Source organism: Rubellimicrobium aerolatum (assembly GCF_017872975.1).
Classification (GTDB): Bacteria; Pseudomonadota; Alphaproteobacteria; order Rhodobacterales; family Rhodobacteraceae; genus Rubellimicrobium; species Rubellimicrobium aerolatum.
In genome coordinates this window covers 109237-164112 of the sequence record NZ_JAGGJP010000004.1, presented here as the reverse complement: position 1 = coordinate 164112, position 54876 = coordinate 109237, and the positions used below count along the sequence as shown (strand labels likewise).

Below are 54876 nucleotides of genomic sequence, written 5' to 3'. Positions count from 1 at the left end.
CGAGCACTACACGCGGATGCTCGCCGAGGCGATGCGCGACGTGGAGCGCGCCCGCGAGGAGCAGGAGCAGTTCCACCGCGACCGCCAGCAGGAGCGCGAGCGGCAGATGGAGCAGAGCCGCGAGCAGCAGCAGCAGCGGGATCAGCAGCGCGAGCGCGACCAGCAGCGCGAGAGGGAGCGCGAGCGCGCCCTCCGCTTCCGGCCGGCCGAGGAGGCACCCGCCGCTCCGCCGCCGCTGGACACGGAGCCGTCGTTCCTCAGCCAGCCGCTGTTTCCCATGCTGGTGGCCCAGCCCGAGGATGACGTCGCGCAGGTCGTGGGCCTCGTGGACACCCCCGAGGAGCGCGCGCCCCGGCGGGATCGTCCGCGCCGCGACGGCGAGCGTCGCCGTCCCTCCCGCGCCGAGGAGCCTGCGCCCGCCCCGGTGGCGGCCGAGCCCGTGACCGAGGCAGCGGCGACCCCCGCCGAGGCCGAGGCGGCGGCCCCGCGCCCGCGCCGCCCGCGCAAGCCGCGCGCCCCCCGCGCCGAGGCGTCCGCGACCTCCGACGCGGCGGAATGAACTGACGGCTGATCGTTGTGTGGGACTGGGCGGGGGTTTCCCCGCCCTTAGTCGTTTCCGTCGAGGCTGCGGGCCAGGGCGCAGAAGCCCTCCAAGGGCACCTGCTCGGCCCGTTCGGTGGGGGGGATGCCGACCGCCACCAGATGCGCCTCGATGTCGGGGCTGAGCGACTTCAGCGACGATCGCAGCATCTTGCGCCGCTGGCCGAAGGCCGCCGCCGTCACCAAGGCCAGAGTCCGGGCCCTCGCCGGGAACCGCGGGGCAGGCAGGGCATCGAGATGCACCACCGCCGAGGAGACCTTGGGCGGGGGGACGAAGGCCTGCGGGGGCAGGTCGAGCACGATGCGAGGCGTCGCGCGCCACTGCGCCAGGATCGCGAGGCGCCCATAGGCGTCGTCCCCGGCCTGGGCGGTGATGCGCTGCGCCACCTCGCGCTGGAACATCAGCGTGAGAGAGATCCAGAATGGCGGCCATTCGGGCGGGGTGAGCCAGCGGACCAGAAGCTCGGTGCCGACGTTGTAGGGCAGGTTCGCCACGACCCGGACCGGGGCCGTCAGTCGGCCCGACAGGTCCACCGCCAGGGCGTCGCCCTCGATCACCTCCAGGCGGCCGGGGTAGTGCGCGGCGACCTCGGCCAGGGCGGGGAGGCAGCGCGCGTCCTTCTCGACCGCGACCACCTTGCGCGCGCCCTCGGCCAGGAGGCCGCGCGTCAGGCCGCCGGGGCCGGGGCCGACCTCCAGCACGTCGCAGGCGGTCAGGTCGCCCGCCGCCCGCGCGATCCGCGCGGTGATGTTGAGGTCGAGGATGAAGTTCTGCCCCAGCGCCTTCTTGGCCGAAAGCCCGTGCGTCGCGATCACGTCGCGCAGCGGCGGCAACCCGTCTAGCGCCGCCATGGGGTGCCCCGATTCGCCACCAGCCGCCCGGCCAGATCCAGCGCCGCGATCATCGACCGGGGGTCGGCCGCGCCTTGCCCGGCGATGCCGAAGGCGGTGCCATGGTCGGGCGAGGTCCGTACGAAGGGCAGGCCCGCCGTCACGTTCACCCCGCGCGCGAAGTCGATGGTCTTGATCGGGATCAGCGCCTGGTCGTGATACATGCAGACGGCGGCGTCGTAGCCCGCCCGCGCCTCGGCGTGGAACATCGTGTCGGCGGGGAAGGGGCCGCGAAGGTCCATCCCCTCGGCGCGCAGGCGGGCCAGCAGCGGACGGATCATCGCGATCTCCTCTCCGCCCATCAGCCCATCCTCGCCCGCGTGGGGGTTGAGCCCAGCCACGGCGATGCGCGGCGCGGGCAGGCCCCAGTCGTCGCGGAGCGCGGCGTGGGTCACGCGCAGCACCCGTTCCAGCAGGCCGGCGGTCAGGCGGCGCGGCACCTCGGCCAGCGCGACGTGGATGGTGGCGGGGACGACGCGCAGCCCCTCGCAGGCCAGCATCATCACCACGTCGGCATCGTCGGCCAGATGGGCCAGATATTCCGTGTGGCCGGGATGGGAGAAGCCCGCGCCCGCCACCAGCGCCGCCTTGGAGATCGGCGCGGTGCAGAGCGCCGAGGCGCGGCCGGCGCGGATCAGGTCCACCGCGCAGGCGATGGCGTCGATCACGCCTTGGGCATGGGCGGGGTTCGGCTGGCCCGGCACGGCGGGCGGGCCGAAGTCGCGCGCCAGCACGGGCAGGGCGGTGACTGATGCCTCCCGCGCCTCCTCCGGCCCCTCGACCAGGGCGACCGGGGTGCCGGGGGGCAGGTGACGCGGGTCGCCGATCCAGAGCACGGGGCGGCGCAGGGCGTTCCAGGCCTTGGCGGCGACCTCGGGCCCGATCCCGGCGGGCTCGCCGCAGGAGATGACGGTGGTCATTCGCCCACGATGGTGGCCGAGGCGCGCAGGTCGGCGAGCAGCGCGTCGGCATAGGCCTGAAGCCGGGTCCCCTGGAGCGCGGTGGTCACCCCCGCGCGGTCGCTCGCGCCCTCGGGCAGCGGATAGGTGCGGCCGCAGAGCACGGTGAGGAGCAGCGCGCCGTCCGTGTCGGTGCGGCCCCAGGTGGCCTCGCCGGGGTCGAGCGTGGCGAGGTCGAGCGCCACCTCGGCCGGGAGGGCGGCGGGAGCGACCGACTGTCGCGCGATGCTGGCCGGGGGCAGGCCCAGGCCGAAGAGGTCGGTGCAGGTGTCGGTCGCGGCGTCGATCCGCGCCGCCAGCGCCAGCGCCTCGGGAGAGCGGCCGCCGGGGATGCGGACCATGGCGTAATCGACCGACTCGGGCTGCGCCGTCGGCGCCGCGCCCTGCCGCAGGTCGCGGAGCTGGAGGAGCGCCACCGCCCCCTGGAGCGTCAGGGGGGCCGTCACCTCGCCGGGCCGAAGCGCCAGCAGGACCTCGCCCAGCGCCTCGGGGTAGTTGGAGAGCGGCGACCAGTCGAGCCGCCCGCCGTTCTCGGCCGAGGCCACGGCCGAGACCTCTCGCGCCGCCGCCTCGAACTCGGCGGTGGTGCCGACCTGGGCGATGCGGCGGGCCAGAGCCAGCGCCTGGGCCTCCTGGCCGGGCGGGGCGGGGATGATGATCTCGGACAGCAGCACCTCGATGCCCTGCGACTGCGTGGTTCGCTGGGCGAGCGCCTGATCCACCTCGGGCTCGGTCACCTCCACGTCGTCGCCGAAGCGGGCGCGGACGTAGTCGCGCCACGCGACGTTGGTCGCCACGTAGTCGCGCAGCGTCTCGGGCGCGATCCCCTCGGCGCCGAGCTGGGCCGTGAACTCCTCGCCGGACACGCCGGCGCGGGCGGCGAAGTCGTCGATGGCCCGGGCCAGCGTCGGCTCGTCCAGCACGACGCCCCGCCGCTCCAGCTCCTGCTGCTTGAGCCGGTCCTCGACGAGCTGGGTCCGCGCCTCCTCGGGCAGGTCTCCCGGCGTGTTGAACGCCTGGAGGAGCCGGATGCGCTGGTCGATCTCCCAGCCGGTCACGGCCCCGTCGTTGACCACGATCACGGCGGAGAACAGCCCCTCCTGCGCCACCAGGGGGCCGGACAGGGCCAAGGCGACGCAAAGCGCCCGCAGGAAGGTTTGGGTCGTCATGTCGCCGTCGCTCCTCTCTCAGCCCCGGCACCGGCCGGGGGTCACCCGCGCCTGCCGGCCGGCCGAGAAGCCGTTGAGATTGACCGAAAGCCCGAAGTCGGTCGAGGGCTCCGTGTCGTCGGAGGAGGTGTAGCGGCGCGAGACGGAGACGTCCACCTCCACGCATTCGCTCCGCCAGCCGAGGTCCAGGCCGGCCCGTGCCGGGGTGCCGCTGGCCACGTCGTATCGGGTGCCGATGCCGAGGGTCCACCGCGCCGAGGGCCGCCATTCCGCGTCCACCGTCCATTCGGCGGCAAGGTCCGCGCGGTCCTCGGCCGCGTCGGCGGGCAGGAACAGGTAGGCGGCCGAGAGGGAAACCGCGCGGTTGGCCCAGCCGACCCGCGCCTCGGACTTGCCGATCTCTCCCGCCTCCAGCAGCGTCCGCGCGTCGAGAGCGAAGCCCCCCGCGAGGTCGAGCTGACCGCTCAGGAGCCAGTCCGAGGCGGTGCCGCCCAGGCCCGAGGCCCCGGAGGCGTCGAGCGGTTCCGTCCGCAGCACCCGCCCCAAGGCGAGCGTCGAGGCATAGCCCTGGCCCGTCCGCGTCCAGGCGAGGCCGAGCGACAGCCGCCCGCCGGCCTCCACCTCGTCCTCGCCGGGCAGGCGGGAGAGCGCGAAGAGGTTGGCCTCGTCGAGCTCGGGCAGGCGCGAGTCCTCGTCCGGCGGCTCGTCGCCCCAGGCGGCCTGCCAACCCAGGGAGGCCACGGGCTCCAGGAGATCCGCCGCCGTCCCCGAGCGCCGGACCAGCGGCCAGCGCAGCGTCGCCGCCGCCCCGGGCGCGGCGCGGAACAGGGGGTCGGGATAGGAGTCGTCGTCCGTCACGCGCCAGGCGTCCAGCGCGCCCCGGACCTCGCCCTCCAGCAGCAGCCCCGGACCCAGCACCCGGTCGCCCCGCCACTCGGCCATGGCCCCGGCCCGCGTCACGTCGCGCGCCGCGTCCCCCGACCCGTCCCCCGTCCGCAGGAAGCCGTCGGCCGCCGCGCCCCAGGTCAGCGTCCCGCCGCCTGCGTCCCGCCGCCGTTCCCAGGACAGGCGCCCCAGCACCGGCGGCAGCGACTCCTCGTCCTCCTCGTCGCGCAGCGACCGGATGTGCGTGACCTCGGCCTCCAGCAGCGAACCGGCCGTGACCCGGCTTAGCCGCAGGCTCGATTCGAGCCGGTCCGCGTCGGACTGGCCGTAGTCGAGCAGATAGGCCTCGTCGCTGACCGCCGTCCCCTCGAAGGTCAGGTCCACCCGGTCGGTCAGCCGGAACCGCCCCTCGGCGGCGAGGTAGCCGCGCGCCTCGTCCTCGAGGTCGTCCCGGCTCGCCGCGCCGTCCATCTCCAGCTCGCCCGACAGGAAGGCCTGCCGGTAGCGCGTCTCCAGCGTCATCGTCCGGCTGGAGACATAGGGCGTCAGCGTCACGTCCCGGCTCGGCCCCAGCTCCACGAAGACGGGGAGCTTCACCCCGAAGCCCAGCCGGTCCGTGGTGCGGATGCGCGGGATGAGGAGGCCCGTCGCCCGCGCGTTCCCCGGATCGGGCAGGCGCATCCGGGGCACCCAGAGGATCGGGACCCCCCGGACCAGGACCCGGGCGTTCTCGAAATAAAGCTGCTCCGCCGCCTCGTCGTGGATCACCTGCTCGGCCCGGATCTCCCAGAGCGGCGCGCGGCCCGCGCAGACCCGGCACGAGGTCACCGCCGTCCCGGTCAGCGCCGTGAGCCCGCCCACGCGGTCCAGCCGGTTCGCCGCAAGCTGGAGTTGCCGGTCGAGCACCAGCCGCGCCCCGCGCAGGAGCCCGTCCTCGAGCCGGGGGTCCAGCTCCGCCCGCTCGGCCGTGACGACCGTGCCTTGCGGGTCGCGGATCAGGATGGGCCCGGCGATGAGGAGCCGCTCCGTGGCGGGGTCGTAGGCGACCTCGGCCGCCGAAAGGACGATCCCCTCGTGGTAGGCCTGGACATTGCCGCTCGCCACCAGCCGCCCGCCTTCGGTGACCACGAGGCTGTCGGCCACCAGCACCGCCGCTTCCTGCGCGCGGACGGGCAGGGCGAGGAGCAGGAGGAGCGCGAGGAGGAGCCGCCTCATCCTTCCTCCAGGTGCAGCAGGAGCCCGAGCGCGAGCCCGATGGCGGCGAGAGGCGGCGTCCAGGCGGCAAGCGCCGGCGGGATCTGCCCGGCCTCGCCCAGGATCTGCGACAGGCTGCGCAGGAAGTAGACGCCGAAGCCCGTCAGCACCGCGCCCAGCACCATCACCCCCGTCCGCCGCCCGCGCTGATGGTGCATGGTGAAGCCCGCCGCCACCAGCACCATCGCCAGCAGAACGACCGGCTGCGCCAGCTCGATCTGGAGGAAGACCCTGTGCCGCTGCGCCGCGAAGCCCGCCTCCTCCAGCCGCTCGATGAAGCGCGGCAGCTCCCAGATCGGGATGGAGGAGGGCTCGCCGAAGCTGTCGCGGATCTGGTTCGCCGTCAGCGGCGAGGGAAGGGTCCAGCTCGGATGCAACCGCGCTTCCGCCTCCGGGTTGGCGGCGTCGAGCGGCCAGACCTTGGCCTCCTCCAGCACCCATTCCCCGCCCGAGAGCCGGGCCGCGCGCGCCTCGATCCGCTGGCGCGGCCGCCCGTCCTCGCCATAGGCCAGGAAAGTCACTCCCGAGAGCGCGGTGCCGTCGAGGTTCGACCGCTCGGCCCGGATCACCGTGGGACCGTTCGCGCCGCCCTGCCGGAGCCAGAGCCCGTCATCGGACAGGGCCAGCGCCGCCTCCTCGCCATCCAGGCGGTCGAGGCGCGATTCGTATTCGCGCGAGGTGGCGGCGACGATGGGGTTGAAGGCCGCGACCGCCACCGCCCCCAGGACCAGCGCCACCACCGATGGCCCCAGGAGGGCCCGCAGCGCCGACCGGCCCGCCCCGCGCGTGACCACCAGCTCGGACGACCGCGCGAGGCCGAGGAACAGCACGATGGCCGCGACGATCGTCACCAGCGGCAGGATCTCGTAGAGTCCCGACGGCACGTTGAGGAGCACCAGGGCCAGCACGCCGCCCAGGCCCCCCGCGTCGTCCGAATGCCGCCGCGCCTGATCCACGAGGTCGATCAGCGCCAGGAGTCCGAAGAACAGGGCCAGCGTGCCGATCCAGCTCCGCAGGAAGCGCCGCGCGAGATAGCGGTCGAGGGTCACGCGGCGGCCTCCGCCGGGACGCGGCGCGGCCGCGCCGCCCACCACAGGAGCGCCGCCGCCGCCAGGAGCCCCGCCAGGGCCGGAAGATAGGTCAGCGGCCAGCGGGCCGGATCCTCGCGCACCAACGGCACCACCGCCGCCTCCACGCCCTTGACGCCGATCACCAGCAGGATCGCCCCTAGCACCTGCCGCCAGACGCCGAAGCGGCTGAACTCCCCCTGGAGCAGGCAGCCCAGCGCGAGCAGCGCCGCCACCGGCGCGAGCAGCGCCTCGGCCACGCGGTCCTGCACCTCGGACCAAAGCTGCGCGCGCGTCCGGCCCATGGCCGCCGCCGCCTCGGGCGTGGCGCGCAGCAGCGCCCAGGTGGAGCTCTCGCGCGAGCTGCGGTTCCCGTCCGAGGCCTCGGGCATCAGCGGCCCCAGGTCGTAGGCCAGGTCCGAGAAGGAGGTGGCGACCAGCCGCTGGCCTTCCGCGAAGAGCCGCTGGACCATGCCGTCCACCATGACGAGCTGCGGCCCCGTCTCGCCCTGCACGAGGTAGGCCCGCGTGGCGGTGTAGGTCACGCCCACGCCCGCGTCGCGGGTGTCCGACAGCAGGAGGCCGCGCAGTTCGCCCTCGGGCGCGATCTCGCGGATGAAGAGCGTCAGCCCGGCGTTGGGAGAGATGAACTCCCCTTCGCGCAGGAGGCGCGCGGTGGCGGTCTCGGCGATCTCGGCCTGCCGGTCGTTGAGCCGGCCGATGGCCGCCGGCGCCAGAACGTGCGACAGCGCCGACATCAGGAGCAGGACGACCAGCCCGAACGCGGCGACGGGCCGCGCCAGCCGCCAGGGCGAGGCCCCGGTCGCCTGCACCACCGTCAGCTCCGAGTCGCCCGACAGCCGCGCCAGCGCGTAGAGCGTGGCCGCGAAGGCCGCGAGCGGCAGCACGAGCCGCACGATGGAGGGCAGCGCCAGCGCCGTCAGTTCCAGGAACACCCAGGCCGACTGGCCGTCCGCGATGAGCTGGTCGAAGAGAAGCACCGCCCGGTTGATCCAGTAGACGAGCACGAGCACCAGCGAGGCCAGCCCGAAGACCGCCAGGAACTGCGACAGCAGGTATCTGTCGATGCGGCCCACCCGTCCGGTCCCTCCCTGCCCGTCCCGCAGGATTAGCCCGGATCTCGGGCGGGTTGAACACTCTTCTGGCCCTTCCCCGGGGGCCGGGCTACCAACGCCCTGTTCCATCCCCCAGCCCCCGGAGCCGCCATGACCGAGCCCGTCGCCATCGACCTCGCTCCCTTCGATGCCCCGGCGCTCGCGCGGGCGCCGGGCCGCATCGCGGTGCTGGTCGAGGCCGAGGGCCGGCCCAACGCCGCCGCGCGGCAGGTGGACCGGCTCGCGCGACGGGCGCTCTCGCGGCTCCTGGCCTCCGAGGCCTGGGCCAAGGCCAAGCCGGGCGAGGCGACGCTCCTCGCCCATCCGGCGGGCCTGGCCTGCGAGGCGCTCCTCGTCGTCAAGGCGCCCCGCAAGCCCGACGCCGGCGAGGCGCGGGCCATCGGCGCCGCCATCGCCAAGGCGCGGGGGGCGGGGGCCCTCACCGTCGTGGCGGCAGGCTTTGCCAGACCCGAGGATCTGGTCCTGGGCCTGACCCTGCGCGCCTACGCCTTCGACGCCCACAAGTCCGCACCTCCCGACCCTGCCCAGCCGGCGACGCTGATGGTGGACGATCCCGGAGCCGTCGCCGCCCGGCTCGGCCCCGCCCGGGCCCGGGCCTCTGGCGTCCTCCTCGCCCGCGACCTCGTGAACGAGCCCGCGAACGTCCTCACCACGACCGAGTTCGCGCGCCGGCTGGAGGCGCTCCGCGACGATGGCCTGGAGGTCGAGGTGCTGGAGGAGGCCGACCTCGAACGGCTGGGGATGCGGCTGATCCTGGCGGTGGGGCAGGGCTCGGCCAGCCCGTCCAAGGTCGTCGTCCTGCGTTGGCGCGGCGGCGGCGAGGCGCCGCCCCTGGCGCTCGTCGGCAAGGGCGTGGTCTTCGATACCGGCGGCATCTCCATCAAGCCCGCAGGGGGCATGGAGGAGATGACCATGGACATGGGCGGCGCGGCGGTGGTGGCGGGAGTCCTGCGGACGCTGGCCCTGCGGAAGGCGCGGGCCAACGTCGTGGGCCTGGTGGGCCTCGTGGAGAACATGCCCTCGGGCACCGCCACCCGTCCCGGCGACGTCGTGAGGTCGATGAAGGGCGACACCGTGGAGATCGTCAACACCGACGCCGAGGGGCGGCTCGTGCTGGCCGACCTGCTCTGGCACGCCCGGGAGCGGTTCGAGCCTGCCGCCATCATCGACCTCGCCACGCTGACGGGCGCGATCATCGTGGCGCTCGGCCACGAGAACGCGGGCCTCTTCTCGAACGACGACGCGCTGGCCGAGGCCCTGCTGGCGGCGGCGCGGTCCGAAGGCGAGGGGGTCTGGCGGATGCCGATGGGCGAGGGCTACGACCGCAAGCTGAGGAGCCGGGTCGCCGACCTGATGAACGTCGGCGGGCGCGACGGCGGGGCGGTCATCGCGGCGCAGTTCCTGCGGCGCTTCGTCCCCGACGGCACGCCCTGGTGCCACCTCGACATCGCCGGGGTGACGCTCGCAAAGGCGGACACCACGCTGGCGCCCAAGGGGGCGACGGGCTGGGGGGTGCGGACGCTCGACCGGCTGGTGGCCGATCGGTACGAGGCGAGGGGGTAGGGGGCTCTGCCCCCCGCGCCTGCGGCGCTCCCCCCTGGATATTTAGGGTCAGAAGAATGGCCGAGGCCTTTTTCTATCAGCTGGGCGGCGACCCGCCCGAGGCGGTGCTGCCCCGGATGCTCGACATGGCGCTCCAGAAAGGCTGGCGCATCGAGCTGCGCGGCCCCGACCGCGCGCGAATGGAGCGGCTCGACCTCCTGCTCTGGGGGCCGGGCGGCGAGTTCCGGCCCCATGGCCTCGCGCACGGCCCGCATGACGATCTCCAGCCGATCCTGCTCACGGCCGGCGAGGGGGTCGGCGGGCGCGACTGCCTGATGGCGCTCGACGGCGCGCCGGTGTCGGAGGCCGAGGCGCAGGCCGCCGCGCGGGTCTGCGTTGTCTTCGACGGCGCCGACCCGGAGGCGCTTGCCACCGCCCGCGCCCAGTGGAAGGCGCTGACCGGCGCGGGGCTCCCCGCCCGCTTCTACGTGCGCGAGGACGGGGCCTGGAGCCTCAGGCAGGAGCGTCCGGCGCGCTGAGCCAGCGCCGCTCGTTGGCCTCGATGGCCGCGATGCGCTCCTCGGTGCGGGGATGGGTCAGGAGCCAGGCGGGCGCGTTCGCCCCACGCCCGGCCATGCGGCCCAGCTTGCGGAACAGCGACTTCTGCGGCCCCGTGCCGATCCCGGCCTTGATGAGCAGGGCCGTGGCATAGGCGTCGGCCTCGTATTCGTCCCGCCGCGACAGCCGCGCGGCCACAAGGCTCATCAGCATCTGCGCCGCCCAGGGGCCGATCCCGGGCAGGAGCCGGCCCAGCACCATCATCAGCCCCATCCGCACGGCGTTCTGCCCGGTGAAGTCGATCATCCTCCGCCGGGCGTGGCCCAGCGCCACGTGGCCCAGCTCGTGGGCGACCACGCTCGCCAGCTCCTCGGCCGTCACCTGGCCCGCGCGGAAGCGGTCGTGGAAGCCGCGCGTCAGGAACACCCGCCCGTCCGCCGACGCGAGCCCGTTCACCATCGGCACGTCGTAGAGGCGCACCCGGATGCGGGGCAGGTCCAGCGCCTCGGCCAGCCGCTGGAACGCCGCGACAAGCACGGGATCCGTCAGCTCCGCCGACCGCTGGTCGAGCGCGCGCGCGGTGCGCCAGGCCATGGCCCGCGCGTAGGCGACGGCGGCCAGGACCATGAGGAGGAGGGGAAGGAACTGGACCACGCCCCCGATATGGGGAGCGCGCCGGCCCCGCTCAAGCCGCGAGGCTGCGCGAGACGATCACGAGGACGAAGACCCCCAGCAGGCCCCCCAGGATCAGGCCCACGCTTGCCCATTGCAGCACGTCGAGCCGCGTCCCGCCGCGCCGCCGCGCGCCCATCGCCCCCAGGAGGGCGCCCAGGACCAGGCCAGCCAAGGGATAGATCATGCGCCCCTCCCCAACCGGGTGCCGCGCCGGACCCCGATCATCCGGCTCGCCGTGGCTATCCCGCGCGGGCCCGCCCGTCCAGAGCCGGCCGGCCCATGGCCAAGGATGCGACAGGATGCCGGCGGACCCGTGGCCGGGCACGATCGTCCTCGGTGCCGTGACGCCGCGGCCACAACGGCGCGCCGCCGCCCCGGCCCAAGTCCCGGTCCCGCCTCGCTCTTGCCCGAACGGTCGAAGTCGCCTCCGGAACGCTCACCAAGTGTTCGCGCCATCAGCCGAAATCGGGTGGTGACAGCATCGGGCCGGACGTGTAGGAGCCCCCTCAGGACAGCAAGGTAAGCCGGATGACTGGTGCCCTTCACGTGCCAGGCTCCGGCCGGACAGGGGAACCGCCATGAAAGCCGAAGTATTCCTGCCGGAGGACTACCGTCCCGCCGAGGACGAGCCGTTCATGAACGATCGGCAGCTCGAATACTTCCGCCGCAAGCTCCACGCCTGGAAGGCCGAGATCCTCCGTGAGTCCCTCGACACCATCGAGGGGATGAAGGATCAGACCCGCAACATCCCTGACATCGCCGACCGCGCCTCCGAGGAGACCGACCGCGCGCTGGAGCTTCGGACCCGCGACCGCCAGCGCAAGCTGGTCGCCAAGATCGACGCCGCGCTCCGCCGCATCGAGGAGGGCGAATACGGCTACTGCGAGATCACCGGCGAGCCCATCTCGCTCAAGCGGCTCGACGCCCGTCCCATCGCCACGATGACCCTCGAGGCGCAGGAGCGGCACGAGCGGCGCGAGAAGGTCCACCGGGACGACTGACTTGGCCGGAGGGCAGGCCCCGCGCGACGTGCTCGTCGCCGGGGGAGGGATCGCCGGGCTGGCCTGCGCGCTGGCCTTCCGTCGGCGGGGCGTTCCTGTGACGGTGCTGGAGCAGGCCCCCGAGATCGGCGAGGTCGGCGCGGGCCTTCAGGTCACCCCCAACGGCGCGGCGGTGCTGCGGGCGTTGGGTCTCGGCCCCGCGCTCGAACAGGCCGGCCTGAGGGCCTTGGCGGTGGAGCCCTTCGACGCGCTCTCGGGCCGCCGCGTCGCCCGCTTCGACCTCACGCGGACGGGGGGCGATTACTGGTTCCTGCACCGCGCCGCGCTGATCGGCCTCCTCCACGACGCCGCCCGCGCCGCCGGGGTGGAGATCCGCATTGGCGCGCGGGTCGAGGCCGTCAGGCCCGACGGCCTGCGCCTCGACGGGGCGACCCTCTCGGCCGACCTAATCGTGGGCGCGGACGGGCTCCATTCCGTGATCCGCCGCCACCTCGCCGGCGGCGACCGGCCTTTCTTCACCGGGCAGGTCGCGTGGCGCGCGCTGGTCGATGCCCCACAGGAGTCCGTCGCCCGCATCTGGATGGCCCCCGGCCGCCACGTCGTCACCTATCCGCTCCGCGACGGCCGCCTGAACCTCGTGGCCGTGCGCGCCGAGTCCGCCTGGACCGAGGAAGGCTGGCATCACGCCGACTCCCCCGATGCGCTGCGCCGCCTGTTTCCCGACGCCGCGCCCGAGCTGGCCCGCATCCTGGCGCGCGTGGAGGAGGTCCGGCGCTGGGGACTCTTCCGCCACCCGGTGCCCGACCATTGGCACGACAACCGCCACGTCATCCTGGGCGACGCCGCCCACCCGACGCTCCCCTTCCTCGCACAAGGCGCGAACCTCGCCCTGGAGGATGCCTGGGTGCTCTCGCGCGAGGCGATGCGGGGCGACCTCGACGCCTACCAGGCGCAGCGCCGCCCCCGCGTGGTCCGCGCCCTCGCGGCGGCCAACGCCAACGCCCGCAACTACCACCTCGCCGGCCCGGCCCGCCGGGTCGCCCATGCGGCGCTGGGTCTTGTCGGCGCGCTTGCGCCCAACGCCTTCCTCGACCGCCTGGGCTGGCTCTACGGCCACGACGTGACGGCTGTCGGATGAGGAAAGGGGGCTAGAAGTTCGCCCCCGCCCGATCGGTCACCCGTTCCAGCACCTGATGCGTCCGCCAGTCCACCCGAAAGGCGTCCGCCCCGATCCGCATGTAGACCCAGCCGTCCGACACCGGCGGCAGCCCGTAATAGTCGGCGTTCAGGATGATCGAGTAGCGCCCGCGCGGCACCAGCTCGCCCACCTGCACGAGCGGCGAGGGGGCCGAACTTCCGCTCCTCGCGCCCGTCCCGGCGGGTGCGTCCAATACCCGGATGCAGCGCGCGCCGGTGCCCTCGGTGCGGCAGGCGGCCCGGGCGGGATCGGGCAAGGCAAGGAAGACCGCCGCGAGCGCGAACGCCGCGGCGAGGGGGCGAGAGGCCATGGACCGGACTCCTGACGGGATCGTGAACTCCCAACGGCGACGATCCGCCAGAGGTTCCGAGCTCCCGCCCGTTCCGCTTGACAGGCCGACTCAGGCGTCGAGGTCGATCCAGACCGGCACATGGTCCGAGGGCTTGGCCCCGCCGCGCGCCTCCTTCTCGATCCAGGCGTCACGCAGGAGGTCCGCCGCCTGCGGGCTCAGCAGGTGGTGGTCGATGCGGATGCCGTTGTCCCGCCCCCAGGCCCCGCGCTGGAAGTCCCAGAAGGAATACACGCCCGCCGCCTGCGTCCGCAGCCGGATCGCGTCGTAGAGGCCGAGGTTCTCCAGCCCCCGGAACGCCGCCCGGGTCGCGGGCAGGAACAGCGCGTCCTCGCGCCAGTTGTCGGGGTTTCGCACGTCGCGCGCCTCGGGGATCACATTGTAGTCCCCCGCCAGCACGACCGGCTCCTCCGACGCGACCAGCGCCTCGGCCCGCGCCCGCATCCGAGCCATCCAGCCCAGCTTGTAGTCGTATTTCGGCCCCGGCGCCGGGTTGCCGTTCGGGAGATACAGCCCGCAGACCCGCACCGCGCGCCTCTCGCCGATCACCGTGCCCTCGATCCAGCGCGCCTGCTCGTCCGATTCGTCGCCGGGCAACCCGCGAACCACGTCGTCCAAGGGCAGCCGCGACAGGATCGCCACGCCGTTGAAGCTCTTCTGCCCGTGGGTCTCCACGCGGTAGCCCAGCCGCTCGATCTCCTCGCGCGGGAAGGCCTCGTCCACGATCTTGATCTCCTGGAGCAGCGCCACGTCGGGCGCCTTCTCCCCGAGCCACGCGGTCACGGTCTCGAACCGGGCCCGGATGCCGTTGATGTTGTAGGTCGCGATCCTCATGCCCGCGACCCTAGCCGTCGCGCCGCGCCGACGGAAGCCGCGCCGGCCGCCTCAGATCGAGAACGACGTCCCGCAGCCGCACGACGCCGTGGCGTTCGGGTTCTCGATCACGAACCGCGCCCCGATCAGCTCCTCCGAGAAGTCGATCCGGGCCTGCGCCAGGAAGGGCAGGGACACCGGGTCCACGACCACCGTCTCCCCTTCGCCGGTCAGGAGGAGATCCTCGTCCTTCGGTTCGTCCAGCGCGATCTCGTACTGGAACCCCGAGCAGCCGCCGCCCGAGACCGCGACCCGCAGCGCCTTGCCCTGCTCGGCCGCGCCGATCTCGGCCAGCCGGGCAAAGGCGCGCGGCGTGACGGTGGGCGGGATCACGGGCATCTGGAACGTCATGGGACAGGGCCTCCGGCAGCGTCTCGGACCCCTGATATAGGACCGCGCGCCGCCTGTCTCAACGGGTCGCCGCCCCGGCCACGCGGGCGAAGATCGCGACGGGCAGGGGCTCCGCCGCCTCGCGCGCCAGCGCCCTGTCGTCATCGTTGCCGACCCAGACGCCGACCACGATCTCCCCCGCGATCCCCACGAACCAAGCGTCGCTCCCCTCCGGGCTGAGGCCCCCCTGGCCCGCGACCTCCAGGCCCGGCACCGCCGCCCCGCGCGCCGCCGCCGCCGCCCGCAGCAGCCCGAGCATCGGCGCCTGCGTCCGTGCGAGCGTCGTGGCCTCCCGCTCCTCCGCGCCCGACACCGCCAGCGCGCCGCCCCCGCCCGCCAGCGCCTCGATCCCCGTCGCCCGCACCGGGGCGCGCCCCAGCGCCACCGCCGCATAGGCCTCGGTCAGGTCAAGGAGCGAGACCCCCGCCATGCCCAGCGGCAGCGCCGGCACGTCCGGGAGGTCGCCCCCGATCCCCAGCCGCCGCGCCACCGCCACCACCTCCCCCAGACCCACCCGCTGCCCGACCCGCGCGGCGGCGTAGCCGTAGCGGCCCGCGAAGGCTTCCCGCAGCGTCGCTTCGCCATGGCCCGCGCCCAGCTCCGCCCCGGGCGGCAGGCCGGGGATCTCCATCGGCGCGTCCGACACGGGGTCGCCCGGCCCGGCCCCTTCGACCAGGGTGCCCAGGTAGGGGACCAGCAGGAAGGCCGGCCCGGGCGCGCGCCGCGCGTCGGCGGCGCGGTTGAACTGGCTCGCACGATGGTCCACCCCGCCGACCATCGCCCGCACCCGCCCGTCCGGCGTCATCGCCACCACCGCCGCCTCGCTCGCCCCCGCCGCCACGCCGCCCGCCGCCAGCACTTCGCGCACCGCCCGCTCCGCCTCGGCCTGCAACCCTGCGTCGATGGTCGCCACCGCCGCCCAACCCCCGGGCGCGGCCAGCCCCCGCAGCTCCCGTGCCAGCCAGTCGGCGTAGTGCCCCCCCACCCGCGCCACCGGCCCGAGCCCCTCCAGCGCCGCCAGGGCCACCGCCCGGGTCTCGCCGTCGATGCGCCCCTGCTCCTCCATCAGCCGGAGCACCAGCGCCGCCCGCTCCCGCGCGGCGGGAAGGTCGGCCAGCGGGTTCACGGCCGAGGGCGCGCGGATCGAGGCCGCCAGCAACGCCGCCTCGGGCAGCGTCAGGGCCCCCAGGTCCTTGCCGAAATAGGTCTGCGCGGCCGCCGGCATCCCCCAGGCCCCCGCGCCCAGATAGACCGAGTTCAGATAGAGCTCCAGCACCCGGTCCTTGCCGACCTGGCGCTCCAGCAGCACCGCCAGCACCGCCTCCTGCAGCTTGCGCGCCAGCGTCCGCTCCGGCCCGAGATACAGGGTCTTCGCCACCTGCTGGGTGATCGTGCTGCCACCCTCCACCACCTCCCCGGCCCAGAGGTTCCGCAAGGCGGCGCGGAGGATCGCGCGCGGGTCGATCCCTCCATGCGCGCGGAAGCGCCGGTCCTCCACTGCCAGCACCGCCTCGGTCAGGACGGGCGGCATCCCGGCCAGCGCCACGGCGGTCCCCCGGCGCGGCCCCTGCGCCACCACCGGCAGGCCCCCGGCGGTGCGGACGGCCAGGGTCGGCGGCACGCCCGCCGGCTCGATCGGCGCCACGGGCAGGTCGCCCAGCAACGCCCCGAGCAGGAGCAGCATCCCCGCCGCCCCGGCCGCCATCAGCAGGAGCCCCCCGGCGAGCCAGCGCCCCGCCCGCCGCAGCGCCCCCGCGCGCGGCCGCCCTTCTCGCGCCGGCTCCTCGATGACCGGCCAGTCGGGCGGCGCGGCAGGCGCCTCGGCCGCAGCCGGGCCAGGGATCTCGGGGGGCGGGGCAGGGGGCGGCTCGGGCGGCGGCTCCGGCTCCGGCGCTGGCGCGGCCTCCGCTGGCCCGATCCCCAAGGGCGGCGCCTCGGCCGGCCGCCGCGCCGCCGCCTCCAGCGCCCGCCGCATCGGCGAGACCTCCGCCCGGCCCGACACCTCCCGCGCCGGCCCGTCGCCCGTCTCCGCCGCGCCGGATCGCGCCACCTCCCGCGCCGCCCGCTCGGCCGCCCGCCGCGCCTCGTCCTCCCTGAGCCGCCGGATCAGCGCGCTCGTCGAATGGGCCCCCGCCTCGCCCCCGCCCTCGACGGGGCTCCCGGCCTCCTCGCGCCGTCCCGTCGCCGCGCGGGCCAGCGCCGCCTGGAGGCGCGACAGGTCGGGCGGGCCGGGCGGGGGATCGTCGGGGGCCATGGGACCGGGATGGGGACAGGGAACCGCGCAACCGTATCGGCCCGGCGGCCCCGGTCAACCACCCCCTTCGGAGGAGCCCTGTCATTCCGCGCCGTTCGCTTTAGGATCGAAGGCGAAGCCCCTTGGAATCCCTCGATGCACGCTCCCTACGCCTGCCTGCCCGCCCACAGCCGGGGCCGCCTCCACCCCGAGGAGGAGAGCCATTTCCGCACCCCGTTCCAGCGCGACCGCGACCGTATCATCCACGCGAGCGCCTTCCGCCGTCTCAAGCACAAGACCCAGGTCTTCATCGAGCACGAGGGCGACTACTTCCGCACCCGCCTGACCCACTCCATCGAGGTCGCGCAGGTCGCCCGCACCGTCTCCGCCGCCCTCGGCCTGAATACCGAGCTGACCGAGGCCGTGGCGCTGGCCCACGACCTCGGCCACCCCCCCTTCGGCCACACCGGCGAGGACGCGCTGAACGAGCTGATGGTCCCCTACGGCGGCTTCGACCACAACGCCCAAGCCATCCGCATCGTGACCAAGCTCGAACGCCACTACGCCGAATGGGACGGCCTGAACCTCACCTGGGAGACGCTGGAGGGCATCGCCAAGCACAACGGCCCCGTCCCGCGCCCCGCGCCCTACGCCCTGGAGGAATACAACGCCGTCCAGGACCTCGAACTCTCGACCCATGCCAGCGCCGAGGCCCAGGTCGCCGCCCTGTCCGACGACATCGCCTATTCCCACCACGACCTGCACGACGGCCTTCGGGCGGAACTGTTCAGCACCGACGAACTGGCCGAGCTCCCCGTCCTCCACGACAACTTCGCCGAGGTGGACCGCAGATATCCCGGCCTCAACTACTACCGCCGCCGCCACGAGGCGCTGCGCCGCTTCTTCGGCGTGCTGGTCGAGGACGTCATCACCCTGTCCCGCCGGACGCTCGCCGAGGCGGACCCCCACGGCGTGGACGACATCCGCCACGCGGGGCGCATGATGATCCGCTTCTCGCCCGCGCTCTGGGACGACCTCAAGGTGATCCGCACCTTCCTGTTCCACCGGATGTATCGCGCCCCCAAGGTGGTCGAGATGCGCCAGGCCGTGACCGGCGTGGTCCGCGACCTGTTCCCCTTCTTCATGGCGCACCCGGACGAACTCCCCAAGCAATGGCGCAAGGACGTGGCCGAGGCGGCGGACGAGGTGGCGCTGGCGAGGATCGTCGCCGACTACATCGCCGGCATGACCGACCGCTTCGCCATCGAGACCCACGCCCGCCTGCTGGGCAGCGACATGGTGGACCGGACGCGGGCCTTGAGGGGATAGGCGTAGGGTGCGCTCCGGCGCAGCTTCGAACGGTCGAGGGCACAGGGCTGGTGCCCCGAGGCATCTTCACATTCGTTGCGCGTTCCGACCCCGGAAACCGGCGAGGCCCTCCCTGATGCGGTCTCCCTTAGTCCCTGCTCACGCCGGGAAAGGACCCGACGCCCATTCCGGCCTCCGCGACGGAGCCCCCGAATCAGCCGGCCCCGTCCGTGCCATCCCCTCCGGGGGGTGTTGCGCGAATCGGCCCCCGAGCGTTCGTTGGCCCAGCCCTTCCTTAACCCTTGTCCGTCATGATAGGGCCCGACGCCGAACCGCGCGCCGATCAACTCCGGGGGGACCCTTCGCCATGAACCTTTTCGCCGACATCCGTTCCCTCGTCCTCGACGCCGTGGACGGGCTCGCGCGCGAGGGCCGCCTGCCGGAGGGCCTGCCGCTGGACGCCATCGCCGTGGAGCCGCCCCGCGACCCCGGCCACGGCGACATGGCCACCAACGCCGCCATGGTCCTGGCCAAGCCCGCCGGCCAGAACCCCCGCGCCCTCGCGGACCAACTGGCCGAACGGCTGCGCCACGACCCCCGCATCCTGTCGGCCGAGCCCGCCGGCCCCGGCTTCCTCAACCTCCGCCTCGCGCCCGCCGTCTGGCAGGGCGTCGTCCGCGCCGTCCTCACCGACCCCGCCTTCGGCCGCTCCACGCTGGGGCAGGGCCGCCGCGTCAACGTCGAGTTCGTCTCGGCCAACCCCACCGGCCCCATGCACGTCGGACATACGCGCGGCGCGGTCTTCGGCGACGCCCTCGCCCGGCTCCTCGCCTTCGCCGGCTGGGACGTGACGCGCGAATACTACATCAACGACGGCGGCGCGCAGGTGGACGTCCTCGCCCGCTCCGCCTTCGAGCGCTACCGCGAAGCCAACGGCCTGTCGCCCGAGATCGCCGAGGGGCTGTATCCCGGCGACTACCTCGTGCCCGTGGGCGAGGCGCTGAAGGACAAGTACGGCGACTCCCTCCTGAACGCCCCCGAATCCGAATGGCTGGTCGCCGTCCGCGACCTCGCGACCCAGGCGATGATGGAGATGATCCGCGCCGACCTCGCCCTTCTTGGCGTGCAGATGGATGTCTATTCGTCCGAGAAGGCCCTCTACGGCACCGGCCGTATCGAGGAGGCCATCGGCCGCCTCCGCGCCCAGGGCCTCATCTACGAGGGCACGCTGGAGCCCCCCAAGGGCAAGCTCCCCGAGGACTGGGAGCCGCGCGAGCAGACCCTCTTCCGCTCCACGCTCCACGGCGACGACGTGGACCGCCCGGTGATGAAGTCCGACGGGTCCTGGACCTACTTCGCCCCCGACATCGCCTATCACTACGACAAGACCCAGCGCGGCTTCGACCTCCTCGTGGACGTGTTCGGCGCCGACCATGGCGGCTACGTCAAGCGCATGAAGGCCGCCGTCGCCGCGCTGACGAACGGCCGCGTCCCCATCGAGTTCAAGCTGATGCAGCTCGTCAAGCTGATGAAGAACGGCGAGCCGGTGAAGATGTCCAAGCGGTCGGGCACCTTCGTCACCCTGCGCGACGTGGTGGAGGAGGTGGGTCCCGACGTGACCCGCTTCGCCATGCTGACGCGCAAGAACGACGCGCCGCTCGACTTCGACTTCGACAAGGTGACCGAGCAGTCCAAGGACAACCCTGTCTTCTATGTCCAGTACGCCCACGCCCGCGCGCAGTCGGTTCTGCGAAAGGCCGCCGAATCCGGGATCGACGTGGGGGCGGACGCACTTTCCTTGGCGGACCTGTCGCGCCTCGGCCACGAATCGGAGCTGAAGGTAACCCGCGCGCTGGGCGAATGGCCCCGCCTCGTGGAGATCGCGGCCAAGGGCATGGAGCCGCACCGGATCGCCTTCTATCTCTACGACTTGGCCTCCGACTTCCACTCGCTCTGGAACCGGGGCAACGACGACCCCTCCCTGCGGTTCCTGCAGGAGGGCGACGCGGACACAACCCGCGCCAAGATCGCGCTGGTGCGGGCGGTCGCGGTTGTCATCGCGCAGGGCCTCGGTATCCTTGGCGTGACCCCGGCGAACGAGATGCGCTAGAGGCGCGCCGCACCGGGCCCACGAGGCAGACGACGCCCCCGTCCAGAGGGGCGCGAGCAGAGCGAGAGGCACGGCATGGCTGATTGGACCGCCAACTCCAGTTTCGGCGCGCTCGGCGCGACCCGCGACCAGCGGGCGCCCCGCGACGCCGCCCCCGGCGCGGCCCCGATCAAGGCCCCGAATCCGGTCCCACGTGCCGAGCGATCGGCACCTGAACGATTCGGGCCCGACCGCCCGGCGCCCTCCATCACGGGCCCGGCGGCCGCGTCCTCGCCCGCTCCGGCCTACGCCGCGCTGGCCGAGTTCAACGCGAGGGAGGGCGGCCCACTCGCCAAGGCGCGGCTCGCTGCCTGGGCGGCCGGTGGCGCCCTGTCCGTCGCGCTCGTCGCCGGAATCGGGATCTGGGGCTACAAGCTCGTCTTGCGCGAGGTGCTGGGCCTGCCGGTGGTCGCCGCCGCCGAAGGCCCGCTACGGATCGTCCCCGCCGACCCGGGCGGCGAGGTCGTGCCCTCCCAGGGGCTCGCCGTGAACGCCATCCCCGCCGCCGGCACCGCCGCGCCGCCCTCGGACGTGCTGATGCTCGCGCCGCCCACGCCCGGTCTTTCCAAGGAGGATCTGGAGGTCGCCCAGACCACCGCCGAGGCCGGCGAGCGGTTGCCCGCCGAGGTGGCCCCGGTGCCGACCGGCCAGGGGTCCATCATCCCCAGCGGCCGCCCGCTCACGCAGGACGAGGTGCTGGCCTTCGCCGACCAGGTCTCGGCCGCCACCGCCGATGCTCCGGCCCCGACGCCCGCCGCCGCGCCTGCGACGGCTGCCCCTTCGGCCATCGTGATCCCGCCCGCGCCACCCACCGCCGATGCGGTTCCCATGGACGCCCCCGCCCCGCAAGCCACAGTCACCGTCGCGCCCGAGGACGCCGTCGGCGCCGCGCCGGCCCCCGACACCGTGGCCGTGATCCCCGCCAGCGTCCCAGGCGTCGCCACCGCGCTCCTGCCCCGCACCCGCCCGGCGACCCTCGCCGCAGCGCTCGCCGCTCCGGCCCCCGCCGCCGAGGCCGCTCCCGCGCCCGAGCCGGTTGCCACCTCCACCGTCGCCGCCGGCACCCAGATGATCCAGCTCGGCGCCTACGACTCGGCCGAGATCGCCGCCTCCGAATGGCAGCGCCTCAGCGGCGCGTTCGGCGCGCTCCTCGGCTCGCGCACGCAGGTCATCCAAGAGGCCCAGAGCGGCGGCCGCACCTTCTTCCGCCTGCGCGCCACCGGCTTCGCCGACCGTGCCGACGCCCGCCGCCTCTGCGCGGCGCTGACGGCGGACGGCGCGGACTGCATCCCGGTCACGGCCGACTGATGCCTGGGGCCGCGATCCTCGGCGTCGGGGGTCCCGCCCTCGACGATTGGGAGCGCGGCTTCCTCCGCGACGCCGACCCCTGGGGCTTCATCCTCTTCGCCCGCAACGTGGAGAACCCCGTCCAGCTCCGCCGACTTACGGCGAGCCTGCGCGAGGCGGTGGGCCGTGACGCCCCCATCCTGATCGACCAGGAGGGGGGCCGCGTCCAGCGCCTTCGCCCGCCCTTCTGGCGCGACTACCTCCCCGCGCTCGACCAGATGCGGCAGGCCGCCGATCCTCTGCGCGCCCAATGGGTCCGCAATCGCCTTATCGCGGCCGAGCTCCACGACGTCGGCATCGACGTGAACTGCGCCCCCCTGGCGGACCTCGTGGAGCCCGACACCCACCCCGTCCTCCTCAACCGCCTGTATGGGTCGGACGTGCCCACCGTCACCGCCGCCGCCCGCACGGCCGCCGAGGCGATGCTGGCTGGCGGCGTCCTCCCCGTCCTCAAGCACGTCCCCGGCTACGGCCGCGCCGTCGTGGACAGCCACCTCGACCTCCCCCGCGTCTCGGCCCCCCTCGCGGACCTCGAATCCCGCGACTTCGCCCCCTTCCGGGCGCTGCGCGACCTGCCCATGGCGATGACCGCCCACATCGTCCTCGACGCCGTGGACCCCGACCGTCCCTGCACGACCTCGCCCGACGCGATCCGCCTCATCCGCGACCGCATCGGATTCGACGGCCTCCTGATGACCGACGACATCGGCATGGAGGCGCTCTCCGGCACCATGGCCGAGCGCGCGACGGCCTCCCTCGCCGCCGGCGTCGACCTCGTGCTCTACTGCAAGGGCGAACGGCCCGACCTCGAACGGGTCGCCTCCGTCACCCCGCCCCTCGCCGGGGCCGCCGAGTCCCGCGCCGCCCGCGCCCTCGCGCTCCGCCGCCCGCCCGTGCCCGCCGACACCGCCGCCCTGGTCGAGGAGCTGGCCGACCTCCTGCCCGAATCCGCATGACTGGATCGGCCTAGATGGACGGCACGGCCCTCGCCCCCGCGATCCCCGAGACGCTGGTCGTGGACGTGGACGGCTTCGAGGGGCCGCTGGACCTCCTCCTGACCCTCGCGCGGAGCCAGAAGGTGGACCTGCGCGAGATCAGCATCCTCGCCCTCGCCCGCCAGTATCTCGCCTTCATGGAGCGCGCCGCCCGCCACCGGATCGAGCTGGCCGCCGACTACCTCGTGATGGCCGCCTGGCTCGCCTACCTGAAGTCCCGCCTCCTCCTCCCCGAGGAGCCCTCGGAGGAACCCCCTGCCGAGGACCTCGCCCGCGACCTCGCCCTCCGCCTCGCCCGGCTGGAGGCGATGCGCGACGCCGCCCGCCAGCTTCTCGACCGCCCACGCCTCGGCCGCGACCGTCTCGCGCGGGGGCAGCCCGAGACGGCCGAGGACACCCGCCGCACCGAGTTCACCGCCAGCCTGCACGACCTCCTCTCCGCCTACGCGCGCCTGCGCACCCGCGACGACTTCCGCCCCTTCGCCTTCGACCGCGTCGGCGTCTACACCATGGAGCAGGCGCTCGACCGCCTCCGCCCGCTCATCGGCGATTGGGCCGACTGGAACGACCTTCGCGACTGGCTTCCCCCGGGCTGGGCCGAGTCCGGCTCACGCCGCCGCGCCGCCACGGCGGCCACCTTCGCCGCGGCCCTCGAACTGGTGCGCGAAGGTTTGGCCGAGATTCGCCAGGACGCCGACTTCGCCCCCATCCACCTCCGCGCCCGCTCCGCCCCATGATTGCAGACGCCATGATTCCCGAGCCCCGAGATCTCGCGCCCGAGGAGATCGACCGCATGGTCGAGGCGATCCTCTTCGCCGCGCTCGCGCCGCTGACCGTCGCGGAAATCGCCGAGCGTCTGCCCCCCGGCTGCGATCCGCGCCCGGCGCTCCTGCGGCTGCAGGGGACCTACGAGGGCAGGGGGGTTAACCTCCTGCGCGCTGGTGGAACCTACGCCTTCCGCACCGCGCCCGACCTTCGCCACCTCCTGGTGCGCGAGGTGGTGGAAACGCGCAGGCTCTCCCGCGCGGCCATCGAGACGCTGGCCGTGGTTGCCTACCACGGCCCGGCGACTCGTGCCGAGATCGAGGAGGTCCGGGGCGTCTCCGTCTCGCGTGGCACGCTCGACCAGCTCGTGGAACTGGGCTGGGTCCGCCTCGGACGCCGCCGTCCCACGCCCGGCCGCCCCGCGACCTATGTCACCACCGACGCCTTCCTCGACCACTTCGGCCTGGAGAGCCCCGCCGACCTTCCCAACCTCGCCGACCTGAGGGCGGCGGGATTCCTGGGCGATCCCACGGTGCAGGAGGCGCTGTCGCTCCCCGATCCGAAGCCTTGAGGCGCATCGCGGCGCAGGCGCTCGGGACCGCCCCAAGCTCCGCCACCTGCTTCGTGGCACGCCGGGTTCAGGCCGGCGCCTCGACAGCGGAGCCGGTTCCCGCTAGGACCCGCCGCCATGGTTGTGCGGATCAATCAAGCTGGCCAGACGGCGCGGCGACGCGCCGATCCCTGGTCCCTGGCGGCCTTGGCCATTGCGTCGCTGGTGCTCCTGCCGGTGCTGTCGGTGTTCTGGATCGCGGGCCAGGGTGGCTGGGACATCTGGCCCCATCTGCTGTCGACGACGCTGCCCCGCTACGCGGCCAACACGCTGGTCCTCATGGTCGGGGTGGGCCTCCTCACCTCGGCCGTCGGCACGGGGGCGGCCTGGCTGGTGACGCTCTACCGCTTCCCGGGACGCGACTGGCTGCAATGGGCGCTCCTGCTGCCCATGGCCGTGCCGGCGTATGTCGGGGCCTATGCCCTCGTCGATTTCCTCGAATACTCCGGTCCCGTGCAGATCGCCCTTCGCTCCGTCTTCGGCTGGCAGTCGGCGCGCGACTACTGGTTCCCCGAGATCCGCACGCGCGGCGCGGCCATCCTGGTCCTGTCCGGCGCCTTTTACCCCTATGTCTACCTCCTGACCCGGGCGGCCTTCCGCGAGCAGTCGGGCGCGGTCTACGAGGTCGCGCGTGCGCTGGGGGTCGGACCGGTCGCCCGCTTCGTCCGCGTGGGCCTGCCTCTCGCCCGTCCCGCTATCGCCGCCGGGGCGGCGGTGGTGATGATGGAGACGGTGAACGACTTCGGCGCGGTGGACTACTTTGCCGTGCAGACGCTGACGACCGGCATCTTCTCGATCTGGTTGCAGGCCGGTAACCTGGCCGGGGCGGCGCAGATCGCCGCCTGTGTCCTCGTGCTGGTCGTGGCGCTGGTCACGCTGGAGAAGGCGAGCCGCCGCCGTGTCCGCACCCACGGCTCGGCCCGGGCGCTCCGGCCCGTCGCGGTCCAGGCGCTGTCGGGTTGGCAAGGCTGGCTCGCCATGCTGGCCTGCCTCCTGCCGTTCGGAGGCGGATTCGTCCTGCCGGCGGGCGTTCTCCTGGCCAACTCGCTCGATGCGGAGCAATGGGTCGAGCCCGGGCTGCTCCGGGCGCTGTGGCACACGCTTGCCGTGGGCCTGACCGCGTCGGTCCTGTGCGTGGCGATGGGGGTCGTGATGGTCTATGGGGCACGCCTGTCCGGACGGCGATTGCCGGTTCTGCTGCTTCCGGTCACCGCCATCGGCTACGCCGTCCCGGGCGCAGTGCTCGGGATCGGGATGCTGATCCCGCTGGTCGCCCTGGACAACACGCTGGCGGACGGTGTGCTTGCGCTCACCGGGACGGACCCGGGATTGCTGCTGACGGGCACCTCGGCGGCGCTGACCTTGGCCTATGTGGTCCGCTTCTTCGCCGTGACGCAGGGGACGGCGGACGCCACCCTGGCCCGGATCTCGCCCTCGCTGCCGATGGCCTCGCGGTCGCTCGGACGAACGGCGGGCGGGACGCTGCGGGCCATCCACCTGCCGCTAGCCCGAGCTTCCCTGGGTTCGGCCCTGCTCCTCGTCTTCGTGGACTGCGTCAAGGAACTGCCTGCCACGTTGCTGCTCAGGCCGTTCAACTTCGAGACGCTGGCGACGCGCGTGCAGGCCAAGGCCAGCCTCGAAGCCCTGTCCGAAGCCGCGCCCGCGGCCCTCACCATCACCTTGGTCGGCCTTGCCGCGACGATCCTCCTGGCTCGCAGCACGCGCTGATCCTCCATCCCCGATGCTGGGGAGCCAGCCTCGGGGTGATCGCGCCACCGGCAGCAATATCCTGGGACGGTCAGCGGCTCCGCTCCATCCCGGTCCGGTGCCGGCCAGTCCGCGCCGTTGGGATGTGAAGGGCAGGAGAGCTAAACCCGGCGCCCTTGCTTCGAAGGGAACACCAACCGATCCAACCGACGCATCCCCGCCGGTGAACCCCCAGCGTGTCACGCTTGCATCGCGGGGAGCCGCATCGTAGTCGCATGGGCGGCCCCCATAGCTCAGCCGGTAGAGCAGCTGATTTGTAATCAGAAGGTCGGCGGTTCAAGTCCGTCTGGGGGCACCACGAACACGGGGGCGGGCCAAGTTTTCCAAGCCCGAAACCGGTGATCCTGTGAGGGCGGAGTCGATGCGGCGCAGCGAAATTCCAAAGCCGTAGGCGCATTCACGGTGTGGACACGCGCGTCAGATCGGTCGCGCCCCGACGACATCCAGAACGCCTGAGCCTATTCAGCCGCCCAGGCTACGGGAACGAAGCCGGGCACCTCGTGGTGATTCCGCTGGCCGCGTTCGGCTTCCGCCCGGGCAGCCAACAGGGCCGCCACCGTGCCGACCGATCGCCACGCGGCAGGGAAAGTGTCCTCGGCCTCGACCGTGATGTTGTCCTTGTTCATCATTTGTTCTGACACCTTCCCGTTTGAGCTTTCACGAGCGGTGCGGCGGGCCCAAAGGCCCGGCGCTCAGTAGGTGCGGATCAGGCCAACGAGGCGGCCCTGCACCTTCACCCGATCCTCGGTCAGGAGGCGGGTCTCGTAGGCCGGGTTCGCGGCCTCCAGCGCCACCATGCCCTTCTCGCGGCGGATCCGCTTCAGCGTCGCCTCCTGGCTGTCCACCAGGGCCACGACGATGTTCCCGTTGTCGGCGACCGTCGTCTCGCGGATCACCACGACGTCGCCGTCGTTGATGCCGGCGTCCTTCATCGAGTCCCCTCGCACCTCGAGAGCGTAATGCTCTCCCGTCGAGAGCATCGACTGGGGGACCGCGACATGCCGGGCGACCTCGCTGATCGCGGCGATCGGGACGCCCGCGGCGATGCGGCCCATCACCGGGATCTCCTCTGCGCCCCCGCTGTCGAGACCCCTCGCCGTCCGCGACGAAGAGGCGCGGTCGCCGGCGATGACCCGGGGCGTGAAGCCGCCCCGGCCGCTCCGCTCCGCCAGGATGTCCGGCATCTTCACGATCTCCAGAGCGCGGGCGCGATGGGGCATTCGCCGGATGAAGCCCCGCTCCTCAAGTGCGGTGATCAGGCGGTGAATTCCCGACTTGCTTCGCAGGTCGAGCGCTTCCTTCATCTCGTCGAAGGAGGGTGGCACGCCGTCGCGCTGGAGGCGCCGGTCGATGAACTCCAACAGATCGAGCTGTTTCTTGGTCAACATCCGGACAACCTCAGAGCTAGCTGCCTATGTTCTGGGGGCGTTCCCGTTTTGTGTCAAGCCGTTCCCTCAAAACGAAACGAACTCGACCTCCTGACCGGCCATCAGGGCGGGTGAGGAGGGCGGCTGCACGATCAGCCCGTCGGCCTCGGCCAACACGCTCAGCAGCGAGGAGTCCTGCCGGTCGAACGGGGCGACCGTCCCATCGGGGGCGCGGCGCCCGCGCAGGTAGTGCTCGCGCGGGCCGCCCGACGGCAGGGGAGCCGCCAGGGTCACGCGCTGGCGCGGCGCGGGGCCGGCCGGCAGCCCCATCAGGGCGCGGACGACCGGGCGCAGGAAGATCGCCCCGCAGACCATCGCGGAGACAGGGTTCCCCGGCAGCCCGAGCAGCATCGCCCCGTCCGGCATCCGCCCGGCGAGCAGCGGCTTGCCCGGCCGCATCGCGACCTTGTGGAAGTCGATCTCGGCCCCCGCCGCCCGAACGGCGGGCGCCACGAGGTCGTGGTCGCCGACCGAGGCCCCACCGATGGTCAGCACGAGGTCCGCGCCTCGTGCCAGGTCGAGGGCGAAGGCCAGCGCCTCGGGGCGGTCGGCGGCGATCGGCAGGACACGAGGCCGCGCGCCCTCGGCCAGCAGCATCGCCTGGAGGCCAAAGGCGTTGGCGGCGAATATCTGGTCGGGGTTGGGGTCCTCGCCGGGGAGGACCAGTTCGTCGCCGGTGGACAGGATCGCGACCTCGGGCCGGCGGGCGACGGCGACCCGAGATCGCCCGAAGGCGGCGATCAGGGCGATGTCGGCGGGCGACAGGCGACGGGGCGGCCTCAGCGCGGCGCCAGCGGCGAAATCGTTCCCGCGCGGGCGCACGTGGCCGGCGACGGCCGTGGGCGAGAGCGCGATCCAGCCCTCCTCGCGGGTCACCTCCTCCTGGATCACCACGGCCTCCGCCCCCTCGGGGAGCGGCGCGCCGGTGAGGATGCGCGCGGCCTCGCCCGGGCCGACCCGGCCGGCGAGGCCGCGCCCGGCGGCGGCTTCGCCGACGATCCGCAGGCGCGCGCCGGGACGGGCATCCGCGGCGCGCAGGGCGTAGCCGTCCATGGCCGAGGCGGCGAAGGGCGGCTGGTCGCGCAAGGCCGTCGCGGGGCGCAGCAGGACGCGGCCCAGCGCCCCGGAGAGCGGCGCTTCCTCCTCGCGCGGCGGGGGCACCAGGGCGAAGAGCCGGTCCAGCGCCTCGGCGACCGGGATCACGGCATCTCGTGGCGGCCCGAGGCGCCGCCATCCTTGAGCCGGACCCGGACCCCGCCGATGACCATACCTTTGTCGGCGGCCTTGAGCATGTCGTAGAGCGTCAGCGCCGCGACCGAGACGGCGGTGAGCGCCTCCATCTCCACGCCGGTCCGGCCCGTCGTGCGGACGGTCGCCGCAAGGCGGACGCCGGGGATCGCGTCGTCGGGGTCGAGGTCGAGCGCCACCTGCGACAGCGGCAGCGGGTGGCAGAGCGGGATCAGGTCGGCGGTGCGCTTGGCGGCCATGATGCCGGCGATGCGCGCCACGCCCAGGGCGTCGCCCTTGCCGACCCGGCCCTCGCGCACCAGCGCCAGCGTCGCGGGGGCCATCGCCAGCACCCCTTCCGCCACCGCGATCCGGGCGGTCTCGGGCTTGGCGGAGACGTCCACCATCCGCGCCGCGCCGTCCTCGCCGAAATGGGTCAGGCTCACAGCCCGCCCGCCGCCGACATGGGCGAGGCGAGCAGCCGGCGCGTCGCGGCGGCCACGTCCTCCTCGCGCATCAGGCTCTCGCCCACGAGGAACGCTCGGGCGCCGTAGCGGGCGAGGTCGGCCAGGTCCTGCGGCGTGGACAGCCCGCTCTCGGCGACGATGGTGCGGTCGGCCGGGACGTGGCGGGCGAGCCTCCGCGTCACGTCGAGAGAGACCTCGAAGGTCTTGAGGTCGCGGTTGTTGATGCCGATGAGCGGCGAGGCGAGACGGGTGGCCCGCTCCAGCTCGGCCTCGTCGTGGACCTCGATGAGCACGTCCATGCCCCAGTCGCGGGCGGCGGCTTCCAATTCGGCGGCCTGGGCGTCGGACAGGCTGGCGAGGATGAGGAGCACGCAGTCGGCGCCGAGGCCGCGGGATTCGGTCACCTGCCAGGGATCGTAAAGGAAGTCCTTGCGGAGGACCGGAAGCGTCACGGCGGCGCGGGCGGCGACGAGGAAGGCGTCGGCGCCCTGGAACGACGGCGCGTCGGTCAGGACCGAGAGGCAGGCGGCGCCCCCTTCGGCATAGGCGCGGGCCAGCGCCGGCGGGTCGAAGTCGGCGCGGATCAGGCCCCTGGAGGGCGAGGCCTTCTTGATCTCGGCGATCAGGCCGTAGCCCTTGCGCGAGGCTTCGGCCAGCGCCCTGGCGAAGCCTCGGGGAGCGGAGGCGGCGCGCGCCTCGGCCTCCAGGTCGGAGAGCGGGAGCGCAGCCTTGCGGGCGGCGATCTCCTCGAGCTTGTAGGCGCGGATGCGGGAAAGCGTGTCCATGAACGGACACATAGCGGGGGGGAGGAGGGTTGGAAAGGCGCTCGGGATTCGGCCCCCAGGGGCTCTGCCCCTCGCCCCTTCGGGGCTTCACCCCGGGATGCTTGGAGCCAAAGAAGGGGGGGAGTCTCGGACAGACTAAATCCCCGCGAGGCCTCCGGGTTCACTCCCGGGCTCGCGGGGACCAGGGGCGCGCGAGCGGGAGCACCGGCCGCTATTTAGCGGGCTGGGTCCAAGGGCATCGAGGGCGGAGGCGTGCCGGAGGCTGCGTCTCTCCCACCCTGGCCGGATATCTGGCCGCTCCTGGCCCATCGCGTGTGTCTCGCGCCCGGCCTTGTCGGGGCCGGGCTCGCTCTTCGTCTCTCGTCTCTCCTTTCCGCCCCCCGCCGTCGGGGCCGGCCGGCCGCCCCTGCGGGAGGGCCGGGCCGTGCGGCGGGGGAGCCGCTGCGTGTGGTCGTGCGAGGGAGAGAATCGCACGGAAGCGTTAACCCGGAGTGTCAGCAACGAACGGTCGGGCGCGATCCGCGCAACACCCCGAAGGGCCGTGCCACGCGCGAAGGTGAGTCGGAACTGGGAGGCGCCCCAGCGCGGGACTGGATGCGGGACGGGCCGCCCGCTCCACCGGCGCGGCCGTGGCGGGCGGAGGCCCGCCCGGCGGGACAGCACGGGGCCGCACCGGGCGCGCGCCGCGCCGCTGCGCGCCTTGGCCTTCTTTGGCTCCAAGTATCCCGGGGGGAGGCTCCGCAGGAGACGGGGGGCAGAGCCCCCCTCGGCGGTGGACGCGGGGGCCGCCCTGCGTCAGAGCGCGCGCCAGCCGATGTCGCGGCGGCAGAAGAGGCTCGGGGCCTCGATGCGGTCCAGCATGGCGTAGGCGCGGTCGCGGGCCTCGCGCAGGGTGGAGCCCCGCGCTGTGACGTTGAGGACCCGGCCGCCCTTGGCGACGAGGCGGCCGTCGCTCTCCGCCGTGCCGGCGTGGAAGACCATGGCCTCGGAGGTCTCGGGGAGGGCATCGAGGCCCTGGATGATGCCGCCCGTCTCGGGCGTGCCGGGGTAGCCGTGGGCGGCCAGCACGACCGTCAGGGCGTGGTCGTCGGCCCAATGGGCCTGGACCTCCGAAAGCCGCCCCTCGGCGCAGGCCTGGATGAGGTCGAGCGCCTGGCCGCCGAGGCGCATCATCAGCACCTGCGCCTCGGGGTCGCCGAAACGGACGTTGTACTCGATGAGCTTGGGACGGCCGTTGTCGATCATCAGGCCGGCGTAGAGGACGCCCTGGTAGGGGGTGCCGCGCCGGGCCATCTCCTCCAGCGTCGGTCCCACGATCTCGTCCAGCGCCCGCTTCTGGACGGAGTCGGACAGGACGGGCGCGGGGGAGTAGGCGCCCATGCCCCCCGTGTTGGGTCCGGTGTCGCCCTCGCCCACGCGCTTGTGGTCCTGAGCGGTGCCCAAGGGGAGCATCGCCGTCCCGTCGCAGAGGACGAAGAACGACGCCTCCTCGCCGGTGAGGCATTCCTCGATGACGACCTGCGCCTCCCCGTCGGCGAAGATCGCCTCCAGCGCCGCCACGGCCTCGGGGACCGTCTGCGCCACCGTCACGCCCTTGCCGGCGGCGAGGCCGTCGGCCTTGACGACGATGGGCGCGCCCTCGCGCTCGACGTGGGCCTTCGCCTCGGTGAGGTCGGAGAAGGCGGCCCAGGAGGCGGTGGGCGCGCCACAGGCGTCGCAGACCTCCTTGGTGAAGCCCTTGGAGGCCTCCAGCCGCGCGGCCTCCCGCGAGGGGCCGAAGACCAGGAGGCCGGCGGCGCGGAGCCGGTCGGCGACGCCGGCGGCGAGGGGGGCCTCGGGGCCGACGATCACGAGGTCCACCGCGTTCTCGCCGCAGAAGGCCGCCACGGCGTCGCCGTCGAGGATGTCGAGCGCGGCGCATTCCGCGACTTGCGCGATCCCGGGGTTGCCGGGCGCGGCGATCAGCCGGTCGCATTTCGGGTTCTGCTTGACGGCCCAGGCCAGCGCGTGCTCGCGGCCGCCCCCGCCGAGGATCAGGATGTTCATGGCGGCGGCTCCCCCGGTTGGCCTCAGATGCCGGGCGTTCTAAGGTGGCAGGCCAGAGCCCGCAAGGATGCCGCCCGATGGACCTCCTCGACGACGACGCCCCCCCGCGCCGCCCCAACGTGCCGGAATACTCGGTGTCCGAGATCTCGGGCGCGGTGAAGCGGATGGTGGAGGGGGAGTTCTCGTTCGTGCGCGTGCGCGGCGAGATCGGGCGGGTGTCGCGCCCCAGTTCGGGGCACCTCTACTTCGACCTGAAGGACGGGAACTCCGTGCTGGCGGCGGTGTCGTGGAAGGGGCAGGCGGCGCGGCTGTCGGCGCGGCCCGAGGAGGGGATGGAGATGGTCGCCGTCGGGCGGCTGACGACCTTTCCGGGGCAGTCCAAGTATCAGATGATCGTGGACGACCTCGCCCCCGCCGGGGTGGGGGCGCTGATGGCGCAACTGGAGGCCCGGCGGAAGGCGCTGGGGGCGGAGGGGTTGTTCGATCCCCAGCGCAAGAAGCGGCTGCCCTATCTGCCGGACGTGATCGGGGTCGTGACCTCGCCCTCGGGGGCGGTGATCCGCGACATCCTCCACCGGCTGCGCGACCGCTTCCCGCGCCGGGTGATCGTCTGGCCGGTGGCGGTGCAGGGCGCGGCCTGCGCGCCCGAGGTGGCCCGCGCGGTGCTGGGCTTCAACGCGCTGCCCCCCGGCGGGCCGATCCCGAGGCCGGACCTCCTGATCGTGGCGCGCGGCGGCGGGTCGATTGAGGACCTGTGGGGCTTCAACGAGGAGATCGTCGTGCGGGCGGTGGCGGGGAGCCGCATCCCCGTCATCTCGGCGGTGGGGCACGAGACGGACACGACGCTGTGCGACCATGCCGCCGACCTGCGCGCGCCGACGCCGACCGCCGCCGCCGAGATGGCGGTGCCGGTGCGGGCGGAACTCGTGGAGCGGGTCGCGGTGCAGGGCGCGCGGGGCGGCCGGGCGCTGCGCTTCGGGGTGGAGCGGCGGCGGCAAAGGTTGGGGGACTTGGGCCGCGCGCTGCCGAGGGGCGAGGCGCTGGTCGCGGGGGCGCAGCAGCGGCTCGACTTCCTGGCGGCGCAACTGCCGCGCGCGCTGCGGTCGGTGACCGAGCGGCGGCGGGTGAAGCTCGCGGACCTGCGGCTGGGGACGGGGGTGCTGGTGCGGAGCCTGCGGGCCGAGCGGCGGCGGCTGGAGGAGGCGCAGCGGGCGCTCGCCCCGGCGCTGGCACGGACGGCGCGGGATGCGCGGCGGGAGTTGGACGATCTGGGCGCGCGGCTCGACCGGGCGCAGGCGGCGCGGGTGCGGTTTCGGCGCGACGTGCTGGGGCGGGTCGCGCCCCGGCTCGACCCGGTGGCGCGGCGGGCGCTGGCGGGGAGCCGGGCGGACTTCGGGCGCGTGGCGGCGGGGTTCACGCCGGACCTGCCGCTGGCGCGGGTCGCGCGGCTGGGCGAGCGGCTGGATGCGCTGGACCGGCTGCGCGAGACGCTGGGCTACGAGGCGACCTTGCAGCGCGGCTTCGCGGTGGTGCGGGGCGACGGCGAGGTGGTGACGAGTGCCGAGGCGGCGGCAAGATCCGCGAGCCTGGAGATCCAGTTCGCCGATGGCCGGCACGTCGTGGGCCAGCGCCCCGCCGCGCCCACCCCCAAGAAGCGCGCCCCGGAGCCGCCGCCCGAACAGGGAAGCCTGCTCTAGGCCCTTCTTTGGCTACAAATATCCCGGGGTGAGGCCCGAAGGGCCGAGGGGCGGAGCCCCTCCCCTGTGCCCGTCAGACCCCCGCGCCGCCGCAGACCAGCGCGCCGCCGTCCTCCACCTCGTAGAGGACGGACCCGCCCGCCGCGTCGCCGGAGGGGCCGTCGCCCAGGTAGTCGGCGCGCAGGCCGTCGCCTTCGCGGAAGATGCGCCAGCACTGGGGCTCGATGTCGCCCTCGTAGTCGAAGCAGATCGCGGGCGAGGAGGCCGGGCCCTGCTGGCGCCAGGTGCCCTCCACGCAGTCGTCCGAATCGGCGAAGGCCCAGGTGACGCGGCGGTTGGGGAAGTAGTGCTCGATCCCGTAGGGGGTCTGGCCGGGCTCGCCGTAGGTGAGGGTGCGGCCGGTGACGATGGCCTCGAACTCCTCGGCGGTGAGGGCCTGCTGCGCGGCGGCGGGGCTGGCGAGGAGAAGGAGGAGGGCTAGGGCGCGCATGGGGCGGAGCCTGCCAGAGCCCGCGTGGACGCGCCAGTGCCGCGAGGGGGCTCGGCGAAACCGTGCCTTTGCAAGGCCGCGCCGAAGGATTACGTGACGGGGACGCAATTCGTGGGGGTTCCATGTCCTTCTTCGGCAAGCTCAAGGACCGGCTGTTCAAGACCTCCTCGAAGCTCGACGAAGGGCTGTCGGACATCGTGGGGGACGGGACGCCCGAGGTCGCCGAGGTCGCCGCGCCCGCCGTGGTCCCCGACCCGGTGCCGTCGCTCGTCACGCCCGCGCCCGTGCCGCCGCCCTCCACCCCCGAGCCCGCCGCGCGGCCGGGGCTGCTGGGCCGCCTCTTCGGGCGCGAGGAGGTGGAGGTGCCGCGAAGGGCTCTCGACGACGCCATGCTGGAGGAGATCGAGGACCTGCTCGTCGCGTCCGACATGGGCGTGGGCACCGCCCAGCGGGTGACGGCCAACCTCGCCGAGGGGCGGATGGGGCGCAGGCTCTCGGTGCCCGAGATCAAGGGAGTGCTGGCGGGCGAGGTGGCGCGGATCATGGACGGGGTGGCGCGGCCGATGCCGCTCTACCCGAAGCGGCCCCAGGTGGTGCTGGTGGTGGGCGTGAACGGGTCCGGCAAGACCACGACCATCGGCAAGCTCGCGTCGCAGTTCCGCGCCGCCGGCAAGACGGTGGTGATCGCCGCCGGGGACACCTTCCGCGCGGCGGCGGTGGAGCAGTTGCAGGTCTGGGGGCAACGCGCCGGGGTGCCGGTGCTGACGGCGGCGCAGGGGTCGGACCCGGCGTCCCTCGCCTATGACGCGATGGAGAAGGCGGGGCGCGACGGGGCGGACCTGCTGCTGATCGACACGGCGGGGCGGCTCCAGAATCGGCAGGACCTCATGGAGGAGCTGGCCAAGATCGTGCGGGTGATCCGCAAGAAGGACCCCTCGGCGCCGCACAACACGCTGCTCGTGCTGGACGCGACCACGGGGCAGAACGCGCTGAGCCAGGTGGAGATCTTCCAGAAGATCGCGGACGTGACGGGGCTGGTGATGACCAAGCTCGATGGCACGGCCAAGGGCGGCGTGCTGGTGGCGCTGGCGGACAGGTTCGGCCTGCCGATCCATGCGATCGGGGTGGGGGAGCAGATCGACGACCTTGCCCCCTTCGACCCCGAGGAGTTCGCCCGCGCCCTGACCGGGGCGGCCTGAGGGGTTCAGTCGTCCTGGTTCTCGGGCCGGACGAAGGTCGCGAGGATGACGAGCACGAGCAGCACGACCAGCGTCGTCAGCATCGCCAGCGGGATCTTTCCCACCCCGCAGGCGAGGCCGATGGCCCCGGCGAGCCAGAGCGACGCGCCGGTGGTGATGTTGTGGACCCGCCCGCCGGTGGTGATGATGATCCCGGCCACGAGGAAGGCCACGCCCGAGGTCACGGCGCCGATCAGGTTCATCGGGTCCACGCGGAGCTGGTCGGCGGCGCCGAGGAGGTCCGAGGCCGACAGCTCGCGCCCGATGATCGCGTAAAGGCAGGCGGCCAGCGACACCAGCATATGGGTCCGAAGGCCCGCGGGCTTGCGCCGCCATTCCCTCTCGGCCCCGACCAGCCCGGCGAGGAGCAGCGCCGCCACGACGCGCAGGAGCGCCACCGGGAAAGGGACGGCGCGGAAGGTGCCGCCCAGCTCCTGGCGGATCAGGTCGATCATGGTCACCTCGCCGTGTCCCGACGGTCCCTTGTGCGGCGGGCGCGGGGGCGTCACACTGCCCCGGCACCCGGCCGTCGCGGTCGTCATGAAGCTGCTGCAGAAACGACATGAGCGCCAGACCCGTCAACCCGATCCTCAAGCAGGCCCTGGAGCTGGGGCCGACGATCCTGTTCTTCGTCCTTTACCTCCGCATCAAGGAGCGCAGCTTCGAGATCGGCGGCGTCGAGTATTCCGGCTTCATCGTGGCGACGCTGGTGCTGGTGCCGCTGCTGCTGGCCGCGATGGCCGTGCTCTGGTGGCTGACGGGCAAGCTCTCGCGGATGCAGGTCTTCACCGCCGTCACCGTGATCCTGTTCGGCGGCCTGACGGCGTGGTTCAACGACGAGAGCTTCTTCAAGATGAAGACGACCATCGTCTACGGGATCTTCGCCGGGCTGCTGGGGGCGGGGCTGCTGTGGGGGCGCTCCACGCTCGAATGGGTGATGGGGGAGCTGCTGCCGCTCACGCACGAGGGGTGGATCATCCTGACCCGCCGGCTGGCGCTTATGTTCGCGGGGCTGGCCGTCGCCAACGAGGTCGTGTGGCGCACCCAGAGCACGGAGCTGTGGGTGACGCTGGAGACCTTCGCCTTCCCGGCCGCGCTGATGGTGTTCCTGTGGGTCCAGATCATGGCGCTGGAGCGGCACATGATCCAGGAGCCCGAGAAGGCCGAGCGGCCCTAGCGCTGCCCGCCCGGCGTGGCCGGGATAGCGCCTGCCCGCCCGGCGTGGCCGGGATAGCGCCTGCCCGTCCGGCGTGACCGGGCTAGCGCTGCCGGAACAGCAGCTCCATCTCCTCCTTGCTCATCGGCGCGGCGGAGCGGGCCTCGGCCGCGACCGCCATGCCGCGCTGGACGCCGGGGCGGCTCGCGCAGTCGTCCAGCCAGCGGGCGAAATGCGGCTTGTCATCGAGGGTCTGCTCCTGCCGCTCCCATCCGGCCGCCCAGGGGTAGATGGCCATGTCGGCGATGGTGAAGTCGTTGGTGGCGGCGAAGCGGCGCGTCGCCAGTTGCCCGTCGAGCACGCGGTAGAGCCGCCCGACCTCGTTGCGGTAGCGGTCCTGGGCATAGGGGAGGACCTGCGGCGGGTCCATCTGCGGGGCGTAGCGCAGGAAGTGGTTGGCCTGCCCCGCCATGGGGCCGACGCCGCCCATCTGCCACATGAGCCACTGGTCCACGGCGATGCGCTCGCGTTCCGTGCGGCCGCAGAACTGGCCGGTCTTGCGGGCGAGGTATTGCAGGATCGCGCCGGATTCGAAGATCGCGATGGGCTGGCCGTCGGGGCCGTCGGGGTCCTCGATGGCGGGCATCCGGTTGTTGGGGGCGATGGCCAGGAAGTCGGGTCGGAACTGGTCGCCCGCGCCGATGTTCACGAGGCGGGCCTCGTAGGGGAGGCCCATCTCCTCCAGGGCTATGGTGATCTTGTGGCCGTTGGGCGTGGGCCAGTAGTGCAGGACGATGGGCGCGGGCATGGGATTCCCTCCTGAGGATCGGCGCGCAGGATGGCATGGCGCGGGGCGGGGGCAAGGGCTTGCCTTGGGGGCGGGCGGGGCGTAATCCGCCCGCGTGGCGATTTGGGCGACCCTGATTGCGGGCCACGTTAAACATTCCGCTAAAGTGGGGGACGGTTTTCCCCATGGGCCGAACGCGAACGGGGGACCGATCATGGACCAGTGGAAGCGACGCACCCGCGCGGTGCATTCCGGCATCCGCCGCAGCCAGTACAACGAGGTCAGCGAGGCGATCTTCCTGACCCAGGGCTTCGTCTACGACAGCGCCGAGCAGGCCGAGGCGCGGTTCCTCGAGGCTGGCCCCGACGAGTTCATCTACGCCCGCTACGGCAACCCCACCACATCGATGTTCGAGCAGCGGATGGCCGCGCTGGAGGGGGCCGAGGACGCCTTCGCCACCGCCTCGGGCATGGCGGCCGTGTCGGGCGCGCTGATGGCGATGCTGCGCGCGGGGGATCATGTCGTGGCGTCGCGGGCGCTGTTCGGGTCCTGCCTCTACGTGCTGGAGGAGGTGCTGCGGCGCTACGGCGTCGAGGTGGAGTTCGTGGACGGCACCGACCTTGGCCAGTGGCGGGCGGCGGTGCGGCCAGGAACGAAGGCGGTGTTCTTCGAGAGCGTGTCGAACCCGACGCTGGAGGTCATCGACATCCGCGCCGTGGCCGAGATCGCCCATTCGGTCGGCGCGCTGGTGCTGGCCGACAACGTCTTCGCGACGCCCACCTTCAGCCGCGCCATCGAACTCGGCGCGGACGTGGTGATCTATTCGGCGACGAAGCACGTGGACGGGCAGGGCCGGGCGCTGGGCGGGATCGTGCTGGGGACCAGGCACTTCGTCCGCAAGGTGCTGGAGCCCTACATGAAGCACACGGGCGGGGCGATGTCGCCCTTCACCTCGTGGATCATGCTCAAGGGGCTGGAGACGATGGACCTGCGCGTGCGGGCGCAGGCGGCGACGGCGCTGGCGCTGGCGCAGGCGCTGGAGGGACGGCTGGGCCGGGTGATCCATCCGGGGCTGGAGTCGCATCCGCAGCACGCGCTCGCCATGGCGCAGACGGGATCGGGCGGCACGGTGCTGTCCTTCGACGTGGGTTCGCGCGAGGCGGCCTTCGCCTTCCTGAACGCGCTCCGGATCGTCGTCATCTCCAACAACCTCGGCGACGCCAAGTCGATCGCGACGCATCCGGCGTCCACCACGCACCAGCGGCTGCCCTCGGAGCAGAAGGCGACGCTGGGCATCACGCCGGGGCTGATCCGGCTGTCCTGCGGGCTGGAGGACGCCGACGATCTGCTGGCGGACGTGTTTGGGGCGCTGGAGGCCGCGCAAGCGGCGCATCCCGCGCGGGATGCCGCCGAGTAGGACGGTATCGTTGCGATTCGTTAACCTGGCCCACATATAAGATCCGCGTGACGCAGGGGGAATCGCCATGAATGTCCATTTGCCCGACCTGGACCGGGACCTGTCGCGCGCCGAGGCGGAGGACGCCCTTGGCCTGCTGCGCCGCTGGGCCGCCCGCGCCACGCCCGAGGAGGTCGCGGACCTCGACCCCGCCGTGGCCCGTCTCCTGCCGGGGCGGGAGGTGGCGAACTATCCCGACCTCGCCCGCATCTATCCCGATGGCTTCGCGCCGGATGCGGGCTATCGGGCGACGATGCCGGATCTTCAGAACGGCCCGGCCTCGCTCATCCGGGGGGCGCGGGCGCCGATCCAGCATGTCGGCATCTCGGGCTTCCGGGTGCCGATCCGCTATCGCCTGCGCGACGGGGGCGAGATCGCGCTGGAGACGGCCGTGACCGGGACCGTCAGCCTGGAGGCCGGCAAGAAGGGCATCAACATGAGCCGGTTGATGCGGAGCTTCTACCGCTACGCGGAGGAGACCTTCTCCTTCGACGTGATGGAGCGGGCTCTGGACAGCTACAAGGCCGACCTGGGGGCCTGCGACGCGCGGCTCCAGATGCGCTTCCGGTTCCCGCTCAAGGTGCCGTCCCTGCGGTCGGGCCTTTGGGGTTATCAGTATTACGACATCGCGCTCGAACTGGTGGAGCAGGCGGGGGTGCGGAAGAAGATCTTCCACCTCGACTACGTCTACGCCTCGACCTGTCCGTGCTCCTTGGAGCTGTCCGAGCACGCGCGGCAGGGGCGGGGGCAACTGGCGGTGCCGCACGCCCAGCGGTCGGTGGCGCGGCTGTCGGTGGAGGTGGTTCCGGGCGCGGGGCGGCTCTGGTTCGAGGACCTGATCGAGATGGCCCGCCGCGCCGTGCCGACCGAGACGCAGGTCATGGTCAAGCGCGAGGACGAGCAGGCCTTCGCGGAGCTGAACGCCGCGCATCCGATCTTCGTGGAGGACGCGGCGCGGCTGTTCGCGGCGGAGTTCCTGGCCGATGCGCGGATCGGCGACTTCCGCGTGATCGCCAGCCATCAGGAAAGCCTGCACAGCCACGACGCGGTGAGCCTGCTGACCGAGGGGGAGACGTTCAAGGCCGAGAGCCTGGACCCCCGGCTGTTCGGAACGCTGGTGCACACGTAGGGCGGGGTTCCAGCCCACCCTGCGGGGCGCGAGAGCCCCACGGGTCCCGCATGGCGCAGGGCGCGGTTCACCCCCGCCATGGCCTGTGCTTGGGGCGGTGGGCCTCATGGAATGCGCTCCAGCGGACCAGTTGGAACCCGGCCGGCCCCGTGGCGCGCTGAAGCCCATCCCACGAGGCGCGATGGCCGGCGTCGCTCGGGCTGCCGGCGATGCGACGTGGGGGGTGAACCCCGCCCTGCGAGGCACGGTCGCGGAGAGCGTGGTTCCGGGGCCGCAGGCCACGGGTCTCCGCACCGTCGCGCGTGGCCATGGTGCGTGAGCCCCGGCGTCGCCGGAAACCACGCAGCACCCTACGGAGTCGGCGCGGAAGTGGCGCCAGCCCTCACCAGCAGCTCACCAGCACCGTGAGGCCCGCCGCGTCGCGGGTCAGCGCCACGGCCCCCTTCGCCCCGGACGCCGGCGCGAGCACCGGCTGCACCCCGGCCGCCGCCAGCGCGCCCTGGATCGCCTCGGCGTCGAGCGCGTAGCTCACCTCGGCGGGGAGGACCTGCGTCCCCCAGTCGCGCGGCAGCAGCATCCCGATCACCGACCCGTCCTCGGCCAGCACCGGACCGCCGGCGTCGCCGTCCTGCGCCGCGACCTCCAGCCGTCGCACCGTCTCCTCGCCGTTGAGCCCCCGCACGTCGGCCAGCGTGCCGAAGGTCAGCGCCGGACGGGCCAGCGCGCCGCCGTAGGGGTAGCCCGCGACCGCGACCTCGGCCCCGATGCGCGGCGCGCCGGGCAGGAAGCCCGCCACCGCGCGGGGGGCGAGCTCGGCCAAGGGCTGGAGCACGGCGAGGTTCAGGGCCGGATCGGTCGCCACCACCCGCGCTTCGGTCGATTCGTCGAGCGTGATCCTCTCGCAGCCCTCGACCGCCTGCGCCGTGGTGACCGTCGCGCCGCCCGCGTCCACGAAGAAGCCGCTGGCGGTGCGCCGAGGCACCCGGACCTGCAACCCGGACACGAGGTCCACCGCCTGGTCCTCGCCGGGATCGACCGAGCCGGGTTCCAGCACCCCCGGCAGGCGGCGGAAGCTGGCCCGCATCGCCTCCAGAAGCCGCTCGCGCCGGGCGTCGTCGCCCACCGGCCAGACCAGCGCGAAGCCCTTGATCTGCCCGTCCACCAGCCAGGCGTAGGTCGTCGAATGGATGCGGTCGTCGCGCCCGTCGATGACGAAGGCGCTCTCGGTGCGCTGGCGGTCGCCCGTGGGCGGCACGATCTCCAGCACCTGCATCATCTCGTAGAGCGCGGCGAGCCGGTCGGGGTCGCCGGGCTGCGAGATGAGGACCACCTGCGGGCCGCCCGCGTCGCGCGGGTCGTAGCGGACGAAGGGCGGCTCCACCACCGGCCCTTGCAACAGGGCGAGCGGCAGGTCCACCTGGATGCCCGCTGCCTCGTCGCGCACGGTGTCCAGGCCCATCCCGTCGAGGACGGCGTTGAAGCCGGCCAGCAGATCGGCCCGCTGGCGCGCGGTCAGGATGCCGGTGGGCTCGTGGCCGTTGCGGGCCTGCCAGGCGGCCATGGCGGCGCGGGTGCCGCGTCCGAAGGCGCCGTCGATGCCGCCCTCGTAGACGCCCGCCCAGGCCAGCGCGCTCTGGAGCTGCTGCTTCTCGCCGGGCGACAGCGCCGCCTCGCTCGCCTCCGCCTCGGCCGGGGATTCGTCGGGGAGGGCCGGGGTCGCGGGCGCGGCGCTCACCTCCGCGCTCGACGCCGACAGCTCGCCGGGGTCGGACGCCGCCGCGCCCGGGGCGCCGGGCCAGAACCGCTGCTGGAAGCCCGCGCCGTCGGTGATCGCGGAATCGGTCGGGATCACCCCTTCGGCGATCAGGTTGGCGCGCACCGCCTCGGCCTCGGCGGGCGAGAAGGGGCCGAGCGCCACCGCATACCAGCCCGAGCCCAGGTAGTAGCCCGCCACGTCGTCGGGAAGCTGCTCCGAATAGCCCTCGGCCGAGAGCTGCGCGCGGCCCAGCGTCGGCAGGCGGTCCACCTGGATCCAGACCTGGCCCTCCTGCGCGAGGGCCGCGCCGCCCAGCGCCGCCCAGAGCGCCACCGCCGCCACCGTCCGTCTCAGCATGAACCCGTCCCCCATTCCGTGCACCGGCCCCCATCTGCCCCGCCCGCGCCGGGGCCGCAGCACAAAAGCGCGTGTCCCGCGCCCGCGCCCGCCCGACCGTGGCCCGCAGGACCCGCCCGGCCCCGCCTTGCGCGCCTGCGGGGGGCCGACTAGACGGGACGCGACCAGCCGCAGGGAAGTGCCATGGCCGACCGTCCGCGCTCCTTCCAGGAGATCATCCTTCGCCTCCAGTCCTACTGGGCGTCCAAGGGCTGCGCGATCCTCCAGCCCTACGACATGGAGGTGGGGGCGGGGACCTTCCACCCGGCGACGACGCTGCGCGCCCTGGGCTCGCGCCCCTGGGCGGCGGCCTATGTCCAGCCCTCGCGCCGCCCGACCGACGGGCGGTATGGCGAGAACCCGAACCGGCTCCAGCACTACTACCAGTATCAGGTCCTCATCAAACCCTCGCCGCCGGACCTCCAGGACCTCTATCTCGGGTCGCTCGACGCCATCGGCATCGACACCCGGCTCCACGACATCCGCTTCGTGGAGGACGACTGGGAATCCCCCACGCTCGGCGCCTGGGGCCTGGGCTGGGAGGTGTGGTGCGACGGCATGGAGGTGTCGCAGTTCACCTACTTCCAGCAGGTCGGCGGCCACGACTGCCGCCCGGTGTCCGGCGAACTGACCTATGGCCTCGAACGCCTCGCCATGTATGTCCTCGGCGTCGGGCACGTCATGGAGATGCCGTTCAACGACCCCGCCTCGCCGATCCCGCTGACCTATGGCGACGTGTTCCGGCAGACCGAGGAGGAGTATTCGCGCCACAACTTCGACGCGGCGGATACCGAGCGGCTGCTGCGCCACTTCGAGGACGCGGAGCGCGAATGCCGCCGCCTGCTGGAAGCCGAGGAGATGGACCCCCGCACGGGCAAGCGCATCGTCATGGCGCATCCCGCCTACGACCAGTGCATCAAGGCAAGCCACCTGTTCAACCTGCTCGACGCGCGGGGCGTGATCTCCGTCACCGAGCGGCAGGCCTATATCGGCCGCGTCCGCGCGCTGGCCAAGCTCTGCGCCGACGCCTTCGTGCGGACCGAGGCGGGCGGCTTCGTCCCGGGCGCGACGGCGTGACGGGCCGCACGCTCGCCCTCCTCTTCGCCCTTTTCGCCCTCGGGACGGGGGGCGCGATGTATTACCTTCAGGTCTACGCCTATTACCGCGAGCTCACGCCCGAGGAGGCGGGGCCGGTCCTCCTCGTCCCGCAGGGCGGCGGGGGAGGGGAGCCCATCCCCGTCGCGGATCTCCGGGCCATCGACAGCGATTCGTCGCCCATCCGCTTCCGGTCCTGCTTCGCGACCTCCGCGCCGCTGGACGACCTCGCCCGGCGCTTCCAGCCCTACGACGACCCCACCCCTCTCACCGCGCCGGGCTGGTTCGGCTGCTTCGACGCCCGCGCCATCGGCACCGCGCTGGAGTCGGGCGAGGCGCGGGCCTTCCTGTCGGTCAGGGACCTGCGCTACGGCATCGACCGCGTGGTGGCGGTGCTGCCCGACGGGCGGGGCTTCGCCTGGAACCAGATCAACGCCTGCGGGGCCGTGGTCTTCGACGGCGAGCCCGCGCCCGAGGGCTGCCCGCCCCCACCCGAGGCGGCGCGCTAGGGCCGCGTCCCCGCGCGCGGGGCCAGCCGCTTGCGGACGAAGCGCGCTGTGCCGACCAGGGTGTCGGGCGCGTTGCCCAGGTAGGCGGCGACCCCCGCCATGGCCCGCGACATCCGCCGCGTCCGCAGCGCCCGCAGGATCTCCTGCGGGATGAACTGCCCGTAGTAGCGCGCCCAGTGCCGGCGCGCGGCGCGCAGCAGCTCGGCGTCCTCCATCGGCCCGCCGGGGCCGAGGTTCTTCTCGATCGCCGCCATCTGCGACCGGTAGAGCCGCGTCGGCGACTTGGTCTGCTGCGAGGGGTGCAGGCGGTAGAGCATCACCTTCTCGCCGTGGCAGAGCCCGGCCTCGCGCCGGCCGAGCAGGCGGAAGTGCAGGTCGTGGTCCGCCGCCGGCCCGATGCCGCCGTCCACGCCGCCCGCCCGCTCCAGCGCGGCGCGGCGGTACATGCACTGCGAGAAGCAGGGCGTGAGCCCCAGCGCCACGTCGCGCCCCGAGAAGCGCCGCAGGCGCAACGGGTTGGCCCGCACGAAGGCGCCCCTCGCGTCGATCACGTCGTTCGAGCCCAGCACCATGTCGATGCCGGCCGCGAAGGCCGCGAGGTGGGCGCGGACGGCGCCGGGCAGCAGGATGTCGTCGGCGTCGAGGAACAGGACGAACTCGCTCTCCGAGGCGCGCAGGCCGGCGTCGCGGGCGACGCCGTCGCCCTGGTTGGGCTGGGTCAGCGCCCGGACGCCCGGATAGCTCCGCGCGATGGCGAGGGTGTCGTCGATGGAGCCGTCGTCGACCACCAGCACCTCGATGTCGGGCCCGTCCTGCGCCAGGGCGCTGTCGATGGCGTCGCGCAGGAACGGGGCGGCGTTGTAGGCCGCGATGATGATGCAGACGTGAGCCATGGGTCCTCGACGGGATCGGAGATATGTCGGGCCACCCTAGCCGGATTGTCCCCGAATTGGAAACGGGTCGCGCGGGGCCGGAGCCATTGGCGAAGCCGCGCCGAGGCTCGCCTCCCGCTTGCCGGGCCCGCGCGGTCCTCCGGTCGCATCCGGGGCGGCCCGCTCGGGCGTGGACATCCCGCCCGTCCTGGTGCATCCCCCACGGGCCTTCAGCGACCCGGAAATGACGCCGTGCCCGACCTTCTCATCGAGCTCCTCTCCGAGGAGATCCCCGCCCGGATGCAGCCCAAGGCCAGCGAGGACCTGCGCCGCCTCGTGACCGACGGCCTCGTGGAGGCCGGGCTCACCTACGCCCACGCCAGCGCCTTCGCGACGCCGCGCCGGCTGGCTCTGGCGGTCGAGGGGCTGGCCGACCGCTCCCGCCCCGTGCGGGAGGAGCGCAAGGGGCCGTCCGTCACCGCGCCCGAGGCGGCGGTGCAGGGGTTCCTGCGATCCACGGGCCTGACGCTGGACCGGCTGGAGAAGCGGGCGGACAAGAAGGGCGAGGCCTATTTCGCCGTCATCGAGAAGCCGGGCCGCGAGGCCCCGGAGATCGTGGCCGAGGTGCTGGAGCGGGTCATCCGCGACTTCCCCTGGCCCAAGTCGATGCGCTGGGGGTCGGGGTCGCTCCGCTGGGTGCGCCCGCTCCAGGGCGTGCTCTGCCTGCTGACGCGCGAGGACGGGGCCGAGGTCGTGCCCTTCGAGATCGACGGCCTGACCGCCACCGCCACCACGCGCGGCCACCGCTTCCACGCCCCGCAGGGGGTCTCCGTCACCTCCTTCGAGGACTACGAGCGCAAGCTGAAGGCCGCCCATGTCGTCCTGAACCCCGAGGAGCGCCGCGACCGCATCCGCCACGACGCCGCCACGCTGGCCTTCGCCCAAGGGCTGGAGATCGTCCCCGACGAAGGCCTGCTGGCCGAGGTCGCGGGGCTGGTCGAATGGCCCGTCACCCTCCTGGGCCGGATCGAGGAGGAGTTCCTGGGCCTCCCCCCCGAGGTGCTGCGGACCTCGATGAAGGAGCACCAGAAGTTCTTCTCGGTCCGCAACCCGTCCACGGGCCGGATCGAGGGCTTCGTGACGGTGGCCAACATCGACACCGCCGACCGGGGCGCGACGATCCTTCAGGGCAACGCCAAGGTGCTGCGGGCGCGCCTGTCGGACGCGCGCTTCTTCTGGGAGAACGACCTGCGGGTGGCCCGCTCGGGCATGGCCGAGTGGAAGGAGGGCCTGCGCGCCGTCACCTTCCACAACAAGCTGGGCTCGCAGGCCGAGCGCATCGAGCGCATCGCCGCGCTGGCCCGCGAGATCGCGCCGTTCGTGGGTGCCGATCCCGACCTCGCCGCGCAGGCGGCGGAAGTGGCCAAGCTGGACCTCCGCTCCGCCATGGTGGGCGAGTTCCCCGAGTTGCAGGGCCTCATGGGCCGCTACTACGCGCAGGCGGCGGGCCTCCCCCCGGAAGTCGCGGCAGCGGCCGAGGAGCACTATTCGCCGCTCGGCCCCACCGACGAGGTGCCTGTCGCGCCCGTCTCGGTGGCCGTGGCGCTGGCGGACAAGATCGACACGCTGACCGGCTTCTGGGCCATCGACGAGAAGCCCACGGGGAGCAAGGACCCGTTCGCGCTGCGGCGGGCGGCGTTGGGAGTGATTAGGCTTAGCCTCACTAACCCATCGAAGAAGCCGATAACCCGTGTTGACCGTCTATGGCATCTCATCTTCTTCCATTTGGAGGATGAAGCAGCTTTTCATCGGCTAAATCAGCTTGTTGCAAGCTTGAACGAGTCCGAGCAGATCATCTTGGACCTTCAAAACTTAGGCGGAGTCGATTTTTCCAAGCTCATCCAAGGCCTCTCTGAAGATCGTCGCGCAATGGCCATGGAGTTCATCGAACTCGGTCAGCGTCTGCAAACCAATATAGTTGAATCGAAGAAGAAGGCCGCTGACCTCCTTGCCTTCCTCCACGACCGCCTGAAGGTCCACCTCCGCGACGCGGGCATCCGGCACGACGTCATCGACGCCTGCCTCGCCATGCCGGGGAACGACGACCTCGTTCTCCTGGTCCGGCGGGCCGAGGCGCTGGCGGCGTTCCTCAAGACCGAGGACGGCGGCAACCTCCTCCAGGGCTTCAAGCGCGCCGCCAACCTCCTCGCCCAGGCCGAGGCCAGGGACGGCGTCGAATACTCCTTCGGCGCGGACCCGAAATGGTCCGAATACCCGGAGGAGACGGCGCTCTTCGCCGCGCTCGACGCGGCGGAACAGCGCATCCGTCCGGCGATGGAGCGGGAGGACTTCGGCGAGGCCATGTCGGCGCTGGCCGCCCTGCGCGCGCCCATCGACGCCTTCTTCACGGTGGCGCAGGTCAACAGCGACAACGGGGTGATCCGCCGCAACCGCCTCAACCTCCTGAGCCGCATCCGCCGCCTCTGCCTGGAGGTTGCGGACCTGACCAAGGTCGAGGGCTGAGGGAACCGCTGCGTGGGGCGGGGTTCATCCCGCCATGGTCGCGCCGGTGGCAGGCTGAACCCCGCCCTACGCCGATGCACGGCAACGCATTCGATCCCGCCCCGTAGGGTGGGTGGTTCCGCGTCCTGGGCGCGGGTTCACCCACCATCCCCGGCCCCTGGCGGGTGAACCTCCGCGTGGCCCGCGGAGCACCACCCGCCCTACGCCCATCACGCCCGCCGCGCGCCGATGGCGCGTGAGCCACCCCCGCCGCCCAACCCCCGCCACAATCCTGCGGCACGGGGACGCCGCCATGCCCGCCCCGTCCGCGCACCCGCCCCAAAGGTCGCAACGCACCGCCCTTTCCGAACCGCCCCCTCCGCACTATCCTCCGGCCGGAAAGGATGCCGCAGTGCAGCGACACGTGACGTTCCCGCAGATCACGCTGGTCACGGCCGACGCTCCGATGTCGGCCGGGGTCCATGGCGGCCGCGCGAAATGCCTCCAGCGGCTGATCCGGCTGGAGATGCCGGTCCCTCTCACCGTGGCGCTGTCCTTCGATGCCGTGCGCGACATCGCCAAGGGGCGGATGCCGGACATGGCGGCGATCCTCGCCCCCTTCGGCTACGCGCCGCTGCTGTCGGTGCGGCCGTCCAGCCTCGACCCCGACTGGGGCGGCCCCGGCGCGATCCTCAACATCGGCATGAGCGATGCGCGGCACGAGGACCTGACCCAGACGGCGGGCGAACGGGCGGCGACCTCGCTCTACCTCCGCTTCGTGCAGACCTACGCCGTGCAGGTCGCCCGGCTCGACCCCGAGCCCTTCGACCTCCCCCCCGAGCCCACGCGCGAGGCGCTCAAGGCCATGCTCCAGGCCTACGAGGCCGAGACGGACGAGCCCTTCCCGCAGGACCCCGCAACCCAACTGGCCGAGGTGCTGCGGAGCATGGCCCGCGCCTGGGACGGCACGACCGCACGGCTCCTGCGGCAGGCCAAGGGCGCCCCCGCCGACGCCGGCCTCGGCCTGGTGGTGCAGGCCATGGCACTGGGCGTGGGGCGCGGCGAATCGGGCTCGGGCGTCATCCAGTTCGTGGACGCCAAGACCGGTGAGCCCTGCATCGCCGGCCGCTATCTCGGCCAGAGCCAGGGCCGCGAGGCGCTGCGCGACAAGCGCGACGCCATCCCGCTGACTCGCGCCGAAGGCAGCCCCTCGCTGGAGGAGCTGGCCCCCTTCGCCCTGCGGGAGCTGCTGGCCCACGGGCAGATGGGCCGCGAGCGCCTGCGCGAGGAGATGCAGATCGAGTTCACGCTCGAGAACGGCCGCCTTCGCATCCTCGACGCCGTGCGCGTCCCCCGCTCCCCCCGCGCCGCCGTCCGCATCGCCGTGGCGCTGGCCGAGGACGGCGTCATCCCGCGCGAGGAAGCGGTCCTGCGCGTGGAGCCCGGCTCGCTCTCCTCGCTCCTCCACCGGCAGGTGGACCCCGAGGCCCCGCGCGACCGCATCGTGGCCGGCATCGCCGCCAGCCCCGGCGCGGCCTCGGGCAGGATCGTCCTGACCGCCGCCGACGCCCAGGCCTTCGCCGCGCGGGGCGAGCCCTGCATCCTCGTGCGGCGCGAGACCACGCCCGAGGACATCCGGGGGATGCACGCGGCCTCGGCCGTGCTCACCGTGCGCGGCGGCATCACCAGCCACGCCGCCGTCATCGGGCGGGGGCTGGGCTTGCCTTGCGTCGTCGGCGCGTCGGGCCTGGAGATCGACCGCCGCCGCCGCACCGTCACCGCCCCCGGCGGGCGCGTCCTGCACGAGGGCGACATCATCACCGTGGACGGCACCTCCGGGGAGGTGCTGGCCGGCGAGGCGCGCACCCTGGACGCCGCCATCGACGGGGCCTTCCGCACGCTGCTCGACTGGGCGGACGAGTTCCGCGACATCGGCGTGCGCGCCAACGCCGACACGCCGCAGGACGCCGCCATCGCCCGGGGCTTCGCCGCCGAGGGCATCGGCCTCTGCCGCACCGAGCACATGTTCTTCGAGGGCGAGCGCATCGGCATGATGCGCGAGATGATCTTCGCCGAAGCGCCGGGCGCGCGCCGCGCCGTGCTCGACCGCCTGCTTCCCATGCAGCGCGCCGACTTCGCCGCGCTGTTCCGCATCATGGCCGGCAAGCCGGTCTGCATCCGCCTCTTCGACCCGCCGCTCCACGAGTTCCTCCCCTCCGACCGCGAGGCGCTGCGCGACTTGGCCGAGGGGCTGTCGCTCCCCCTCTCGGACGTGGAGCAACGGGTGGAGGCGCTGCGCGAATACAACCCCATGCTGGGCCTGCGCGGCGTCCGGCTGGGCATCACGGTCCCCGAGATCTACGAGATGCAGGCCCGCGCGATCTTCGAGGCCGCCGTGGAGGCCGGCCGCGACGGCGACCCCGTGGTGCCCGAGGTGATGATCCCCCTCGTCTCGGCCCGCCGCGAGGTGGAGATCGTCAAGGCCCGCGTCGACGCCCTCGCCTCCGCCGTCCGCGCCGAGACGGGGGTCGAGTTCGCCTACCGTCTCGGCGTCATGGTGGAGACCCCCCGCGCCGCCCTGCGCGCCGAGGAGATCGCCCAGCACGCGGCCTTCCTGTCCTTCGGCACCAACGACCTCACGCAGATGACCTACGGCCTGTCGCGCGACGACGCCGGCCGGTTCCTCGGCACCTACGTCGAGCAGGGCGTCTACGAGGAGGACCCGTTCCACACCCTCGACCTCGACGGCGTGGGGGAATTGCTGCGGATGGGGGCCGAGCGCGGGCGACTCGGACGGCCCGACGTCACACTCTCCATTTGTGGGGAGCACGCCGGCACTCGCCGCGCGATTGAGTTCTGCCGGCTCCAGAAGTTCCACTACGTCTCCTGCTCGCCCTACCGCGTTCCGATTGCGCGACTTTCCGCCGCCCAACTTGCCTTGGAAAAGCCACAACTGATTGAGGATTAGGCAGGGGGAGGACGCGGGGCCCGAAGGCCTCGGCGGATTCCCCCAGGCCGGTGCGGCACCGCTCCGCGCACCGGACTGTGGCGGCATGGACACAACAAGGGTTTTCTTCGTAGCCCATCCCTCGGCGCCAGCGCAACGCGCCGGGAACGATGGGACAGCCGATGAACCTGGATGGCCGGCGACCGAGGCGGATCGCTACGCGCATCGCCGCGCTGGTGGCACTGGCGGCGGGCCTTTGGGCCGGGGCCAGCGCCGCCGGGGCCATGCCCGACGCCCCGCCGGAGACGGTCTATCCCGCCGCCTTCCCCGCCGCCCTCGTGCCGCAGCCCATGGCGATGCCGGCGGTGATGCCGACCGCGCGCACGCCGCTCGCCGCGCTCCGGGCCCGCATCGCCACGGCGGTCCCCGCGGGAGGCCAGGACTGGCGCTGCCTCGCCCAGGCCATCTACCACGAGGCGCGGGGGGAACCGCTCCAGGGCCAGGTCGCAGTGGCCGAGGTGGTGCTGAACCGCCGCGACAGCGGGCGCTACCCCGCCACCGTCTGCGGCGTGGTCGAGCAGGGCACCGGCGAGCGCAACCGCTGCCAGTTCAGCTACTGGTGCGACGGCCGCTCGGACGCCGTCGAGGACCGCGCGGCCTGGGACCGGGCGGGCCGCGTCGCCCGCGCCATGCTCGACGGAGCGCCGCGCCCGCTGACCGGGGGCGCGATGTTCTACCACGCCCGCGCCGTCTCGCCCGGCTGGGCCGACGACTTCACCCGCACCGCCGCCATCGGCGACCACCTGTTCTACCGCGAGGAGGGGCGCGGCCTCGCGGGCCTCCACATGGCCTCCAACGCCTCGCGCTGAGCCTTGCTTGCCCGTCCCGCCGCCCCACGCTAGGGGACGGCGAAGCAGCGGGGGCAGGGATGCCGAGCGACGAGATCCGACAGGCCTTCGACCACCCCTTCGCGCGGAGCGAGGCCACGGGTTCCAGGCCGCTCGACCGCATCTCGCTCCGCGATCATGTCGTCGAGGCCGAGATCGGCGCCTTCGAGGTGGAGCGCGGCGTCCGCCAGCGCCTCCGCTTCGACATCGTGGTGGAGGTGCTGCCGCCGCACGGCGCCCCGGACGACGTGGACCGCATCCTCTCCTACGACCGCCTCGCCGAGGCCGTGGAGGCCGAGCTCATCCGCGAGCGCCTCGCCCTCCTCGAAACCCTGGCCGAGCGCGTCGCCGCCCGCATCCTGAGCGAACCCCAAGCCCACCGCGCCTTCGTCCGCATCCAGAAGCTCGACCGGGGGCCGGGCGACCTGGGGGTGGAGATCGTGCGAAGCCACGAGGACGCAATGTTCCAGAAGGACGACATGAAGAAAGCCCCGAGACCCCGCGTCGTTCTCCTGGGCGCGCGCGCGGCGGCGTCCCCCGCCCTCGCCCGGGCGATGCACATCCTCGGGGGAGACGGCGTGCCGCTCGTGCTGGTAGCCCCCGCCGCCAAGGCGCCAAGAGCGGCCACGCCCGAGGCGCAGGACCGCGCGGACCTGCTCGCCGCCGATCAGGGCGCATGGCTCCTCGCCGCGCGTCACCCGGAACTGGTCGTGGCCGCGAACCAGACCGAGGTGGAGTGGAACCTGCGCCAAGGGCACCCGGTCGTCTGGGCGCCGACCAAGCTGGCGCTCGACAAGGGTTGGACGGGCAGCGACCAGCTTTATCGGACGATCATGTTCGCATGGTCGCTCGACGCCCTTGAGGTGGTCCTGATCGGCGTGCCGCTCGACGGCCTGATGGAGGCCCCCCTCCGCGTCCGCCGCGCCACGCTGAGGGCACCGCTGGAATCGCTGCCGTTCCGGGATGGGGACGCCCCCGAATGACCGCCTACTGGCGTCCCATCCCCATGACCGACCCCGCCCGCCCGCGCGGCGCCCTCCCGCTCGCCGGCGGCTGGTGCTGGTTTGATCGGCTGGAACGCCTGTCCCGCGACGCCGCGCCCGAGGTGGTTCCCCTCTCCGAGGCTCCCCCGGACGTGCTCGACCGCCTGTCCGCCCCCCGCGCGCCCGTCGCCCGGCTGGACCTGTCCGCCCCCCGGATCATGGGCGTCCTCAACGTCACGCCCGACAGCTTCTCGGACGGCGGCCTCCATGCCACGCCCGAGGCCGCGCTGGCCCGGGCCCGCGCCCTGGCCGGGGCCGACATCCTCGACATCGGCGGCGAGAGCACGCGCCCCGGCGCGGCGACCATCCCCGCCGAGGAGGAGATCGCCCGCGTCCTCCCCGTCCTTCGCGCCCTGCGCGCGGACACCGACCTCCCCCTCTCCATCGACACCCGCAAGGCCGCCGTCGCCCAGGCCGCGCTCGACGCCGGGGCCGACCTCGTCAACGACGTGTCCGGCCTCGCCTTCGACCCCGCCCTCGGCGCGGTGGCGGCGCGCGCCGGCGGCTACTGCCTCATGCACGCGCAGGGCACGCCCGAGACGATGCAGGCCGATCCCCGCTACGACGACGTGCTCCTCGACGTCCACGACGCGCTGGAGGCGGGCCTCGCGCTGGCGGAATCGCAGGGCATCCCCCGCGCCCGCGTGCTGGTCGATCCGGGCCTCGGCTTCGGCAAGACGCTGCAACATAACGTGAGCCTCCTCCGCCGCCTTTCGCTCTATCATGGGTTGGGCTGCGGGCTCCTCGTCGGGGCCTCGCGCAAGGGCTTCGTGGGCGCGCTGGGAGGCGCGGCGCAGGCGCGGGACCGGATGCCGGGCTCGGTGGCCCTCGCTCTCCACGCCGTCCGGCAGGGGGCGCAGGTGGTGCGGGTGCATGACGTGACGGAAACAAGACAGGCCTTGAGCCTGCATCAAGCAGTGGGCGGGACGACATGAGCAGGAAACTCTTCGGCACGGACGGCGTGCGCGGGACGGCCAACGCCTGGCCGATGACGGCCGAGATGGCCTTGCGGATCGGCGCGGCGGCGGGCCGCTACTTCCGCAACGACGGGTCCAACGGGCACCGCGTGGTGATCGGCAAGGACACCCGCCTGTCCGGCTACATGTTCGAGAACGCGCTGACCGCCGGCCTCACCTCCACCGGCATGAACGTCCTCCTCCTCGGCCCGGTGCCGACCCCCGCCGTGGGGCTGCTCACGATCTCCATGCGCGCCGACGTGGGCATCATGATCTCCGCCTCCCACAACCCGCACCGCGACAACGGCATCAAGTTCTTCGGCCCCGACGGCTTCAAGCTCTCCGACGAGGCCGAGGCCGAGATCGAGGCGCTGGTCGAGCAGGGCGTCGAGCCCACCCGCGCCGACAACATCGGCCGCGCCAAGCGCGTGGACGACGGCCGCTTCCGCTACATGGAGCGGCTCAAGGGCACCTTCCCGCACGGCCGCCGCCTCGACGGCCTCAAGGTGGTGATCGACTGCGCCAACGGCGCGGCCTACAAGGTCGCCCCCGACGTGCTCTGGGAGCTGGGCGCGACCGTCGTCCCCGTCGGCACCACGCCCAACGGCACCAACATCAACGAGGGCTGCGGCTCCACCGCCCCCCACACGGCGGCCGAGACGGTCGTGGCCCATGGCGCCGACCTCGGCATCTGCCTCGACGGCGACGCCGATCGCGTGATCCTGATCGACGAGAACGGCGAGGTCGCGGACGGCGACCAGCTCATGGCGCTCATGGCCGCGCGCTGGGCCGACCAGGGGCGGCTCGCGGGCGGCACGCTCGTCGCCACCGTCATGTCGAACCTCGGGCTCGAACGCTTCCTCGCCGGGCGCGGCCTCCGGCTCGAACGCACCGCCGTCGGCGACCGCTACGTCGTCGAGGCGATGCGCGCCGGCGGCTGGAACCTGGGCGGCGAGCAGTCGGGCCACATCGTGATGACCGACTACGCCACCACCGGCGACGGCCTCCTGGCCGGGCTCCAGGTCCTCGCCGCCATGATCGAGACGGGCCTCCCCGCCTCGCGGCTCCTGCGCCAGTTCGACACCGTGCCGCAGCTCCTCCGGAACGTCCGCTACGCCGCCGGCCAGCAGCCGCTCGCGGCGCCGACCGTGGCGCAGGCCATCGAGGGCGCCAAGGCCCGCCTCAACGGCCACGGCCGCCTCCTGATCCGCAAGTCCGGCACCGAGCCCCTGATCCGCGTCATGGCCGAATGCGAGGACGAATCGCTCCTGTCGGAAGTGGTGGGCGAGGTCGTGGAGGCCGTGGAGCAGGCCGCCCTGGTGCGCGCGGCGGAGTAGGGGGCCGCCGCGACGGTCGGTTCGCCATCGTAGGGCGGGCTTGAGCCCGCCACCGGCGCGACCCCGCAGGGTGGGGTTTCACCCCACCATCGCCCGTCAGATCGCCGTGAACCCGTTGTCCACGAACAACTGCGCCCCGTTCACGAAGCTCGCCTCGTCGCTCGCCAGGAACAGCGCCGCCCGCGCCACCTCCTCGGGCTCGCCGATGCGCCCCTGCGCGGCGATGATCGCCGCCTCCGACACGTCCACCCCCAGCCGCCGCAGCTCGTCCACCTCGCGCAGCCCGTGCGGCGTGCGGATGAACCCCGGACAGACCGCGTTGCAGCGGATCCCCCGGTCGCGGAACTCCACCGCCACCGCGCGGGCGAACATGTGCACCGCCCCCTTGGTGGTGTCGTAGAGCACCTCCATCGGCGTCCCCGCCACGGCGCTGATGCTCGACGTGCAGACGATGCTCCCGCCGCCCTGCGCCAGCATCCCCGGCAGCACGGCCTTGGTCATCAGGAACATCGACTTGACGTTGACGGCGTGCAGCCAGTCCCATTCGGCTTCCGTCGTCTCCAGGAACGGCTTGATGACGATGGTGCCCGCGTGGTTGAACAGCACGTTCGCGACCCCATGCACCGCCGCCGCGCCCCGCACCGCCGCCTCGACCTCCGCCGCCACCGACACGTCCGCCCCGAACGCCTCGGCCACGCCGCCCGCGCTGCGGATCGCCCCCACCCGCGCCCGCGCGGCGTCCATGTCGCGGTCGATCACCGCCACCTTCGCGCCCTCGGCCGCGAACAGCGACGCCGCCGCGCCCCCCATCCCCGTCGCCCCGCCCGACACGATCGCCACCTTGCCCGCCAGCCGCCCGCCCATGCCGTGTCCCTTCCTGAACCGGGCAAACCTTCGCAGAGCCGTCGGAAAAGGAAAGCGTCCCCCTCAGACCGCCAGCGACGACCGCG

At 73.2% G+C, this 54876-nt stretch carries 50 protein-coding genes, 1 tRNA gene and 1 riboswitch (2 of these 52 cut by a window edge); of the genes, 26 read left to right on the top strand and 25 right to left on the bottom strand.

Translation table 11 applies throughout. The features are described from left to right. Positions 1-559: the 3' portion of a DUF4167 domain-containing protein gene (locus J2Z33_RS06530; protein ID WP_209839108.1), read on the top strand. The gene continues 212 nt to the left of window position 1, outside the view; 559 of the gene's 771 nt are visible here — the last part of the coding sequence; its start codon lies beyond the left edge, outside the window; it ends in the stop codon at positions 557-559. A gap of 47 nt (positions 560-606) precedes the next feature. Here J2Z33_RS06530 and rsmA read toward each other — a convergent pair whose 3' ends face one another. From rsmA to lptF, 6 genes are read right to left on the bottom strand one after another with little or no spacing between them, the layout of a single operon-like run. Continuing rightward, positions 607-1452 carry a 16S rRNA (adenine(1518)-N(6)/adenine(1519)-N(6))-dimethyltransferase RsmA gene (gene rsmA / locus J2Z33_RS06525; RefSeq protein ID WP_209839106.1) on the bottom strand — a complete coding sequence of 282 codons (846 nt, stop codon included), beginning with the start codon at positions 1450-1452 and terminating at the stop codon, positions 607-609. After that, positions 1440-2411: a 4-hydroxythreonine-4-phosphate dehydrogenase PdxA gene (gene pdxA / locus J2Z33_RS06520; protein WP_209839104.1), complete on the bottom strand. Its 972-nt coding sequence runs from the start codon at positions 2409-2411 to the stop codon at positions 1440-1442. The genes rsmA and pdxA overlap by 13 nt, the downstream gene beginning before the upstream one ends. Next, positions 2408-3619, bottom strand: a complete 1212-nt coding sequence (locus J2Z33_RS06515; protein ID WP_209839102.1) for a peptidylprolyl isomerase — start codon at positions 3617-3619, stop codon at positions 2408-2410. The genes pdxA and J2Z33_RS06515 overlap by 4 nt, the downstream gene beginning before the upstream one ends. A gap of 18 nt (positions 3620-3637) precedes the next feature. Then, a complete protein-coding gene (locus J2Z33_RS06510) occupies positions 3638-5719 on the bottom strand; it encodes an LPS-assembly protein LptD (RefSeq protein WP_209839100.1) in 2082 nt (693 codons plus the stop codon). After that, positions 5716-6807, bottom strand: coding sequence for an LPS export ABC transporter permease LptG (lptG, locus tag J2Z33_RS06505; RefSeq protein ID WP_209839098.1), 1092 nt, complete (start codon positions 6805-6807; stop codon positions 5716-5718). The genes J2Z33_RS06510 and lptG overlap by 4 nt, the downstream gene beginning before the upstream one ends. Continuing rightward, entirely contained in the window at positions 6804-7922 is a 1119-nt protein-coding gene (gene lptF, locus J2Z33_RS06500) for an LPS export ABC transporter permease LptF (protein ID WP_342454141.1), read from the bottom strand. Before lptF ends, lptG begins: the two co-directional genes overlap by 4 nt. Positions 7923-8051: 129 nt before the next feature. On the opposite strand from lptF, the gene J2Z33_RS06495 reads away from it, so the two are divergent. Both J2Z33_RS06495 and J2Z33_RS06490 read left to right on the top strand, forming a co-directional pair. Further along, positions 8052-9524 (top strand): leucyl aminopeptidase, encoded by a 1473-nt coding sequence (locus tag J2Z33_RS06495; protein ID WP_209839095.1) that lies wholly within the window; start codon positions 8052-8054, stop codon positions 9522-9524. Between the two features lie 56 nt (positions 9525-9580). Beyond that, complete coding sequence (locus J2Z33_RS06490; RefSeq protein WP_209839093.1) at positions 9581-10042, top strand: DNA polymerase III subunit chi; 462 nt, start codon at positions 9581-9583, stop codon at positions 10040-10042. Here the strand turns inward: J2Z33_RS06490 and J2Z33_RS06485 are convergent. Together J2Z33_RS06485 and J2Z33_RS06480 are read right to left on the bottom strand one after the other, a co-directional pair. Then, positions 10017-10715: a M48 family metallopeptidase gene (locus J2Z33_RS06485; RefSeq protein ID WP_209839091.1), complete on the bottom strand. Its 699-nt coding sequence runs from the start codon at positions 10713-10715 to the stop codon at positions 10017-10019. The genes J2Z33_RS06490 and J2Z33_RS06485 overlap by 26 nt on opposite strands. A 31-nt stretch (positions 10716-10746) precedes the next feature. Continuing rightward, a complete protein-coding gene (locus tag J2Z33_RS06480; RefSeq protein WP_209839089.1) occupies positions 10747-10920 on the bottom strand; it encodes a hypothetical protein in 174 nt (57 codons plus the stop codon). Between the two features lie 394 nt (positions 10921-11314). Here J2Z33_RS06480 and dksA point away from each other — a divergent pair, with 394 nt between their 5' ends. Continuing rightward, entirely contained in the window at positions 11315-11737 is a 423-nt protein-coding gene (gene dksA / locus J2Z33_RS06475; protein WP_209839087.1) for an RNA polymerase-binding protein DksA, read from the top strand. Position 11738: 1 nt separating this feature from the next. Next, positions 11739-12875 carry an FAD-dependent oxidoreductase gene (locus J2Z33_RS06470; RefSeq protein WP_245218618.1) on the top strand — a complete coding sequence of 379 codons (1137 nt, stop codon included), beginning with the start codon at positions 11739-11741 and terminating at the stop codon, positions 12873-12875. Between the two features lie 10 nt (positions 12876-12885). On the opposite strand, the gene J2Z33_RS06465 is transcribed toward J2Z33_RS06470, so the two are convergent. The 4 genes from J2Z33_RS06465 to J2Z33_RS06450 all read right to left on the bottom strand — a co-directional run bounded on the left by J2Z33_RS06465 (position 12886) and on the right by J2Z33_RS06450 (position 16801). After that, the gene (locus J2Z33_RS06465) at positions 12886-13245 is read right to left on the bottom strand and encodes a hypothetical protein (protein ID WP_209839085.1); all 360 of its coding nucleotides are present in this window, start codon (positions 13243-13245) and stop codon (positions 12886-12888) included. Positions 13246-13335: 90 nt separating this feature from the next. Continuing rightward, complete coding sequence (gene xth, locus J2Z33_RS06460) at positions 13336-14118, bottom strand: exodeoxyribonuclease III (protein ID WP_209839083.1); 783 nt, start codon at positions 14116-14118, stop codon at positions 13336-13338. Between the two features lie 51 nt (positions 14119-14169). Then, a complete protein-coding gene (locus J2Z33_RS06455; protein ID WP_209839343.1) occupies positions 14170-14496 on the bottom strand; it encodes a HesB/IscA family protein in 327 nt (108 codons plus the stop codon). 70 nt (positions 14497-14566) lie between these two features. Beyond that, positions 14567-16801, bottom strand: a complete 2235-nt coding sequence (locus J2Z33_RS06450) for a transglycosylase domain-containing protein (RefSeq protein WP_209839081.1) — start codon at positions 16799-16801, stop codon at positions 14567-14569. 135 nt (positions 16802-16936) lie between these two features. Here J2Z33_RS06450 and J2Z33_RS06445 point away from each other — a divergent pair, with 135 nt between their 5' ends. From J2Z33_RS06445 to J2Z33_RS06410, 8 genes are all read left to right on the top strand, one after another. After that, a complete protein-coding gene (locus tag J2Z33_RS06445) occupies positions 16937-18109 on the top strand; it encodes a deoxyguanosinetriphosphate triphosphohydrolase (protein ID WP_209839078.1) in 1173 nt (390 codons plus the stop codon). Positions 18110-18455: 346 nt separating this feature from the next. Continuing rightward, a complete protein-coding gene (argS, locus tag J2Z33_RS06440) occupies positions 18456-20198 on the top strand; it encodes an arginine--tRNA ligase (RefSeq protein WP_209839077.1) in 1743 nt (580 codons plus the stop codon). Between the two features lie 75 nt (positions 20199-20273). Next, on the top strand, positions 20274-21545 hold the full coding sequence (locus J2Z33_RS06435) for an SPOR domain-containing protein (protein ID WP_209839074.1): 1272 nt from the start codon (positions 20274-20276) through the stop codon (positions 21543-21545). Beyond that, positions 21545-22540, top strand: coding sequence for a glycoside hydrolase family 3 N-terminal domain-containing protein (locus J2Z33_RS06430; RefSeq protein ID WP_209839072.1), 996 nt, complete (start codon positions 21545-21547; stop codon positions 22538-22540). Before J2Z33_RS06435 ends, J2Z33_RS06430 begins: the two co-directional genes overlap by 1 nt. Before the next feature lie 14 nt (positions 22541-22554). Beyond that, positions 22555-23316 carry a segregation and condensation protein A gene (locus J2Z33_RS06425; RefSeq protein WP_209839070.1) on the top strand — a complete coding sequence of 254 codons (762 nt, stop codon included), beginning with the start codon at positions 22555-22557 and terminating at the stop codon, positions 23314-23316. A gap of 11 nt (positions 23317-23327) precedes the next feature. Next, the gene (gene scpB / locus J2Z33_RS06420) at positions 23328-23915 is read left to right on the top strand and encodes an SMC-Scp complex subunit ScpB (protein ID WP_245218615.1); all 588 of its coding nucleotides are present in this window, start codon (positions 23328-23330) and stop codon (positions 23913-23915) included. Positions 23916-24032: 117 nt separating this feature from the next. After that, positions 24033-25682: an ABC transporter permease gene (locus tag J2Z33_RS06415; RefSeq protein WP_209839066.1), complete on the top strand. Its 1650-nt coding sequence runs from the start codon at positions 24033-24035 to the stop codon at positions 25680-25682. Between the two features lie 261 nt (positions 25683-25943). Then, positions 25944-26019, top strand: a tRNA-Thr gene (locus J2Z33_RS06410). Positions 26020-26179: 160 nt separating this feature from the next. Here the strand turns inward: J2Z33_RS06410 and J2Z33_RS06405 are convergent. The 6 genes from J2Z33_RS06405 to purD form a co-directional block, all read right to left on the bottom strand. Beyond that, positions 26180-26350: a hypothetical protein gene (locus J2Z33_RS06405; protein WP_209839064.1), complete on the bottom strand. Its 171-nt coding sequence runs from the start codon at positions 26348-26350 to the stop codon at positions 26180-26182. 63 nt (positions 26351-26413) lie between these two features. Next, a complete protein-coding gene (gene lexA / locus J2Z33_RS06400; protein WP_209839061.1) occupies positions 26414-27109 on the bottom strand; it encodes a transcriptional repressor LexA in 696 nt (231 codons plus the stop codon). Positions 27110-27175: 66 nt separating this feature from the next. Further along, the gene (locus tag J2Z33_RS06395; protein ID WP_209839059.1) at positions 27176-28351 is read right to left on the bottom strand and encodes a molybdopterin molybdotransferase MoeA; all 1176 of its coding nucleotides are present in this window, start codon (positions 28349-28351) and stop codon (positions 27176-27178) included. Beyond that, a complete protein-coding gene (gene moaC, locus J2Z33_RS06390; RefSeq protein WP_209839058.1) occupies positions 28348-28821 on the bottom strand; it encodes a cyclic pyranopterin monophosphate synthase MoaC in 474 nt (157 codons plus the stop codon). Before moaC ends, J2Z33_RS06395 begins: the two co-directional genes overlap by 4 nt. Next, positions 28818-29627, bottom strand: coding sequence for an indole-3-glycerol phosphate synthase TrpC (gene trpC / locus J2Z33_RS06385; protein ID WP_209839056.1), 810 nt, complete (start codon positions 29625-29627; stop codon positions 28818-28820). Before trpC ends, moaC begins: the two co-directional genes overlap by 4 nt. A gap of 795 nt (positions 29628-30422) precedes the next feature. Then, complete coding sequence (gene purD, locus J2Z33_RS06380; RefSeq protein ID WP_209839054.1) at positions 30423-31673, bottom strand: phosphoribosylamine--glycine ligase; 1251 nt, start codon at positions 31671-31673, stop codon at positions 30423-30425. A 77-nt stretch (positions 31674-31750) separates the two neighbouring features. Here purD and xseA point away from each other — a divergent pair, with 77 nt between their 5' ends. Next, a complete protein-coding gene (gene xseA, locus J2Z33_RS06375) occupies positions 31751-33370 on the top strand; it encodes an exodeoxyribonuclease VII large subunit (protein ID WP_209839052.1) in 1620 nt (539 codons plus the stop codon). A gap of 73 nt (positions 33371-33443) precedes the next feature. On the opposite strand, the gene J2Z33_RS06370 is transcribed toward xseA, so the two are convergent. Beyond that, on the bottom strand, positions 33444-33860 hold the full coding sequence (locus J2Z33_RS06370; RefSeq protein WP_209839050.1) for a hypothetical protein: 417 nt from the start codon (positions 33858-33860) through the stop codon (positions 33444-33446). A 122-nt stretch (positions 33861-33982) separates the two neighbouring features. Here J2Z33_RS06370 and ftsY point away from each other — a divergent pair, with 122 nt between their 5' ends. Further along, on the top strand, positions 33983-35059 hold the full coding sequence (gene ftsY, locus J2Z33_RS06365) for a signal recognition particle-docking protein FtsY (RefSeq protein ID WP_209839048.1): 1077 nt from the start codon (positions 33983-33985) through the stop codon (positions 35057-35059). A 5-nt stretch (positions 35060-35064) separates the two neighbouring features. Here ftsY and J2Z33_RS06360 read toward each other — a convergent pair whose 3' ends face one another. Further along, positions 35065-35553 (bottom strand): MgtC/SapB family protein, encoded by a 489-nt coding sequence (locus J2Z33_RS06360; protein WP_209839341.1) that lies wholly within the window; start codon positions 35551-35553, stop codon positions 35065-35067. Between the two features lie 107 nt (positions 35554-35660). Here J2Z33_RS06360 and J2Z33_RS06355 point away from each other — a divergent pair, with 107 nt between their 5' ends. Continuing rightward, the gene (locus J2Z33_RS06355) at positions 35661-36275 is read left to right on the top strand and encodes an inner membrane-spanning protein YciB (RefSeq protein ID WP_209839046.1); all 615 of its coding nucleotides are present in this window, start codon (positions 35661-35663) and stop codon (positions 36273-36275) included. An 82-nt stretch (positions 36276-36357) separates the two neighbouring features. Here J2Z33_RS06355 and J2Z33_RS06350 read toward each other — a convergent pair whose 3' ends face one another. After that, the gene (locus tag J2Z33_RS06350; RefSeq protein WP_209839044.1) at positions 36358-37062 is read right to left on the bottom strand and encodes a glutathione S-transferase N-terminal domain-containing protein; all 705 of its coding nucleotides are present in this window, start codon (positions 37060-37062) and stop codon (positions 36358-36360) included. 84 nt (positions 37063-37146) lie between these two features. Further along, positions 37147-37224: riboswitch (SAM riboswitch) on the top strand. Positions 37225-37255: 31 nt separating this feature from the next. On the opposite strand from J2Z33_RS06350, the gene metZ reads away from it, so the two are divergent. Then, on the top strand, positions 37256-38458 hold the full coding sequence (gene metZ / locus J2Z33_RS06345; RefSeq protein WP_209839042.1) for an O-succinylhomoserine sulfhydrylase: 1203 nt from the start codon (positions 37256-37258) through the stop codon (positions 38456-38458). Between the two features lie 67 nt (positions 38459-38525). Further along, positions 38526-39626, top strand: coding sequence for a GTP cyclohydrolase FolE2 (folE2, locus tag J2Z33_RS06340; RefSeq protein WP_209839040.1), 1101 nt, complete (start codon positions 38526-38528; stop codon positions 39624-39626). 382 nt (positions 39627-40008) lie between these two features. Here the strand turns inward: folE2 and J2Z33_RS06335 are convergent, their stop codons facing one another. Then, positions 40009-41739 (bottom strand): serine protease, encoded by a 1731-nt coding sequence (locus tag J2Z33_RS06335; protein WP_209839038.1) that lies wholly within the window; start codon positions 41737-41739, stop codon positions 40009-40011. 183 nt (positions 41740-41922) lie between these two features. On the opposite strand from J2Z33_RS06335, the gene J2Z33_RS06330 reads away from it, so the two are divergent. Next, entirely contained in the window at positions 41923-42855 is a 933-nt protein-coding gene (locus J2Z33_RS06330; protein WP_209839037.1) for a glycine--tRNA ligase subunit alpha, read from the top strand. Beyond that, positions 42852-43382, top strand: a complete 531-nt coding sequence (locus J2Z33_RS06325) for a DUF6446 family protein (protein ID WP_209839035.1) — start codon at positions 42852-42854, stop codon at positions 43380-43382. The genes J2Z33_RS06330 and J2Z33_RS06325 overlap by 4 nt, the downstream gene beginning before the upstream one ends. Here the strand turns inward: J2Z33_RS06325 and J2Z33_RS06320 are convergent. Continuing rightward, entirely contained in the window at positions 43379-44275 is an 897-nt protein-coding gene (locus J2Z33_RS06320) for a glycosyltransferase family 2 protein (protein ID WP_209839033.1), read from the bottom strand. The two genes, J2Z33_RS06325 and J2Z33_RS06320, sit on opposite strands and share 4 nt — an antisense overlap. Positions 44276-44506: 231 nt before the next feature. Here J2Z33_RS06320 and glyS point away from each other — a divergent pair, with 231 nt between their 5' ends. The 6 genes from glyS to glmM all read left to right on the top strand — a co-directional run bounded on the left by glyS (position 44507) and on the right by glmM (position 53926). After that, the gene (glyS, locus tag J2Z33_RS06315) at positions 44507-46777 is read left to right on the top strand and encodes a glycine--tRNA ligase subunit beta (RefSeq protein WP_209839031.1); all 2271 of its coding nucleotides are present in this window, start codon (positions 44507-44509) and stop codon (positions 46775-46777) included. 445 nt (positions 46778-47222) lie between these two features. After that, complete coding sequence (locus J2Z33_RS06310) at positions 47223-49724, top strand: putative PEP-binding protein (protein WP_245218646.1); 2502 nt, start codon at positions 47223-47225, stop codon at positions 49722-49724. A 161-nt stretch (positions 49725-49885) separates the two neighbouring features. Next, complete coding sequence (locus J2Z33_RS06305; RefSeq protein WP_245218611.1) at positions 49886-50572, top strand: cell wall hydrolase; 687 nt, start codon at positions 49886-49888, stop codon at positions 50570-50572. 59 nt (positions 50573-50631) lie between these two features. Next, positions 50632-51573 carry a dihydroneopterin aldolase gene (locus J2Z33_RS06300; RefSeq protein ID WP_209839027.1) on the top strand — a complete coding sequence of 314 codons (942 nt, stop codon included), beginning with the start codon at positions 50632-50634 and terminating at the stop codon, positions 51571-51573. Further along, on the top strand, positions 51570-52568 hold the full coding sequence (gene folP, locus J2Z33_RS06295) for a dihydropteroate synthase (RefSeq protein ID WP_209839025.1): 999 nt from the start codon (positions 51570-51572) through the stop codon (positions 52566-52568). The genes J2Z33_RS06300 and folP overlap by 4 nt, the downstream gene beginning before the upstream one ends. After that, a complete protein-coding gene (glmM, locus tag J2Z33_RS06290) occupies positions 52565-53926 on the top strand; it encodes a phosphoglucosamine mutase (protein WP_209839023.1) in 1362 nt (453 codons plus the stop codon). Before folP ends, glmM begins: the two co-directional genes overlap by 4 nt. Before the next feature lie 96 nt (positions 53927-54022). Here the strand turns inward: glmM and J2Z33_RS06285 are convergent, their stop codons facing one another. Continuing rightward, the gene (locus J2Z33_RS06285; protein WP_209839021.1) at positions 54023-54790 is read right to left on the bottom strand and encodes an SDR family NAD(P)-dependent oxidoreductase; all 768 of its coding nucleotides are present in this window, start codon (positions 54788-54790) and stop codon (positions 54023-54025) included. A 63-nt stretch (positions 54791-54853) separates the two neighbouring features. Beyond that, on the bottom strand, positions 54854-54876 hold the 3' end of the coding sequence (locus tag J2Z33_RS06280; RefSeq protein WP_209839019.1) for a GAF domain-containing sensor histidine kinase. The gene runs 1210 nt beyond the window's last position; only the last 23 of its 1233 coding nucleotides appear in the window; its start codon lies beyond the right edge, outside the window; the stop codon is at positions 54854-54856.

Excerpts from the sequence above, each read along its gene's own strand:
- rsmA (WP_209839106.1), bottom strand. The coding sequence starts at position 1,452 with ATGGCGGCGCTAGACGGGTTGCCGCCGCTGCGCGACGTGATCGCGACG.
- pdxA (WP_209839104.1), bottom strand. The coding sequence starts at position 2,411 with ATGACCACCGTCATCTCCTGCGGCGAGCCCGCCGGGATCGGGCCCGAG.
- J2Z33_RS06515 (WP_209839102.1), bottom strand. The coding sequence starts at position 3,619 with ATGACGACCCAAACCTTCCTGCGGGCGCTTTGCGTCGCCTTGGCCCTG.
- J2Z33_RS06510 (WP_209839100.1), bottom strand. The coding sequence starts at position 5,719 with ATGAGGCGGCTCCTCCTCGCGCTCCTCCTGCTCCTCGCCCTGCCCGTC.
- J2Z33_RS06495 (WP_209839095.1), top strand. The coding sequence starts at position 8,052 with ATGACCGAGCCCGTCGCCATCGACCTCGCTCCCTTCGATGCCCCGGCG.
- J2Z33_RS06490 (WP_209839093.1), top strand. The coding sequence starts at position 9,581 with ATGGCCGAGGCCTTTTTCTATCAGCTGGGCGGCGACCCGCCCGAGGCG.
- J2Z33_RS06480 (WP_209839089.1), bottom strand. The coding sequence starts at position 10,920 with ATGATCTATCCCTTGGCTGGCCTGGTCCTGGGCGCCCTCCTGGGGGCG.
- dksA (WP_209839087.1), top strand. The coding sequence starts at position 11,315 with ATGAAAGCCGAAGTATTCCTGCCGGAGGACTACCGTCCCGCCGAGGAC.
- J2Z33_RS06465 (WP_209839085.1), bottom strand. The coding sequence starts at position 13,245 with ATGGCCTCTCGCCCCCTCGCCGCGGCGTTCGCGCTCGCGGCGGTCTTC.
- xth (WP_209839083.1), bottom strand. The coding sequence starts at position 14,118 with ATGAGGATCGCGACCTACAACATCAACGGCATCCGGGCCCGGTTCGAG.
- J2Z33_RS06455 (WP_209839343.1), bottom strand. The coding sequence starts at position 14,496 with ATGCCCGTGATCCCGCCCACCGTCACGCCGCGCGCCTTTGCCCGGCTG.
- J2Z33_RS06450 (WP_209839081.1), bottom strand. The coding sequence starts at position 16,801 with ATGGCCCCCGACGATCCCCCGCCCGGCCCGCCCGACCTGTCGCGCCTC.
- J2Z33_RS06445 (WP_209839078.1), top strand. The coding sequence starts at position 16,937 with ATGCACGCTCCCTACGCCTGCCTGCCCGCCCACAGCCGGGGCCGCCTC.
- argS (WP_209839077.1), top strand. The coding sequence starts at position 18,456 with ATGAACCTTTTCGCCGACATCCGTTCCCTCGTCCTCGACGCCGTGGAC.
- J2Z33_RS06435 (WP_209839074.1), top strand. The coding sequence starts at position 20,274 with ATGGCTGATTGGACCGCCAACTCCAGTTTCGGCGCGCTCGGCGCGACC.
- J2Z33_RS06430 (WP_209839072.1), top strand. The coding sequence starts at position 21,545 with ATGCCTGGGGCCGCGATCCTCGGCGTCGGGGGTCCCGCCCTCGACGAT.
- J2Z33_RS06425 (WP_209839070.1), top strand. The coding sequence starts at position 22,555 with ATGGACGGCACGGCCCTCGCCCCCGCGATCCCCGAGACGCTGGTCGTG.
- scpB (WP_245218615.1), top strand. The coding sequence starts at position 23,328 with ATGATTCCCGAGCCCCGAGATCTCGCGCCCGAGGAGATCGACCGCATG.
- J2Z33_RS06415 (WP_209839066.1), top strand. The coding sequence starts at position 24,033 with ATGGTTGTGCGGATCAATCAAGCTGGCCAGACGGCGCGGCGACGCGCC.
- J2Z33_RS06405 (WP_209839064.1), bottom strand. The coding sequence starts at position 26,350 with ATGATGAACAAGGACAACATCACGGTCGAGGCCGAGGACACTTTCCCT.
- lexA (WP_209839061.1), bottom strand. The coding sequence starts at position 27,109 with ATGTTGACCAAGAAACAGCTCGATCTGTTGGAGTTCATCGACCGGCGC.
- trpC (WP_209839056.1), bottom strand. The coding sequence starts at position 29,627 with ATGGACACGCTTTCCCGCATCCGCGCCTACAAGCTCGAGGAGATCGCC.
- purD (WP_209839054.1), bottom strand. The coding sequence starts at position 31,673 with ATGAACATCCTGATCCTCGGCGGGGGCGGCCGCGAGCACGCGCTGGCC.
- xseA (WP_209839052.1), top strand. The coding sequence starts at position 31,751 with ATGGACCTCCTCGACGACGACGCCCCCCCGCGCCGCCCCAACGTGCCG.
- J2Z33_RS06370 (WP_209839050.1), bottom strand. The coding sequence starts at position 33,860 with ATGCGCGCCCTAGCCCTCCTCCTTCTCCTCGCCAGCCCCGCCGCCGCG.
- ftsY (WP_209839048.1), top strand. The coding sequence starts at position 33,983 with ATGTCCTTCTTCGGCAAGCTCAAGGACCGGCTGTTCAAGACCTCCTCG.
- J2Z33_RS06360 (WP_209839341.1), bottom strand. The coding sequence starts at position 35,553 with ATGATCGACCTGATCCGCCAGGAGCTGGGCGGCACCTTCCGCGCCGTC.
- J2Z33_RS06355 (WP_209839046.1), top strand. The coding sequence starts at position 35,661 with ATGAGCGCCAGACCCGTCAACCCGATCCTCAAGCAGGCCCTGGAGCTG.
- J2Z33_RS06350 (WP_209839044.1), bottom strand. The coding sequence starts at position 37,062 with ATGCCCGCGCCCATCGTCCTGCACTACTGGCCCACGCCCAACGGCCAC.
- metZ (WP_209839042.1), top strand. The coding sequence starts at position 37,256 with ATGGACCAGTGGAAGCGACGCACCCGCGCGGTGCATTCCGGCATCCGC.
- folE2 (WP_209839040.1), top strand. The coding sequence starts at position 38,526 with ATGAATGTCCATTTGCCCGACCTGGACCGGGACCTGTCGCGCGCCGAG.
- J2Z33_RS06335 (WP_209839038.1), bottom strand. The coding sequence starts at position 41,739 with ATGCTGAGACGGACGGTGGCGGCGGTGGCGCTCTGGGCGGCGCTGGGC.
- J2Z33_RS06330 (WP_209839037.1), top strand. The coding sequence starts at position 41,923 with ATGGCCGACCGTCCGCGCTCCTTCCAGGAGATCATCCTTCGCCTCCAG.
- J2Z33_RS06320 (WP_209839033.1), bottom strand. The coding sequence starts at position 44,275 with ATGGCTCACGTCTGCATCATCATCGCGGCCTACAACGCCGCCCCGTTC.
- J2Z33_RS06310 (WP_245218646.1), top strand. The coding sequence starts at position 47,223 with ATGTCGGCCGGGGTCCATGGCGGCCGCGCGAAATGCCTCCAGCGGCTG.
- J2Z33_RS06305 (WP_245218611.1), top strand. The coding sequence starts at position 49,886 with ATGAACCTGGATGGCCGGCGACCGAGGCGGATCGCTACGCGCATCGCC.
- J2Z33_RS06300 (WP_209839027.1), top strand. The coding sequence starts at position 50,632 with ATGCCGAGCGACGAGATCCGACAGGCCTTCGACCACCCCTTCGCGCGG.
- folP (WP_209839025.1), top strand. The coding sequence starts at position 51,570 with ATGACCGCCTACTGGCGTCCCATCCCCATGACCGACCCCGCCCGCCCG.
- glmM (WP_209839023.1), top strand. The coding sequence starts at position 52,565 with ATGAGCAGGAAACTCTTCGGCACGGACGGCGTGCGCGGGACGGCCAAC.
- J2Z33_RS06285 (WP_209839021.1), bottom strand. The coding sequence starts at position 54,790 with ATGGGCGGGCGGCTGGCGGGCAAGGTGGCGATCGTGTCGGGCGGGGCG.